The organism is Chryseobacterium sp. MYb7, from assembly GCF_002979455.1.
In the GTDB taxonomy this organism is placed as follows: Bacteria; Bacteroidota; Bacteroidia; order Flavobacteriales; family Weeksellaceae; genus Chryseobacterium.
On record NZ_PCOU01000001.1, the window covers coordinates 113,804 to 171,474 of the forward strand.

53 protein-coding genes (2 of these 53 running past the window's edge) are annotated in these 57,671 nt (G+C 36.0%); 25 read left to right on the forward strand and 28 right to left on the reverse strand.

The features are described from left to right. The 3 genes from CQ046_RS00585 to CQ046_RS00595 form a co-directional block, all read left to right on the forward strand. On the forward strand, positions 1 to 134 hold the 3' end of the coding sequence (locus tag CQ046_RS00585) for a YifB family Mg chelatase-like AAA ATPase (RefSeq protein WP_105700400.1). It extends 1,402 nt beyond the left edge of the window; the window shows 134 of its 1,536 coding nt (coding positions 1,403-1,536); its start codon lies off the left edge, out of view; its stop codon occupies positions 132 to 134. 456 nt (positions 135 to 590) lie between these two features. Then, positions 591 to 3,698, forward strand: a complete 3,108-nt coding sequence (locus tag CQ046_RS00590) for a non-ribosomal peptide synthetase (RefSeq protein WP_105700401.1) — start codon at positions 591 to 593, stop codon at positions 3,696 to 3,698. Between the two features lie 159 nt (positions 3,699 to 3,857). Beyond that, positions 3,858 to 4,148, forward strand: a complete 291-nt coding sequence (locus tag CQ046_RS00595; protein WP_105700402.1) for a hypothetical protein — start codon at positions 3,858 to 3,860, stop codon at positions 4,146 to 4,148. Positions 4,149 to 4,232: 84 nt separating this feature from the next. Here CQ046_RS00595 and CQ046_RS00600 read toward each other — a convergent pair whose 3' ends face one another. The 3 genes from CQ046_RS00600 to CQ046_RS00610 form a co-directional block, all read right to left on the reverse strand. Next, entirely contained in the window at positions 4,233 to 5,459 is a 1,227-nt protein-coding gene (locus CQ046_RS00600; protein WP_105700403.1) for a spondin domain-containing protein, read from the reverse strand. Between the two features lie 132 nt (positions 5,460 to 5,591). Then, positions 5,592 to 6,068: a YdeI/OmpD-associated family protein gene (locus tag CQ046_RS00605; protein WP_105700404.1), complete on the reverse strand. Its 477-nt coding sequence runs from the start codon at positions 6,066 to 6,068 to the stop codon at positions 5,592 to 5,594. Between the two features lie 78 nt (positions 6,069 to 6,146). Further along, complete coding sequence (locus CQ046_RS00610) at positions 6,147 to 8,354, reverse strand: S46 family peptidase (protein ID WP_105700405.1); 2,208 nt, start codon at positions 8,352 to 8,354, stop codon at positions 6,147 to 6,149. 86 nt (positions 8,355 to 8,440) lie between these two features. Between CQ046_RS00610 and CQ046_RS00615 the strand changes: the two genes are divergently transcribed. Continuing rightward, positions 8,441 to 8,875, forward strand: a complete 435-nt coding sequence (locus CQ046_RS00615) for an META domain-containing protein (protein WP_228406825.1) — start codon at positions 8,441 to 8,443, stop codon at positions 8,873 to 8,875. Positions 8,876 to 9,503: 628 nt separating this feature from the next. Here CQ046_RS00615 and CQ046_RS00620 read toward each other — a convergent pair. Further along, on the reverse strand, positions 9,504 to 10,211 hold the full coding sequence (locus CQ046_RS00620) for a LytR/AlgR family response regulator transcription factor (protein WP_228406826.1): 708 nt from the start codon (positions 10,209 to 10,211) through the stop codon (positions 9,504 to 9,506). A gap of 195 nt (positions 10,212 to 10,406) precedes the next feature. On the opposite strand from CQ046_RS00620, the gene hflX reads away from it, so the two are divergent. The 9 genes from hflX to CQ046_RS00665 all read left to right on the forward strand — a co-directional run bounded on the left by hflX (position 10,407) and on the right by CQ046_RS00665 (position 19,871). Continuing rightward, complete coding sequence (gene hflX, locus CQ046_RS00625) at positions 10,407 to 11,630, forward strand: GTPase HflX (RefSeq protein ID WP_105700406.1); 1,224 nt, start codon at positions 10,407 to 10,409, stop codon at positions 11,628 to 11,630. Next, positions 11,630 to 12,265, forward strand: coding sequence for a DUF4919 domain-containing protein (locus CQ046_RS00630; protein WP_105700407.1), 636 nt, complete (start codon positions 11,630 to 11,632; stop codon positions 12,263 to 12,265). The genes hflX and CQ046_RS00630 overlap by 1 nt, the downstream gene beginning before the upstream one ends. A 21-nt stretch (positions 12,266 to 12,286) precedes the next feature. Beyond that, positions 12,287 to 13,573 (forward strand): cation:proton antiporter, encoded by a 1,287-nt coding sequence (locus CQ046_RS00635; RefSeq protein WP_105700408.1) that lies wholly within the window; start codon positions 12,287 to 12,289, stop codon positions 13,571 to 13,573. Positions 13,574 to 13,581: 8 nt separating this feature from the next. Then, on the forward strand, positions 13,582 to 14,298 hold the full coding sequence (locus tag CQ046_RS00640) for a DNA alkylation repair protein (protein ID WP_105700409.1): 717 nt from the start codon (positions 13,582 to 13,584) through the stop codon (positions 14,296 to 14,298). Between the two features lie 132 nt (positions 14,299 to 14,430). Beyond that, entirely contained in the window at positions 14,431 to 15,099 is a 669-nt protein-coding gene (locus CQ046_RS00645) for a hypothetical protein (protein WP_105700410.1), read from the forward strand. Positions 15,100 to 15,116: 17 nt separating this feature from the next. Next, positions 15,117 to 17,132 (forward strand): hypothetical protein, encoded by a 2,016-nt coding sequence (locus tag CQ046_RS00650; RefSeq protein ID WP_105700411.1) that lies wholly within the window; start codon positions 15,117 to 15,119, stop codon positions 17,130 to 17,132. Next, on the forward strand, positions 17,133 to 18,368 hold the full coding sequence (locus CQ046_RS00655; RefSeq protein ID WP_105700412.1) for a hypothetical protein: 1,236 nt from the start codon (positions 17,133 to 17,135) through the stop codon (positions 18,366 to 18,368). A gap of 28 nt (positions 18,369 to 18,396) precedes the next feature. Next, entirely contained in the window at positions 18,397 to 18,735 is a 339-nt protein-coding gene (locus CQ046_RS00660; RefSeq protein WP_047376129.1) for a DUF6122 family protein, read from the forward strand. Between the two features lie 65 nt (positions 18,736 to 18,800). Next, entirely contained in the window at positions 18,801 to 19,871 is a 1,071-nt protein-coding gene (locus CQ046_RS00665; RefSeq protein ID WP_105700413.1) for a calcium:proton antiporter, read from the forward strand. Between the two features lie 65 nt (positions 19,872 to 19,936). On the opposite strand, the gene CQ046_RS00670 is transcribed toward CQ046_RS00665, so the two are convergent. Then, positions 19,937 to 20,317: a group III truncated hemoglobin gene (locus CQ046_RS00670; RefSeq protein ID WP_105700414.1), complete on the reverse strand. Its 381-nt coding sequence runs from the start codon at positions 20,315 to 20,317 to the stop codon at positions 19,937 to 19,939. A gap of 200 nt (positions 20,318 to 20,517) precedes the next feature. Here CQ046_RS00670 and CQ046_RS00675 point away from each other — a divergent pair, with 200 nt between their 5' ends. From CQ046_RS00675 to CQ046_RS00690, 5 genes are all read left to right on the forward strand, one after another. After that, the gene (locus tag CQ046_RS00675) at positions 20,518 to 21,507 is read left to right on the forward strand and encodes a hypothetical protein (protein WP_105700415.1); all 990 of its coding nucleotides are present in this window, start codon (positions 20,518 to 20,520) and stop codon (positions 21,505 to 21,507) included. 261 nt (positions 21,508 to 21,768) lie between these two features. Next, the gene (locus CQ046_RS23995; protein WP_317046974.1) at positions 21,769 to 22,395 is read left to right on the forward strand and encodes a potassium channel family protein; all 627 of its coding nucleotides are present in this window, start codon (positions 21,769 to 21,771) and stop codon (positions 22,393 to 22,395) included. A 28-nt stretch (positions 22,396 to 22,423) separates the two neighbouring features. Then, positions 22,424 to 22,744, forward strand: a complete 321-nt coding sequence (locus tag CQ046_RS24000) for a hypothetical protein (protein WP_317046975.1) — start codon at positions 22,424 to 22,426, stop codon at positions 22,742 to 22,744. Beyond that, the gene (locus CQ046_RS00685) at positions 22,744 to 23,232 is read left to right on the forward strand and encodes a YkgJ family cysteine cluster protein (protein WP_105700416.1); all 489 of its coding nucleotides are present in this window, start codon (positions 22,744 to 22,746) and stop codon (positions 23,230 to 23,232) included. The genes CQ046_RS24000 and CQ046_RS00685 overlap by 1 nt, the downstream gene beginning before the upstream one ends. Before the next feature lie 279 nt (positions 23,233 to 23,511). Then, positions 23,512 to 23,808 (forward strand): hypothetical protein, encoded by a 297-nt coding sequence (locus CQ046_RS00690; RefSeq protein WP_105700417.1) that lies wholly within the window; start codon positions 23,512 to 23,514, stop codon positions 23,806 to 23,808. A gap of 42 nt (positions 23,809 to 23,850) precedes the next feature. Here the strand turns inward: CQ046_RS00690 and CQ046_RS00695 are convergent, their stop codons facing one another. The 4 genes from CQ046_RS00695 to CQ046_RS00710 form a co-directional block, all read right to left on the reverse strand. Beyond that, positions 23,851 to 24,219 carry an iron chaperone gene (locus tag CQ046_RS00695; RefSeq protein WP_105700418.1) on the reverse strand — a complete coding sequence of 123 codons (369 nt, stop codon included), beginning with the start codon at positions 24,217 to 24,219 and terminating at the stop codon, positions 23,851 to 23,853. A 130-nt stretch (positions 24,220 to 24,349) separates the two neighbouring features. Beyond that, positions 24,350 to 25,708 (reverse strand): NADP-specific glutamate dehydrogenase, encoded by a 1,359-nt coding sequence (gene gdhA / locus CQ046_RS00700; protein ID WP_105700419.1) that lies wholly within the window; start codon positions 25,706 to 25,708, stop codon positions 24,350 to 24,352. Between the two features lie 190 nt (positions 25,709 to 25,898). After that, positions 25,899 to 27,008: a DNA-processing protein DprA gene (gene dprA, locus CQ046_RS00705; protein WP_105700420.1), complete on the reverse strand. Its 1,110-nt coding sequence runs from the start codon at positions 27,006 to 27,008 to the stop codon at positions 25,899 to 25,901. Positions 27,009 to 27,040: 32 nt separating this feature from the next. Beyond that, positions 27,041 to 27,808 (reverse strand): rhomboid family intramembrane serine protease, encoded by a 768-nt coding sequence (locus tag CQ046_RS00710; protein WP_105700421.1) that lies wholly within the window; start codon positions 27,806 to 27,808, stop codon positions 27,041 to 27,043. Positions 27,809 to 28,056: 248 nt separating this feature from the next. On the opposite strand from CQ046_RS00710, the gene CQ046_RS00715 reads away from it, so the two are divergent. Then, positions 28,057 to 28,983: a DUF3078 domain-containing protein gene (locus CQ046_RS00715; protein ID WP_105700422.1), complete on the forward strand. Its 927-nt coding sequence runs from the start codon at positions 28,057 to 28,059 to the stop codon at positions 28,981 to 28,983. A gap of 228 nt (positions 28,984 to 29,211) precedes the next feature. Continuing rightward, the gene (locus tag CQ046_RS00720) at positions 29,212 to 30,135 is read left to right on the forward strand and encodes a DUF3078 domain-containing protein (RefSeq protein ID WP_105700423.1); all 924 of its coding nucleotides are present in this window, start codon (positions 29,212 to 29,214) and stop codon (positions 30,133 to 30,135) included. 75 nt (positions 30,136 to 30,210) lie between these two features. Here CQ046_RS00720 and sufD read toward each other — a convergent pair whose 3' ends face one another. From sufD to CQ046_RS00740, 4 genes are all read right to left on the reverse strand, one after another. Next, positions 30,211 to 31,545, reverse strand: a complete 1,335-nt coding sequence (gene sufD / locus CQ046_RS00725; protein WP_374200527.1) for a Fe-S cluster assembly protein SufD — start codon at positions 31,543 to 31,545, stop codon at positions 30,211 to 30,213. A gap of 141 nt (positions 31,546 to 31,686) precedes the next feature. Further along, positions 31,687 to 32,430 carry a Fe-S cluster assembly ATPase SufC gene (sufC, locus tag CQ046_RS00730; protein ID WP_105683083.1) on the reverse strand — a complete coding sequence of 248 codons (744 nt, stop codon included), beginning with the start codon at positions 32,428 to 32,430 and terminating at the stop codon, positions 31,687 to 31,689. A gap of 232 nt (positions 32,431 to 32,662) precedes the next feature. Then, positions 32,663 to 34,111 carry a Fe-S cluster assembly protein SufB gene (gene sufB, locus CQ046_RS00735; protein WP_105700424.1) on the reverse strand — a complete coding sequence of 483 codons (1,449 nt, stop codon included), beginning with the start codon at positions 34,109 to 34,111 and terminating at the stop codon, positions 32,663 to 32,665. 83 nt (positions 34,112 to 34,194) lie between these two features. Then, on the reverse strand, positions 34,195 to 34,524 hold the full coding sequence (locus CQ046_RS00740; protein ID WP_027372006.1) for a HesB/IscA family protein: 330 nt from the start codon (positions 34,522 to 34,524) through the stop codon (positions 34,195 to 34,197). A gap of 213 nt (positions 34,525 to 34,737) precedes the next feature. Here CQ046_RS00740 and CQ046_RS00745 point away from each other — a divergent pair, with 213 nt between their 5' ends. Further along, positions 34,738 to 35,664 (forward strand): GLPGLI family protein, encoded by a 927-nt coding sequence (locus CQ046_RS00745; protein ID WP_105700425.1) that lies wholly within the window; start codon positions 34,738 to 34,740, stop codon positions 35,662 to 35,664. Positions 35,665 to 35,676: 12 nt separating this feature from the next. Further along, positions 35,677 to 36,543: a GLPGLI family protein gene (locus CQ046_RS00750; protein ID WP_105700426.1), complete on the forward strand. Its 867-nt coding sequence runs from the start codon at positions 35,677 to 35,679 to the stop codon at positions 36,541 to 36,543. 67 nt (positions 36,544 to 36,610) lie between these two features. Here CQ046_RS00750 and CQ046_RS00755 read toward each other — a convergent pair whose 3' ends face one another. From CQ046_RS00755 to CQ046_RS00785, 7 genes are all read right to left on the reverse strand, one after another. Further along, entirely contained in the window at positions 36,611 to 37,474 is an 864-nt protein-coding gene (locus CQ046_RS00755; RefSeq protein ID WP_105700427.1) for a neutral zinc metallopeptidase, read from the reverse strand. Positions 37,475 to 37,540: 66 nt separating this feature from the next. Continuing rightward, positions 37,541 to 39,619 carry an LTA synthase family protein gene (locus tag CQ046_RS00760; RefSeq protein WP_105700428.1) on the reverse strand — a complete coding sequence of 693 codons (2,079 nt, stop codon included), beginning with the start codon at positions 39,617 to 39,619 and terminating at the stop codon, positions 37,541 to 37,543. A 169-nt stretch (positions 39,620 to 39,788) separates the two neighbouring features. After that, on the reverse strand, positions 39,789 to 40,307 hold the full coding sequence (gene ribH, locus CQ046_RS00765; RefSeq protein WP_105700429.1) for a 6,7-dimethyl-8-ribityllumazine synthase: 519 nt from the start codon (positions 40,305 to 40,307) through the stop codon (positions 39,789 to 39,791). A gap of 3 nt (positions 40,308 to 40,310) precedes the next feature. Continuing rightward, complete coding sequence (locus tag CQ046_RS00770; RefSeq protein ID WP_105700430.1) at positions 40,311 to 41,018, reverse strand: hypothetical protein; 708 nt, start codon at positions 41,016 to 41,018, stop codon at positions 40,311 to 40,313. A 243-nt stretch (positions 41,019 to 41,261) separates the two neighbouring features. Further along, on the reverse strand, positions 41,262 to 41,798 hold the full coding sequence (locus CQ046_RS00775) for an adenine phosphoribosyltransferase (protein ID WP_105700431.1): 537 nt from the start codon (positions 41,796 to 41,798) through the stop codon (positions 41,262 to 41,264). Positions 41,799 to 41,801: 3 nt separating this feature from the next. After that, entirely contained in the window at positions 41,802 to 43,001 is a 1,200-nt protein-coding gene (locus tag CQ046_RS00780; protein WP_105700432.1) for a hypothetical protein, read from the reverse strand. A gap of 116 nt (positions 43,002 to 43,117) precedes the next feature. After that, positions 43,118 to 44,134: a hypothetical protein gene (locus tag CQ046_RS00785; RefSeq protein WP_105700433.1), complete on the reverse strand. Its 1,017-nt coding sequence runs from the start codon at positions 44,132 to 44,134 to the stop codon at positions 43,118 to 43,120. Between the two features lie 295 nt (positions 44,135 to 44,429). Between CQ046_RS00785 and CQ046_RS00790 the strand changes: the two genes are divergently transcribed. Together CQ046_RS00790 and CQ046_RS00795 are read left to right on the forward strand one after the other, a co-directional pair. Continuing rightward, on the forward strand, positions 44,430 to 45,314 hold the full coding sequence (locus CQ046_RS00790) for a GT-D fold domain-containing glycosyltransferase (RefSeq protein WP_165790437.1): 885 nt from the start codon (positions 44,430 to 44,432) through the stop codon (positions 45,312 to 45,314). 103 nt (positions 45,315 to 45,417) lie between these two features. After that, positions 45,418 to 46,494 (forward strand): glycosyltransferase, encoded by a 1,077-nt coding sequence (locus CQ046_RS00795; RefSeq protein WP_105700435.1) that lies wholly within the window; start codon positions 45,418 to 45,420, stop codon positions 46,492 to 46,494. Between the two features lie 190 nt (positions 46,495 to 46,684). Here the strand turns inward: CQ046_RS00795 and CQ046_RS00800 are convergent, their stop codons facing one another. The 6 genes from CQ046_RS00800 to CQ046_RS00825 are packed head-to-tail and all read right to left on the reverse strand — an operon-like array spanning position 46,685 to position 55,091. Beyond that, complete coding sequence (locus CQ046_RS00800) at positions 46,685 to 48,016, reverse strand: quinol:cytochrome C oxidoreductase (RefSeq protein WP_103247875.1); 1,332 nt, start codon at positions 48,014 to 48,016, stop codon at positions 46,685 to 46,687. Between the two features lie 8 nt (positions 48,017 to 48,024). Further along, positions 48,025 to 48,711, reverse strand: a complete 687-nt coding sequence (locus CQ046_RS00805) for a c-type cytochrome (protein WP_105700436.1) — start codon at positions 48,709 to 48,711, stop codon at positions 48,025 to 48,027. A 1-nt stretch (position 48,712) separates the two neighbouring features. Next, positions 48,713 to 49,234 (reverse strand): DUF3341 domain-containing protein, encoded by a 522-nt coding sequence (locus tag CQ046_RS00810; RefSeq protein ID WP_047376185.1) that lies wholly within the window; start codon positions 49,232 to 49,234, stop codon positions 48,713 to 48,715. Further along, positions 49,221 to 50,618 (reverse strand): NrfD/PsrC family molybdoenzyme membrane anchor subunit, encoded by a 1,398-nt coding sequence (gene nrfD / locus CQ046_RS00815; protein WP_047380200.1) that lies wholly within the window; start codon positions 50,616 to 50,618, stop codon positions 49,221 to 49,223. The genes CQ046_RS00810 and nrfD overlap by 14 nt, the downstream gene beginning before the upstream one ends. Positions 50,619 to 50,643: 25 nt before the next feature. Then, a complete protein-coding gene (locus CQ046_RS00820) occupies positions 50,644 to 53,709 on the reverse strand; it encodes a TAT-variant-translocated molybdopterin oxidoreductase (protein ID WP_105700437.1) in 3,066 nt (1,021 codons plus the stop codon). A gap of 23 nt (positions 53,710 to 53,732) precedes the next feature. Continuing rightward, on the reverse strand, positions 53,733 to 55,091 hold the full coding sequence (locus CQ046_RS00825; protein WP_105700438.1) for a c-type cytochrome: 1,359 nt from the start codon (positions 55,089 to 55,091) through the stop codon (positions 53,733 to 53,735). A gap of 184 nt (positions 55,092 to 55,275) precedes the next feature. On the opposite strand from CQ046_RS00825, the gene CQ046_RS00830 reads away from it, so the two are divergent. Then, on the forward strand, positions 55,276 to 55,833 hold the full coding sequence (locus CQ046_RS00830) for an SPOR domain-containing protein (RefSeq protein ID WP_105700439.1): 558 nt from the start codon (positions 55,276 to 55,278) through the stop codon (positions 55,831 to 55,833). A 57-nt stretch (positions 55,834 to 55,890) separates the two neighbouring features. On the opposite strand, the gene CQ046_RS00835 is transcribed toward CQ046_RS00830, so the two are convergent. Both CQ046_RS00835 and CQ046_RS00840 read right to left on the reverse strand, forming a co-directional pair. Then, positions 55,891 to 57,168: a DUF6080 domain-containing protein gene (locus CQ046_RS00835; protein ID WP_228406827.1), complete on the reverse strand. Its 1,278-nt coding sequence runs from the start codon at positions 57,166 to 57,168 to the stop codon at positions 55,891 to 55,893. A gap of 76 nt (positions 57,169 to 57,244) precedes the next feature. Beyond that, positions 57,245 to 57,671 carry the end of a T9SS-dependent choice-of-anchor J family protein gene (locus CQ046_RS00840; protein ID WP_105700440.1) on the reverse strand. It continues 530 nt past the right edge of the window, so only the last 427 of its 957 coding nucleotides appear in the window; the start codon falls outside the window, past its right edge; it ends in the stop codon at positions 57,245 to 57,247.

The window sequence follows — 57,671 nt, forward strand, 5'->3', positions numbered from 1 at the left end:
CAAGAGCTTATGACAGAATATTGAAAGTAGCCAGAACAATAGCTGACCTTGAAGAATCAGAAAACATTTTGTCCCATCATATTTCTGAAGCAATACAGTATAGAAGCTTGGATCGGGAGTTTTGGAACGCGTAATTTTATTGCTATTGAGTTGATTTAAAAATAAATACAGATTTTGTTTTCATAAGTTTAATTCTCTAAAAAGAGATTAATGTAGTAATTATGTAACACGTGATTAAATTTATTATGTTAAGTTTGATTATTGATTTGTCAAAAATATTACATTATGAAAATAAAATTTTCAAACACTGGGTAGCTGTTGTCTTTCAACTTTTAAGAATATGCTACACTTATTCTTTTCCCCTTTTCGATCATAATAAATAACATTTTCAGTTATTTACAGGTCTGCTTGTTAAAGCGGATTCATTAAAACTTATTGTTAATCAAGTTTTTAAATTTGTTGTTGAAGCACGGTTAAAAAATAATCTGTGTCTATACCCTATACGCGGTTGTTTCATATTATTTAAAATTTGATTGACGAAGAAATAAAATTTCTAATTACAAAATTTTTAATCAAATCTCATTATTAAAATGCCAAACACAATTTCCTCATTAGAAACCTTATCAATAGGTTCAGCTGTATTGCTGTCATCTGAAGACAGAGAAAAATTACTCAACGGATTCAATAAAACCGGTTGGGATTATCATCATGAAGAAACATTGGAATCTCTTTTCCGAAAACAGGTAATTCTTCATCCTGATAAGACCGCAGCTGTTTGTCAGGATCAGGAGATCACCTACAGGGAGCTAGATCAGAGAAGCAATCAGGTCGCCAATCTATTATTGAGCCGTGGTATTAAAGAAGGTAAATATGTTCCCATCTGGCTGGATCGATCTTTAGAATGGATTGTTGCCGTTCTTGGTGTTATCAAAACGGGAGCGGCTTATGTTCCTATAGATCCTGCGTATCCGGCCAAAAGAGTAGAATATATCCTTTCAGATACTTCTGCAGATGTTATCATTACCAATAAAATTCTTGAAGATCTTTTATTGGATAACGAAAAGACAAAAGTATTTGATCTGAGCAATATGGAGAATCTTAATCATTTGTCTTCAGAATACCCTGAGGTTAACATTCATCAGAACAGCTTAGCCTATACCATTTATACTTCAGGCTCAACCGGAAAGCCAAAAGGAGTAATGGTAAGCCATCAGGCAATACAGCATCTGGTAACCTGGCACAATCATCATTTTCATGTGGATCATAGCTCAAAATTGACTCTCGTTGCAGGGTTAGCATTTGATATCTCTGTTTGGGAAACCTGGTCCGCTCTCACTTCTGGAGCCACAATATTTATAGCTAATAATGAAGACAGAACAGATGCAATTGCTTTGGTAGATTTTTATAGAAGAAATCAGATTACACATGGTTTCGTACCCACTGTTCTGGCTCCGTCTGTCGTTAATGATTCCCGTAATTATCATGATCTGAAACTGAAATATCTTTTTACAGGAGGAGAAAAATTAAAACCAGTGCTTACTTCCGAATTAAATTATGAATTGGTGGATTATTATGGCCCCACAGAATGTACAGTATATGCTACTTTTAAAAAGGTGAAAGATACCGGCGGATCATACATTTCCTCAATAGGGAAGCCTATTGCCAATGCGAAAGCTTATATTTTAGGAGAGAATATGGAGTTATTGCCGGTGGGAGCTGTAGGAGAATTATGTATTGGGGGAAGTATTTTAGCAAAAGGATATCTTAACAATGAAGAACTTACCAATGCTAAATTTATTATCAATCCATTCAATGAAACAGAAAAGCTCTACCGTACCGGAGATCTTGCCAAATGGAAGCCGGATGGTGATATTGAATTTTTGGGAAGAATAGATAATCAGATAAAAATTCGTGGATTCCGTGTTGAATTGGGTGAAATTGAACGTACATTGATTCAGCAGAAGGATATCAAAGAAGCTCTTGTTATTGGAAAAGAAACAGAAGGAAGTACCCAGTATCTGATTGCTTTTATTGTATTAGAACCTGGAGTAACAAAGGATATTTCGTCGGTCAGAAATGCATTGAAAGATGAACTTCCAGGTTACATGATTCCGGCACAAATTATTTTTATAGATAAAATACCGCTAACAGCAAATGGCAAAACGGATACCCAGGTTTTAAAAGACCTGGCTGATAAAGAGGCCAAAGAATTGATCTCACTGGAACCACCTACCAACGAAACAGAACGAATTACCGTAGATGTCTGGTCCTCAGCACTGGAAAGACCAGTCATTAATATCACAGATAATTTCTTTGATATCGGTGGGAATTCCCTGTTGGTGGCAATAGTAGCTGTAGCTTTACAAAGAAAGTTGGATGTAAAAGTATATTTGCGGGATATTTATCAGTATCCGGTACTGCAGCAGCTATCGGAAGTTCTTATTGCCAGATCCAGAGAGGTAAGAGAAGCAATTCCCACGGAAGATGTAGAACCTTATGTTGAGTTGCAGAAAGATGTTTATCTTGCTCCAGGAACTGTTTTTGCTGGTGGATTTGATTCTAAGCAGGTTGAAAACCCAACTGCTATATTTTTAACGGGTGTTACCGGATTTATAGGAATTCATCTTTTGCAGGAACTTCTGGATACCACAAGTGCTGATATTTACTGCCTTGTAAGAGCGCAGGATGAGTTTTATGCAATGGAAAAAATAGACGGATGTTTTAAACAATACCATATTCCTCAAAGTATAGAACAGAAACCGAGAATTATTCCTGTAATCGGAGATCTGGCTTTACCGTCTTTAGGATTATCAGAAGAAACATTCACAAAGCTGGCGAAGCAAACCGATTTAATTTACCATTCCGGAAGCTCAGTTAATTTCATTGAACCTTATTCCTATATGAAAACCCCTAATGTAGAAGGATTGAGAGAAATCATAAAACTGGCAGGAGCTGAAAAAACCAAATGTCTTGCCTTACTGTCAACCATTTCCGTATACAGTTGGGGACATTTGTTTACCGGAAAAACAGTGATGCTTGAATCTGATGATATTGAACAGAATCTGATGTCTGTAAGCAAAGACATTGGCTATGTAAGAAGCAAATGGGTCATGGAAGCTGTTGCCGATTTAGCAGCAAAAGAAGGACTGCCACTGATTACTTATCGTCTTGGATATGCCATGTGTCACAGCGAAACAGGAGCAAGTGCTTCTTACCAATGGTGGTCCGGATTGGTGAAAAATTGTATAGAATTCAAATCATATCCTGCACTTACTGAGCTTAGAGAAGGTCTTATCACCGTAGATTATATGACCAAAGCTATGGCTCATATCACAAAAAATAAAGAGGCAATAGGTAAAAAATTCAACCTGATTGCCCGTCCGGAAACTAATCTTACTTTAGAAGATTTCTTTGGACTCATGAAAAAATATTATCCTTTTACCCTCAAAGATCTTCCTTATAAAGAATGGAGAAAACAATGGGAAGATGACAGTAAAAACCGGTTGTATCCATTGACAAGTCTTTTCAGAGATAATATGCATGAAGGATTATCCACTGTAGAACTTTACCAGAATACTTACATCTGGGATTGTTCCAATGTGATTCAGTATCTGGAAGGTTCCGGTATTGAGGAGCCTGTATTTGATAAAAAAATATTGGATTCCTATTTAAAATACCTGGGGATTCCGGTTGAATAGCATTTAATAATCAAAAAGCCCAAACAGGATCTGCTTGGGCTTTTAATTTTTATTGAATAAATACGTCAAGTTTTGTCGTAGTAGAGAATGACATTTGTATCAGGGTAATGAGAAAGTATTGCTCAGTTTTTAATTAACTGAAAAACCAAAGAAAAATAAATGAATAACACAATTGTATTGTCTAAAGATTTTGCCGCTCATGAAAGTGCTGTGGTAGACCTGAAATCCTGTGGATTGGTAAATCCGCTGAGAGCTCTTACATTTCAAAATAAAACAGGACAGTCTGCAAAGTTTCTTTGGCAGGGAGATATAATCTATAACAAAGATAAGGTGGGATATTTTAAGGAAATAAATAATGATCTGGGAATAAAAGTAAACCATTATGAAGGTTTTATAACGGTTACCAATGGAGGAGGAGAGCAATATTTGGAAGGCGAGCTGAAACCATAATCTGGCACATATTTTTATTTTCCCGGATAGTATATACTATAAAGAAAGGTCAGACATTATTGTCTGACCTTTCTTAGTTGAAGATTAATTGACGGTTACCTTAATCACATTCTGGACAGCAGGAACAGGATAAAAGCTTCCTACTTTGGAAATAACCTTATTTTCACTTTGTGGAGTTCCACCAAATAAAGCCTGATGATTTCCGGCACCCGGATATTGGTCAATCCCTGTTCCGGAATCAAACAATGAAGTTTTTGAGCTGATGTCTCCCTTAGTATTAGCATCAATACTTTGTTCATTAGCAAAGAACCAGTCATTGGAAAAGCCAAACATTGTTGCATAAGCAATTTTATCACCCGGTTCAGCATTAAAACTTGTTGTTACTTTACTTCCCGGCGCTACCGGAGCATTTCCTGCAACATATACGCCTTTTACGCCGGATAGAGATTTAAGACTGTTTTGAAGCTTGGTCACATTTCCAAACTGTGCAATGTCTTTCAGTCCCATCCCACTGTCTGATTTACCCAGTTCGTAAATTGGATTTTTATCACCACGATAAACAACTACCAATGCTGGAGAAAGTCCTGTCATAATTCCGGTATTAGCATTTAACTTCGTCATCATTTTACTGATATTCCCCATTTGAGCAATATCTGTGATTTCAGGATTGGATAAAGCATTAGGGGTGAAAAATGGTGCACTGTTCAGCAGCTGAGAACCATTGTAATTGGAAACCGCCCATACTCCAGGAGAAAAAGGAGTTTCGTTAGCGGTTCCGCCGGATGTATTGGTAATGGTGAGTGTGAATTCCGAACTTACATCATTGTAAGCCAGATTGAGTTTCATAAGCTGTGAAGCATTTACATTAGGAACCTGCATGATCGGCTTGCTTTCAACCTGTCCTGTGGTATCATCTTTACTTCCGTTATCCCATAACCTTACGCTTGAAGAAACATCTCCGGTAATGGCATTTCCATTGGCATCAAACAATTTGATACCTGGCTGTTGGGAAGCAAAAAACCAGTCTTTTGAAGCTCCATACATGGTAGCAAACATTAAAGCTTGTGTTTTTCCTGCACTGAATGTAACAGAAACAGATTGTCCGGGTAAAATAATAGGAGGAGTTCCTGTTCCCTGAAAACTTCCGCTTTCTACAAAATCTTTAGGGGTTACTACATTTTCAAAAGTGATGCTTCTTTGAAAACCCATATCCATCATCATGTCGTCATTAGAATCACTACATGAAGAAAGAGTAAATGCTGCTAAAGTAGCTGCCGCTAAAATTGATGTTCTGAAAATAAACTTGTTCATAAAAGTAAATTTTTTATAGTTATAAATGATATCTGTAACTATAGTCGGCTACTTTTTGAGATCCTGACAAAAAATATTTTCTTAATTCAATTTTTTTTAAAATGTAGATTCTGAGCGTGAAGAGAGGGTACTCTATATCCCCTTTTTTCCATCCAGAATCATCTGGATCATTTTTATTTTTCTGTTTTCTCTTGTTTCAGGTTTCTTGGCTTCTTCAATCCAACGGATGTATTCCTTTCGGTGAGTGTAACTCATTTTGTCAAATAGATCTTTTGCTTGTGGATTTTCATTAAAGACGAATGCTATATCATCTGCAATTTCAACTACTCTCTCTTCTTTGTCTTCAGCAAGAGAAACAGAGACCTCATCACCGAAGGTTTTATTCAGCAGCTTTCTGACTTCCTGAGTAAGACCTAAAATGTGACAATCAGATTTCATTTTAGCCAGACTTCCGCGATATTCAACTTTACCATCAAACAGGGCTTTTATCTTTACCTGACCTTTCTTATTAAACAACTCTTCCGTGGAAAAAGGAAATTCTACAAATGCAGCATTCATCTCTCCGTTTTGCTGAATAATGGCTTTGAATTCAATAGGTTGAGGTTTCATAATGAATAATTTTAATAGTCAAAAATAAAAAAACCGTGAAAGTAAATTTCACGGTTTTGAAAAATATATCAGATAAGATTATTTTTTCTTGATTTTCTTAGGCATTGTTGTAGTACCTGAGTTTTTAGTTTTTGTATCAGCAGGAGTGTTTTCACTTCTTACAAGCTTCAACTCGTCAACTAATCTTCTTGCACCCGCATACTTATCGATTGTCCAAAGAACAAAACGAACGTCTACGTTGATTGTTTTCTGCCATTCCTGTTCGAATACGATGTCACCGCTTAATGCTTCGCTGTTACCATCGAAAGCAATACCGATAAGGTTTCCGTCTCCATCAATTACCGGAGAACCAGAGTTACCTCCTGTAATATCATTGTTAGAAAGGAAGTTTACAGGCATGTATCCTGCAGCATCAGCGTACTGTCCGAAATCTTTAAGGTTATAAAGATCAATCACTCTTTGAGGAAGATCGAATTCTTCATCACCTTTCTTGTATTTTCCAACAAGACCAGTCATATCTGTATAATAGTTATCAGTAATACCGAAGTAGTTTCTATCACTTCTGATAGGTAATTTATCTACAGTACCGTAAGTTAATCTCATAGTAGAGTTAGCATCCGGGTAGAATTTCTTCTCAGGCATAGCCTTCATTAGACCTGCTAAGAAAAGACGGTTATTTTTTGCAAAATTGTCATCTATTTTAACGAATCTTTCAGTGCTTATCTTTTGATCGGCAACAATTCCGTTAGCTGCTTTCCAAAGTGGATCAGCATCAAGTTTCAATGCATCTGGATTTAATAAGAAATTCGTTGCAGAAGTTTTATTAGCGAAGATTGAAGAATATGCTACGTTGGAAACTGTTTTAGCATCTAATCCTAAAATAGTTGCAGAAGCAACTTCAGCATTTTTAACTCTAGCTTGGTAAAGACTTGTCATAGCTGCAAGCATTTCTCCTTCTAAAGATGGGTTGAAGTTTTCATAAGCAGACTTAATGGCAGCTTCTGTTTTAGCTTTCATAGCCAATCTTCCCTGCATATCTTGAGCAGCGTAAGCTTTAAGAGCAGATCCTACTTGTAATGCAAGTGTAATGTATTTTGCATTTCTTGAAAACTGAGAAGCATAGTTTCTTTCAACGTTTCTATCAGAAACTTGTTTATAGTAAATACCAATATCTTCTAAAACGCCATTGTATTGATCATTTCCTGGCATTGCAGCCCACTTATTGTAAGTTTCTTCAATTTTTTGTTTGTCAGAAATAGTTCCGTTTTTCTCTACTGCATCAATAGTTCCCTGTCTGTTTTTCCAGTAGTTAGCTACTGAAGCGTACTGAGAAGCATAGTTAAGCTGAGTTGCTTTATCCTTGTCCATGTACTTTTTCATTACATCCATAGCCAATTTAGAAGCTTCTACCCAAGCCGGGTAATCTTTAGTTACCATTTGCTGAATTCCATAAGAAGTCAGATAACGGTTTGTTCTTCCAGGGTAACCCAAGATCATGGAGAAATCACCAGGCTTAATTCCTTTAAGAGAAACCGGAAGGAAGTGCTTCGGCTTCAATGGGGTGTTGCTTGGAGAATATTCAGCAGGATTTCCTGCAGCATCAGCATATACTCTGAAAACAGTGAAGTCTGCTGTGTGTCTTGGCCATTCCCAGTTGTCTGTATCTCCTCCGAATTTTCCTAATGATGAAGGTGGAGCACCTACTAATCTGATGTCTTTATAATCCTGGTATACAAAATAGTAGAATTCATTTCCGTTGAAGAAATCTCTTACTACTACAGTATATTTTCCGTTTTCAGAGTTTTCTGTCTGAATCGCTTTAGTTTCAGCATCAATAACAGCTTTTCTCTCTGCTCCGGTCATATTGTTGTTTAGTTTCGAAGTGATTCTCTGCGTAGCATCATCCATTCTCACTAAAAATCTTACATAAAGATCCTTTGCATTGAATTCGTCTTTCTGTTTCATTGCCCAGAAACCGTTCTTCAAATAATCTTTTTCCGGTGTAGAAGCAGCAGCAACGGCACCATAACCACAGTGGTGGTTTGTAAATATAAGTCCTTTATCAGAAACAATCTCTCCTGTACAGAAACCACCGAAACTTACGATAGCATCCTTTAAGCTTGAATTGTTCACAGAATAAATTTCTTCAGGCGTAAGATGTAGACCCTCTTTTTGCATATCAACACCGTTAAGTCTTTTGATGAGCATTAGCAGCCACATCCCCTCATCCGCCCTCATTTGAGCAAAGCCCAATAAGAAAGTGAATAGTAGAAATAGTCTTTTCATTTTATAAAATAATTTTTGTGTCGCTAATTTACTAATTTTTACGAGATTCTGTCCCGGAATGGTACGAAAATGGGATGATAATCCGCATGAAAAAGATACTATTGTCACTTTTTGCAGTTTTACTTTTAGGAGTAGTTTTAAATTGTTCTTCAATGCCAGCTAAAAATCCTTCTCTTCAAAGACAATGGATGATTGTTTCATTGGATGGTTTTTCAAAGGATCAACTGATTGCGAATAAGGCCGAAATGAACCTGGCAGCCAATATGGTAGATGGGAAAATTCAGGCAAGTGCTTATATGGGATGTAACCAAATGTCTTTTGTAACTGAATTTAAAAAAGGAGGAAAAGTAAAAATTTCAAAAGGCGGAAGTACAATGAAAGCCTGTCAGGATATGAATCTCGAGACCTCTTTCCAGAAGAAAATTGAGACGATGACGAAATATTCTGTGGAAGGGCATTTTCTTACTTTAACCGATGATAATGGCAGTTCAATGAAATTTGTAGCGGCCGATTGGGATTAATTGTTCCTGATTACCATATGAAAAAAGTCCGCCAAAAGCGGACTTTCTTTTGTTTGAAAAATCTAGTTTGGTTATCAGCTTTTTGTAGGTTACTAGTTTGGGAGATTATTAGCTTTTAAAAAAGTTATGAGTTGTAAGTATAGTTTTTTAGATATCTGCCCATATTGGGTTATTTAATAAATTTTGTATTTGTGTTCCTAGAATTACTATAATTTGCCTGTATTATATGAGTACATTCGGAATAACCAAAACTCGGGATTTTAGCATAAGTTGTTTCCAAAGTTTAAATAAAATATTGGTTTTTAAATATTTGCTTTTACATCAAATTTCTCATCAGAAGCCAAAGCACTGTGTGAAGATTGTATTTTCATTCTTTCATTTGTGAAAATGAAACATGTTGCTAAAACTTAAGAATCAACAAGGGAAATCGGAAAAAATTAGGGAATAGATAGAGTTTTTTTTCATAGATAATCACTTTTAGAGTATTCGTATTCTTTCTTATAACACGGGTGATTTGGGAGAACTAAATTACCATCTATATCAATCAAATGGCAGAAAAATAGATAAACGGCAGAAATAATCGACCAATAGCATTTTGTGAAGTATTATTGGATATTAGTTGAGATTTTTAAGGATTGAAAAAAGAAAGATTATCCTTATAGGTTCGGCCAATAGGAAGTTTGATATGATGAGCCAGTTCTATTTCATGGCAGTTTTTTCCGCGGATTAGGTGACGTGGCACAGCATAGCTTCTGTGTATTCTGACAAAGGAATCAAAACAGTTTTTTTGCAGAATATTTCCCAGAGAATTTAAGATACAATATTTCTTTTCAAGAGTGATGATTCTTGTATAGTCTTTCAGGGCTTCCAGATACAGGATATCTTTCATTTTGAGTTGGAAAATATTTCCACCTTCTTTTATTTTGATGCAGTTTTCTCCTATCATGGCGTCATAACATTCACATTTCTCTTTTACTTCAAAAAAATCGAAAAGTCTTTCCATAGAATGATGAAAACGTTCTGCGGTAAGAGGTTTGGTAATAAAATCTAAAGTATTGATTTCAAAAACCCCAGCAGCCAGTTCGGGATGTGAGCTTACGAAAATACATGCAGGTATTTTATGAGCTAGTTTCCTGAATTCAAGACCGTTCATGCCTTTTAAATTGGTCTCAGTAATCAGAAGATCCACAGGAAGGTCAAGATAAGGAATCGCCTTTTCTGCAGAGTTAAAAGAAGCAACAATTTCAATGTTTTGATATTGTTTGATATAATGCTGAAGAACCAGCCTGTCCAGTTCATCATCATCAATAATCATACATCTTATATGGGTAATCATGATATTTAGGATATAAGTTTTTCAGTTTAAATATTTAATAATCAGAAATTTAATATATAAAGTTATTGATTATTTTGCAAGTTTTTTATAATTGAACTTAAATTTATATTAAAATATGTTATTAAATAAAAATTGATTTTGTTTTTTTTCTGAAAAATATTAACTTGTAAAAATCATAAACATAGACAGAACTTAATGTTAGAAAAGAAAGAACATAACTATGAGAAAGCAGTCTTAGTGGGTGTTATTACCCAGAATCAGGACGAAGAAAAACTGACGGAGTATTTAGATGAACTTGAGTTTTTAGCTTTCACAGCCGGAGCTACCGTACAAAAGCGTTTTACCCAAAAACTGACTCAGCCGGATTCCAAAACCTTTATCGGAAGCGGAAAAGCAATTGAGATAAAAGAATATGTAAAAGAAAATGAGATCGGAACTGTAATTTTCGATGATGAACTCTCTCCTTCACAGCTTAAAAACCTGGAAAGAGATATGGAAGTTAAGATTTTGGACCGTACCAATCTTATTCTGGATATTTTTGCCCAAAGAGCACAGACTTCTTATGCAAGAACTCAGGTAGAACTGGCACAATATCAGTATCTTTTACCACGGCTGACAAGGATGTGGACCCACCTTGAGCGTCAGAAAGGGGGAATTGGGATGAGAGGTCCCGGTGAAACGGAAATTGAGACCGACCGTCGTATTATCCGTGACAGAATTACGTTACTGAAAGAGAAACTGAAGACAATTGACAAGCAGATGGCTACTCAGCGTAACAACCGTGGAAAAGTAGTTCGTGCTGCTTTGGTAGGATATACCAACGTAGGAAAATCTACTTTGATGAATTCTATTTCAAAATCTGAAGTTTTTGCTGAAAATAAATTATTTGCAACACTGGATACTACCGTAAGAAAAGTAGTAATTGGAAATTTACCTTTCCTGCTTACAGATACCGTAGGATTTATCAGAAAATTACCGACTCAGCTGGTGGAGTCATTCAAATCTACTTTGGATGAAGTACGTGAAGCTGATCTTCTGATTCATGTTGTGGATATTTCTCACGAAAGCTTTGAAGATCATATAGAATCTGTAAATCAAATTCTTATGGATATTGATGCACATCAGAAGCCAATGATTATGATTTTCAATAAAATTGATGATTTCAGCTATGAGAAAAAGGATGAGGATGATCTTACGCCTTCCACCCGTAAAAATATCTCTTTGGAGGAATGGAAAAAAACCTGGATGGCAAAATCAAAATATCCGACAGTTTTCATTTCTGCATTAACGAAGGAAAACTTCCCGGAAATGAAGAAAATGATCTATGACGAAGTCATGAAAATTCATATATCCAGATTTCCATACAACGACTTCCTTTTCGAATATTTCGATAACGACGAAGAAGAAAGCAACAATTAATGAAGTATCACTTTTTCCTTTTATTCATACTATTTTCGGTTTTTGGGTTTGGCCAGAAATCAAAAGTTGATTTAAAAGCTATTGAGAAAAGTCTCAAAAGTTCTGATTCTCCGTACAATTATGAGAAGCTTATTTTTAAGTACAAAGGCTATCCAAAGTCTTTGGATAGTATAGAATCACAATATCTTTACTATGGAAGAAACTATAGAAGCGATAAAATAAGCACATCAGAAGACCGTTTTAAAAGTCTTGTAGATGCCTTTAAGCAGAATAATTTTGCTGACTGCATCAAACAGGGAAAGGAATTGTATGATAAAGATCCTACGAACCTTGATATTCTACTGATCCTGCTCAGAGCATATGATTCTGTAAAGGACGGAAATAACTTTATGCATCACCTGAACCAGTTTAGAGCACTTACGGATGGGATAAAAAGTTCAGGAGACGGGGAGTCTGAAAAAACAGCCTATATTGTCAATTCTGTAGGGGATGAATACATTCTGCTGAATATCCTGAATATAGGACAAGATTATACAAGAAGCTCAAAAGCAATGAAAGATAGTATGTATGATATCTGGGAAAAGGAGGGGAAGAAGATTTATATCAAAATACTTTATCTGGAACTAACCAATTAATCTTAAAATAAAAAACACTTAGTGGAATTATATTATTCATTTTCAGCATTAATCGTATTAGCATCAATATTTGCCTATCTTAATTACAGGTTTTTAAAACTTCCGAGTACCATCGGAATTATGGTGATCGCCATTGTGGTTTCTATTTTTTTGGTCATGTTCGGAGAAACAGTACTTCCGAGAACTTTCGGACATCTTCACAAACTGATGAACGGTATCGATTTTACGGAGGTTTTGATGGGAGCTATGCTTAATTTCCTTCTCTTTGCAGGAGGAATTCATATTAATATTAATGACCTGAAAGAACAGTTTAGACCTGTAGTAATATTTTCCACAGTAGGAGTTGTGATTTCTACTTTTGTAGTAGGATTTGGAATGTTCTATCTACTTCCTTATGTGGGCGTTAAGCTTCCATTTATCTATTGTCTTGTTTTTGGGGCCTTGATTTCTCCTACCGATCCGGTAGCGGTTCTGAGTGTACTGAAACAGGCTAATGTATCAAAATCACTGGAAACAAAAGTAGCCGGGGAATCACTCTTCAATGACGGTATGGCGGTTGTAGTTTTTACCGTGATTTTACAGCTGGCAGTCGGGAAAGAAGTAGATCTTAGTGTTGAAACGATCGGATTGCTTTTGCTTAAAGAAGCAGGAGGTGGTCTTTTACTCGGAGTTCTCCTTGGTTGGGTTACCTCAAGGCTGATGCGTGAAGTAGATGATTATATTATTTCCGTATTGGTAACGCTTTCTGTGGTGATGGGAGGATATCTTATTGCCCGTCAGATGCATATTTCAGGGCCGTTGACAATGGTAGCGGCAGGATTGTTTATGGGGAACTTCAACAGAAGTTTCAAAATGAAATCTGTCACTCAGGATTATCTGATTAAATTCTGGGAATTGATTGATGAAATTCTGAATGCTGTGTTATTCCTTTTCATAGGATTTGAACTTTTAATGATTAAAGATCTCAGACATTTCATGATTCCTGGCTTAGCTGCCATTGTAGTCGTTCTGTTTGCAAGATTTATTTCCATCTGGGGACCTACAAAATTTACCTCACTGAGAAAAAGTTTCAGTCCGCAGACCGTAAAAGTTCTGGTTTGGGGAGGAATTCGTGGAGGAGTTTCCATTGCTCTGGCGATGTCTATCCCCAAAAGTGAATACAGTGAAATTATTTTAAGTATTACCTATTGTGTTGTTGTATTCTCAATCATTGTTCAGGGGCTTACCATTGCCAAAGTGGCCAATCCTAATAAGATTGCCAAAGAAGAGGAAGAACAGGAAAATATTGCTGTAGAAGAAAACGCTTAAATTGTCATATGGGTATTGTTAAAGAAATACAGGAATCACTTGCTGTTCTATCCATTCCTGAAAAGGCAGAATTCTTTCCTAGATTTTTCAAAACAGGAAAAGGAGAGTATGGCGAAGGCGATTTGTTTCTGGGCGTAACAGTTCCGGATCAGCGCTCTGTTGCGAAAGAGTATTATTCGAAAATCAACTTAGAAGATCTCAGTGTATTGCTTTCTTCAAAATATCATGAACACAGGCTGACAGCTCTTTTTATGCTGATTTCAAAGTTTGAAAAAACAAAAGATAAAGCCGTAAAAGAAGAAGTGGTCACTTTTTACTTGAATCACCTTCCTTATGTCAACAACTGGGATCTGGTAGACTCCACTTGTTATAAGATTTTAGGGCGGTATGTTTTTGAAAACCAGAAAGAAAGCCTTCTTAGAGAACTTTCGGAATCTGAAGAAATGTGGCATAAGAGAATAGCCGTAGTAGGAACCATGCACTACATAAAGAAAGGATCGTTTGATCTTACCAAAGAGTTTGTAACCAGAAATCTGAAACATCCTCATGATCTGATGCATAAAGCAAATGGCTGGTTGTTAAGAGAAGTGGGAAATAAAAATGAAGGTGAACTCATCAGCTATTTGAATCAGTATTACAAAGAAATGCCCAGAACTTGTCTTCGGTATGCTATCGAAAAGCTGGACGAAGATCTTCGTCAGGATTATCTGAAAGGACGTATTTAAAAAATAGAATACGGAATCGTACCGTATTTTCCCTTAAAAAAGTACCGGGAAACAGCTATTTATGCCCAAAAAATCGAAGATAATAAGGATTTAAGGCCAAAATTGAGTAATTTTGTGGCTTTAAAACAAATCATGAAAAATTTTCTCAGATTATTTCTTCTATGGATTCCTTTGCTGTTCCTTACAAGCTGTTTTGATATCCTTGATAAAGTGAATGTAAAGGCTGATGGAACAGGAGAATATACCATTATTCTTAATGCCAGCAAGAGCAAAACAAGACTGGCTTCCATCTCCAAAATGGAAACTATTAACGGGAAAAAAGTTCCGAAAAAGGCTGAAATTGAAAATAAAATCAATGAAGCTGCAAAAATTTTCAAAGGAACTCCCGGAATCAGCAATGTGAAAACATCCATGGATTTTGATAATTACATCATTAAACTGAGCTGTAATTTCAAGAAAATTGAAAATATCAATGCTGGTCTGGACAAACTGAAGGCTCAGAATATATTGGGTAAAATGGTTCCTACTCAGGTTTACAGCCAGAATCTTGAAAAAAAGATATTGACAAGGAATAAAGTCAACTCCTTCAAAGCAGATTACGACAAGATGAGCAAGGCAGACAAGGAAGTTTTTAACGATGCAAAATATACTTCCATTATGCAGTTCGAAAGCACCGTGAAATCACAAACGAATAATACCTACGTGCTTTCTCCCAATAAAAAAGCACTTAAACTGGAGGCTGATATCCTGGATCTTATCCTTCTGAAAAAACAAATACAAAACACGATTCTTTTTCAATAAATTTCTAAACTATAGTCATGAAATCTATCTTATTAAAAACACAAAAAATTATTTTTGTACTCTTTGGTTTTACACTGGTTTTTGCCCAAAATAGTATGAAAATACCGTCTGATGCCGTATTTTATATGGAAGTCAACGGAAAACAGCTTAATAATAAAATCAACTGGAATAAACTGAATCCTTTGCTTCATGAACTAAGCAAAAAAAGCAAAGAAGCCTCGTCATGGACAGATTATTCCAAAACCGGGATCAAATACGACGCTGTTCAGTACCATTACGCAAGCTTTAATGATTCTATTAAGACGTACAACACGCATTTTATCATTGATAATACGGAAAAGTTTCAGGAGTTTATTAATTCTGTGAAGAAAAAAGGACAGGAAGTTTCCAGCAGAAAAAACTACTCTTACGTAGATATTAATGATGATGTTTTTGTGGCGTGGAATGGAAGCCGTGCAGTTCTTAGCATGATAAGCTATACCAAGCCTTATAAAGATCTTTGGACAACAGAAGCTGTTGCAGATAGTACCGCCGTTGCTGTCGATTCCGTTTACGCAGAAGCAGGAGACAGTGCAGATGAGCCGGAAAAACCTTTTAACTATAAAGACGAAATCAAAAGCCTTAAAGATGATATTAAATATCTGAAAGAGAGCATTAAAGATAACAATAACGAGATTGCAAGAATTCAAAAAGATATCAAATACCTTCAGAAACATCATAAATATCCTGAAGAGAAGGAAAGTGCTGAGAATTCTGAAAACGGAGAAGAAATGCCTAATGATGGTTACGCCTATGACGAGGAAGAAGATAAAGCTTACAAAAAAGAACAGGATTCTATCCGCAGAGAAAACTTCAAAGTTGTGAAAAAGAACGCTGAAGACCGTTTCGACTTGTATTTTAGTTCAAATTTAGAAATTGAAGTTCCTAAAGAAATGCTGAAATTCAGAGATGCCAGTTCCGATGTTTTTGTCTACACAGATTATGGAAGAATCGTAAATGATGGAATCTATGGCAAAATGACGAAGTTCTACAGCTATGGACAGTTTTTTAAAAACATGTACGATTCCAACTATTCGTACAATCTTTATTTTGATAAAGATAAAGTAAGATTGGTGAATAATTATCAGCACAAAAATGAAGACATTCAAAAGAATATTTCAGCTATTTACAAAGGGAAGAAGAACAAAAAGCTGCTGGAGCTGATCAATGAAAAAAGCGTTGGTTACTATGCTATGAACGTGAACGGAGCCAAATGTTTCGACATGATGTACAGCCTTCTTCAGAATTCTGGAGAAAATGAGTACAAAAAAGAAATGGAACTCATCATGGAAACTATGAAAATTGTCCTTGACGAGGAAGCGATTACCAAAATTGCACCCGGAAACGGAATTTTTGTTTTGAATGAATTGAAATCCAAAACAGTAGAATACACCGATTATGAATACGATGCTGATTTTAACGAAAAAGAAGTAAAAAAGACCAAAGAAATCGCTGTTCCCAACTTCACTTTCGCTTTTGCAACAGAAAATGAAGGCTATTGGAACCGTATTTTTGATTTGTTGACTACCAATAAAAAACTGTCTAAAAGATTCTCTAAAAAAGGAAACTTTTACACTTTTAAAGAAGAGAAAAATGGAGGGTATATTGATCAGCTGTTCTTTACCGTAAAAGATGGAGTGGTATATCTGATGAGCTCTGCCGACAATATTTTATCGGTAAACCAATCTGATATTTCAAGAAAATGGGCAAAAGATTCAGCGAAATATCCTTTATCCGGAAGATTGGATATTCAGAAGCTTTTAACAGGTCTGGATAAAGAGTTTAAAACTCCAAAAGAAAGAAAAACACTGGATGCCATCAGAAAAAATGTAGGAGAAATGTATTATAAAACAGAAGTGAAAGGAGAAAGCATCCAGACTGAAATGAATTATAATATTAAAGACTCTTCGGAAAACAGCTTAATGTATTTCTTTGATATATTCGATCAGGTTTTTAAAACAAAAGAAACAGAAGAGAAACCACAAATTTTATAAATGAACAAAAAGAAGATTATTGTCCCGTTAGTTTTACTGTTTGCTGTGGCGGTGTATTTCGTGATTTTTTATAAAAACAAAAATCTCAGATATATCCCTGAAAATGCAGATGCAGTAGTTTTAATTGATGTAAAGAAACTAACAGGACAATACCTCTTCAATTTGGCAACCCATCCTTCACAATGGTCTGGAAGCAAGTCCAAAAGTAAAAGTTCCGGCTCTTTGAAAGATGCTGGGATCAGAATTCCGGATTTTTTACAGATTTTCCATCTTAAAGACACAAAAATTTCTGAATGGTATAGTGTTTTAGAACTTAAAGATTCAGGAAGATTCATCAGTTTTTTAAAGAAACAAAACTTTGTTGATAAAGGAAATAACCGCTTTCAGAAGGAACAGTTTTTTGTTATGATCAATGGAAATCATTGTATCGCAGGAACTTCAGACTTGGCTTTTGAAACCCTTCACAAACAAATTCTTCAGACTTCGAATTCTGTTCTAAATGCAGATCAGTTTATAAACAATTCTGTGGGAAGTATTTCTTTCATTTCCGGGAAAAAGATTCAAAAGTTTTCTATTGACTTAAATGACGAAGAAATTGAAATAAAAAACAATTCAAACGCCGAAATTTTTAATTCCATCGCCTCCAAAATTCAGACAGGAAACCACTTTCTGGATCTCGAATTAGACAAAGAAAATATCCGAAATTTCAGCCGTTTTTTCAGTAAAAGTATAGCCGATTCTTCACAAATAAATTATTTTAAGGCAACAGCAGATCTTGAACAGGTTAGCGATACTATCATCAGCTATGAATATGATGATAATTTCAATGAAGTTGAAAAAAAGACCTTCCAAAAAATTACCCAATCTAATTATTTCATTGATTTTAAAAGTAATGATCCCGGAAAAACATGGGAATATTTCCAGTCTAAAAAGTGGATCAACAACGAAAATCAATTTACGGCAATTCCTTTTCAACCGAATCAAATCAGCCAAAATAATAACGGGATTGTCATAAAATCAACCCGAAAATCAGCAGCATTATCTCCTCAATTAAAAGAAAATTATATTCTGATCAGAAACAATGCTCTGCTGTATTCTTCTTTAAAAATGCTGAGTAGCAATGAGAAAAGAATTATTTCCGATATAGAGTATGTGCTCTACGGGAATAAATCAAAGGATTATTGGATGAAAATAAAAGCAAGAAATGGAGAATTACCCTTAATTTTACGGTGGTAAATGTCAAAACCGAATAAAATTATCATCAATGGCTCCATCAGACATCGCATTGCTCAAAACTTTTACTCATTATTTTTTGCATCTCGTTTTTCCGGTCTTTATTGCGTTGATTTTTTATCGTAAAAATTGGAAAAAAGCGTATTTCATTCTTCTGGCTACGATGTTGGTAGACTTAGACCATCTTTTTGCCAATCCGATTTTTGATCCTTCAAGAGGAAGCATAGGTTTTCATTTTTTACATTCTTATTATGCCATTGCGGTGTATTTTTTGCTGCTGTTCTTTAAAGGAAATATAAGGATTATAGGAATTGGGCTCTTGTTTCATATGTTCACGGATTATCAGGACTTTAACTTCTGGCCTCATTAAAATATCATTAATATTTTCTTTTGATATTTAAAATTTCATAGATTTTTTGTATTTTGTAGTCACTTATGAAACCTAAAGAATTCTTACATTATACTTATATTTTTCCTCTCCTTGCGGTAGGGTACTACTTTTCCGGACTGATGGGATCGGGAGTTCTTTATGATATTCTTGCCGGGATTTTACTGATCGGGAGTGTTTTATCAGCAGTGCACCATGCAGAAGTAGTCGCTCATAAAGTAGGAGAGCCTTTCGGAACTATTATCCTGGCTCTTTGTATCACTATTATTGAAGTTGCGCTGATCATCTCACTGATGGTTGCCGGCGGAGATCAGGCGATCACGCTGGCCAGAGATACAGTTTTTGCCGCTGTCATGCTTATTCTTAACGGAATTCTGGGAATATGTATTTTGGTAGGCGGTGTTAAATATCATGAGCAGTTCTTCGCAAGAACCTCAGCAACTACTTATCTGGTAAGTATTGTTTCCATTCTCGTACTTACCCTTGTTCTTCCTAATTTTACTTCAAGTGTCAACGGACCTTTCTATAACGAAGCACAGCTTATTTTTATATCCATTGCATGTCTTGTCATTTACGGAATTTTCCTGATGGTACAGACTGTGCGCCACAGAAGCTATTTTATTGTTCCTGATGAACATCCGGAAGAACATTACATTCCTTCACTCACAAAAACGCTTATCAGTTTTGCTTTTTTGGTGGTGTGCCTTGTTATTGTTGTGCTTATGGCAAAAGGATTATCTGATACTATAGAAGGGATGGTACAAAGTGTTGGAGCTCCTAAGTCCCTTGTTGGGGTTATTATTGCTGCAGTGGTTCTTCTCCCTGAAGGAGTGGCTGCCATCCGTGCAGCGAGAGCCAATCAGATACAATCCAGCTTAAATCTGGCATTGGGTTCGGCACTGGCAAGTATAGGGCTGACGATTCCGGCAGTTTCAGCGGTATGTATCATGTACGATATTCCATTAGTGCTGGGTCTGGATAAAAAGGACATTATCCTGCTTTCTTTATCCGTCTTTATCGTTATGCTTTCCTTAAGCCGTGGAAAAACAAATATCCTGTATGGAACTGTTCTATTGGTGAATCTGGCAGCGTATATCTTTACGGTAATTGTTCCATAAAAGAGCAAATTACTAATTGATAAATCTCGGATTTCGTATCACGTATCCCGACTCCGCGTATTACATTATAACCTTCTCGCCAAATCCATCTTGAAAGCCATTAGCTTTGCGATGTTTTCGGATTTGTAGATCGCCATATCCGCGTTTTCTCCTACGAAGTTTTCTTCAATAGTCGTACGCCAAAGCTCAAGCCATTTGTCAAAATGTTTCTGCTCCATAGTCTGTATCTCATTGATCGGGAAGTGCACACCCATTGGGTTTCCTTTATAGGTCATCTGTCCGAAAAGGATAGACTCCCAAAAAGAATACATCTTGGGAAGATGTTTGTCCCAATCTACTTTAGCGACATCATTAAAGAAAAACCCTATGGTTTCATCTTTAACAACCTTTGCATAAAATGAATTGACAAGGTGTTCAATATCTTCTCGGGATTCAAGCTTTTTCATAGTTCAAAGTTAGTGTAAATCATATAAAAAATTCCAGTCTGAAAATTGATAAATTTCATATAAACAGCATTTTAGAATAAAACACAGGGTAATCGGATGAAAAATTGGGAAAAATTAAAATTTGATTAATTCGCAAAAAACAGCCTTAAAAGAACTTGTTTTTTGTAAATTTAATTATTAAACACTAAAAAATTATTAAAATGATTAAAAAAATCAATTCTTTTTGGTTTCTCTTATTGATGTTTTCGGTGTCATGTTCAAGAGATGAAGTGAGTGCAATTAATGATGATTCAACAAAGGTAAATTCAGCTGATGTAAAGAAATCACAGCTGACAGAAGCAGAGATGCTTCAGAAAGGCTGGAAAATTGTAGATGAGTTTAAATTGTCAGATAATAATAATCTGAGTGTAAAAAGTTCTATCAATGAAGAACGTGAAATTCCTTTCAAGCCCAACCATTTGAAAGATATCGGCTATGATATCAGTTATTCAGGAGAAAGAACAAGGTTGAAAAATGTTTTTGCGTATGGCGGCCAGGTTCCGGATGGAATTATATTTAATCCTGATCTTTCTGTAGATGGAGATGCCCGGAATACAGCTCCCAACCCTAATGTTTCTATTGTTCTGGGAACTCCTCAGGTAACGATAAAAACTGACGGAATAGATTTGCCGGATAATGCATATACTACGGAAGCAATTAATAATGGAGATAGAGAAAGCGAAATTACAGTATCCTATTCTTACAAAAAGGGATATTCTACCTCGTGGAAGCGTACTGTTTCAGGATCATTTCAAGTAGCAGCATCAGTATCCGTTGATATTCCGTTAGTGGCAAAAGCTTCAGCAAGCACTAAGGTTGTTGTTGGAGGAGATACAACGGAGGGTACAGAAAATTCCGAGGAAATTACAGAAACCAGTACTTATAAGACTATTGTTCCGGCACACTCTAAAAAGACCATTTCTATCCTGACGAAATTAAAAGGATCTTCTGTGGAATACTTTGTGCCTATGAAATTGAACGGTAGATTGCAGGCCAACTTTCCTTCCCCGGTCAATGGCCATTATTATTGGGCTTTTCCTATTGAAGACTTCCCTAACTTTCTTTCAGATATACATGGAGAGTCAGGGACTGTGAAATCTGTCAGCAATGTAAGTGTTACTGTGATGGAATCACCTGCGCAAAGTATATAAATTACTTTGATAAATAAGATATAAACAGCAGAAAATTTTGAATTTCTGCTGTTTTTTGTATGTATTGTTTTAAATAAAATCTTAATAAAGATCTACGATGAAACAATCTTTTATCGGAATGACGAATGTGTAAGAAATGATGACTAAAAAACATAACTTTGCTTTTTTAAATATTTATAAAACAGAAGGAAAGAGCTGATGATCAATCGGCTTATTGGCAGAGAGGAAATCATTATATAACACAATCAAAATGATTAAAAAATGACAGGAGGATTCAGAAAAAAGATCCGTCAGAAAAATGCGGAGAACAGTGGTTTTGGAACCAATGCATCCGGAAGATTTATCAATAAAGACGGCCTCCCGAATGTTCAGAGGAGGGGAGTAAACGTTTTCAACAGATTAAGCTGGTATCACACCATGCTGAACCTCTCTTCATTCCGTTTCATTTCTTATCTCGTTATTGCTTACATTTTGATCAATTTGCTTTTCGCGATGATCTATTACCTGATCGGAGTGGAGCATCTTACAGGAATTGATAAAAGCGACCCGTTAAACGAATTTATCGATGTTTTTTTCTTCAGCTCTCAGACGTTTACAACAGTGGGATATGGAAGAATTGCTCCGGTAGGTTTTTTGGCGAGTCTTGTGGCTACTTTTGAAGCTTTTCTGGGATTGCTTACCTTTGCCATTGCAACCGGACTTTTCTATGGAAGATTTTCAAGACCGCGAGCCTATCTCAGATTTTCTGATATAGCTGTTATTGCACCTTTTCAGGGTTCTTCGGCATTGATGTTCAGACTTGCTCCCTATAAAAATAATGCATTAACGGATGCAGACGTGATTCTTTCAGCAGCTATTGAAGTAAGTTATAGAAAATGGCGTTGCTAAAAGTAATTTTTATAGACTGGATACACAGATGAGTAAGATCAATACGCTGGCACTCAACTGGACGGTAGTACATAAAATTGATGAAAATTCTCCGTTTTATGGCTTCTCTGAAGAAGATTTTAAAAATACAGATATTGAGCTTATTGTACAGGTGCGTGCATTTGATGAAGTATTTTCAAACACTGTAGTACAGAGATCTTCGTATACTACGGGAGAAATTGTTTATGGGGCTAAATTTGTTCCGATGTATTATCCAAGTAAAGAAAATATTACAACAGTTCTGGATCTGGATAAAATCAATGAATACAAGAATGAAGAGCTTCCGGAGTTTGTGAGAAATAATGAATAATGAATTTAGATTTTTATAAAAAACAGGCTATACAAAAGCAGAAAGAGCATAAGAAGTTTCTGGACGGATTAAAGAAAAAACCGCCCAAGAATCTTGATTATATCGTACAGGAAACCCATGAGAAAGTTTTTGATGAAATAGACTGTTTACAATGTGCCAATTGTTGCAAAACAACAGGACCTTTATATACTGAAAAAGATATTGAACGCATTTCAAAGCATCTTCGGATGAAGTCTGCTGATTTTGAAGCTAAGTTTTTAAGAGTAGATGAAGATAATGATAAGGTATTGCAGAACCTTCCATGCTTTTTTCTGAATGATGATAATACTTGTTCTATTTATGAAGTAAGACCTAAAGCCTGCCGTGAATATCCACATACAGACCGTAAGAAGATCTACCAGATTAATAACTTAATGCTGAAAAATACAGTAATCTGCCCGGCTGCTTTTGAATTCGTAGAGAAAATGATGAAGAATATTGCGAAGTAGATGTAATGCAGGGAGCTGGATGATGGAGGAGGGAAGCTCTCTTCGTTGATAATATAATTATTACTTCTTTGATTCTAAACTTAGCTAAAATAGACGATTGAGCTGTTGTTTCCACCTTAAAAAATTTCCAGCCTCCAGCATCATTCTTCCAGCTGAGCTAATTGAAATCTTTTTCCAAAATCCTCTTAAATAATTATAAAGTACGTTAAATAAGCTCTTTACATATAATTTTATAAATGATGTATCGTTTAAGTTAAACAATCATTTAAATATTACATTATGAAAAAGTTATTTTTAACGGCAGCGTTTACCTTAGTCGGAGTAATCGCAGTATCGGCGCAATCAACAACACAAAAGCCAGCTGATACCTCCACTCATAAAACAACGACAACTCAAACTCAACCGAATACACAGACTACAAGTCCTTCGGATCCCAAAACACAGGATAAAACACCTGCAACAACAATGGAGAATTCACCGGCAACTGATCCAACAGTAAGTACAACACCTACTGATACCACTAAGCCTGCAGATACTCCTAAAGAAGAAAAGAAAGACAAAAAGAAGAAAAAGTAAGCACTTTAGCAAACACTAGTCGGAATCCTGGAATCTTGTATTTCAGGATTTTTTTTGCTCAATCTCTTCCATTTTAAACCTTACCATTTTATGAATTAAATCCCATGGAAGACCTTCGGTGATAGGGAATTGTACAGCTCCTTTAGAAAATTTATACTTCCTTTCCTTAAAATCCTCCTCAAAATTTCGGATACCCTCAGCACCAGGATAAAAACCAATATGTTTTTTGTACCCTGCAAAATAGATCAAAGGTTTTCCTTTATATCTGAAAGCCGGCATTTGGTACCCGATATATTCTTCCAGATCTGAAACCTGAGAATGAATTGCTTTTCTCAGTTCAAGTAGCTTTTCCTGTACTTCTTCCGGGAACAGAAGAATGTATTCATTAATATTCTTAAAGGTGTTTTTCATGATTTAAAAATAAAAAAAGCGCTGCATATAGCAGCGCTTTCTCCTTTCACTTTTTACTTTTTTCCCATTATCCCGGGAACAGGCTATATCAAAAAAGGTCGGGAATTTCTCCCAACCTTTGTTTTTTATGTTACACAACTCCTTGAGCTAACATTGCTTCTGCTACTTTTACGAAGCCGGCAATATTTGCACCTTTTACGTAGTTTACATAACCGTCTTCGTCTTTTCCATAGTCTCTACAAGCTTTGTGTATACCGATCATGATTTCCTTTAGTCTTGCGTCTACTTCTTCAGAAGTCCAGTTAAGACGGATAGAGTTCTGAGTCATCTCTAATCCTGATGTAGCAACACCTCCAGCGTTGGAAGCCTTACCAGGAGAGAATAATACTTTATTGTCTAAGAAATAGTTGATAGCATCTAATGTAGAAGGCATGTTAGCCGCTTCAGTTACACAGATACATCCGTTTTCAACTAATTTTCTTGCATCATCTAAATCTAATTCGTTTTGAGTTGCAGAAGGGAAAGCTACATCACACTTCACATCCCAAGGACGTTTTCCAGCGTGGAATTCAGCAGATGGATATTTTTTAGCATAATCCTCAGCTCTGTTATTTCCTGAAGATCTCAGCTCTAATAAATAATCAATCTTTTCTCCGCTGATACCATCTTTATCGTAGATGTATCCGTCTGGACCAGAAACTGTTACTACTTTAGCACCTAGTTCAGTTGCTTTTTTGATAACTCCCCAAGCTACGTTTCCGAAACCTGATACCGTTACAATTTTACCTTCGAAATTCTGTCCGATTGTTTTAAGCATCTGCTCAGCGAAGTATACTACACCGTATCCTGTAGCTTCAGGACGAATTAATGAACCTCCATAAGCAAGACCTTTTCCTGTAAGAACTCCGGTAAATTCGTTTCTGATTTTCTTGTACTGCCCGAATAAATATCCGATTTCTCTTGCTCCAACACCGATATCTCCTGCAGGTACGTCTGTTTCAGGACCAATGTGTTTGCATAATTCTGTCATGAAAGCCTGGCAGAAACGCATTACTTCCATATCAGATTTTCCTTGTGGATCGAAATCTGAACCTCCTTTACCACCTCCCATTGGAAGAGTTGTTAAAGAGTTTTTGAATACTTGTTCAAAAGCTAAGAACTTAAGAACTGATAAGTTTACCGTAGGATGGAAACGGATTCCTCCTTTGTATGGACCAATAGCAGAGTTCATTTGAATTCTGAAACCTCTGTTAACCTGAATTTCTCCTTTGTCATCAACCCATGGAACTCTGAAAATAATAATTCTTTCAGCTTCAGCCATTCTTTCAAGCAGCTTCATTCCTGTGTATTCTTTTTTAGTAGCAATGAATGGAATTACAGTTACGGCAACTTCTTTTACAGCCTGTAAGAATTCCGGTTCGTTAGGATTTTTTGCTTCAATTTTTGCAATAAACTCTTGGATTTTCTGGTCAATATTATATTGTTCCATATATTAAGGTTGAATATTATTGTCAACAAATTTAATTTTTTTTTCAAGATTCACAACACTCTATTTCAACATTGCTAAAAATTAAATAATAATGTTTCGTAATATTATTAAATTGATAATTTATGATCAAAAATTATTAAAAATGAAATGTTATGTGTGAAATAATGCAATATTAAGAAATCGTTAAATATCAAATTGCGATAAATTGCCTCCCGGAAAATGATTTTACTTTCCCTAAAAGTTCCAATTCTAAAATTATTGGTAAAATTTTGTAAGTAGAAACCTCAATTTTCTGCGACAGATCGTCCAGAGAAATCTGCGGCTGATCTTTGATAGATTGATATATTAAATTCTGAATATCAGATAATTGTATGCTTTTCTCACTAGAAGGAAATAACTCTTCTATTTTTTCTTTCGAGTCATTAAATCCAAGCATACCGATAAGATCTTTTATCGTCGAAATGGCTGTTGCTTTATGGTGGAAAATCAACTGATTACATCCCTGGCTGCTGGTTTCTGTAATTTTTCCGGGGAGAGCAAAAACCTCACGGTTATAATCATTGGCAAATGCTGCTGTGCTTATGGAACCTCCTCCAAAACCGGTTTCTACTACGATGGTCGCTGGGGATATTCCCGCAACAATTCTGTTTCTTTGTATGAAATTTTCACGGTCTGGCTTTCTCGTAGAGCTGAATTCCGTGATTAATGCTCCTCCTTCCTGAAGAATTTTTTCTGAAAGACGTCTGTTTTTTGCAGGATATAAAAATTGAAAACCATGAGCCAAAACTCCTACAGTAGGTTTTCGGGTACGAATAGACTGTTCATGAACCTCTTTGTCAACTCCCAAGGCAAGACCGCTTACCGATATATAGTTGGAAGATTGTGAGGCTTCAAAGAACTCTTCAATAAATTGCTGACCGTAGGAAGTCATATTTCGGGTTCCTACCATACTTACTTTGGCAAGCGAATCATTAATCTGTCCTTTTTGATAAAGTATAGCGGGAGCATCATTACATTCGTGAAGAAGGGAAGGGGTTTCATTAAGGTGCCTCAGCCTGATTTGAATATTATTTTTTTCGCAAAAATTTAATTCTTCTTCTGCGAATTTCAAATGAGTCTCATTCCCAATATCCGAAACTGTTTTTTGTCCTATTCCTTCCAGTTTTTTATACTCTTTCTTTGCTCTTTTCCATGCTTCCTTAGCACTTCCAAAAGTACGGACAAGTTTATGAAAGTGAATGTCGCCAATCTGGCTGCACTCGCGTAGAGCAATGGCATATAAATATTCTTCTGAGAGCATGTGTGTTTTTTTCAAATGTAGTGAAATAAGTTTTATCTCTTCCTCAATTCATCCAAATGATCCCAGATATCGTCTCTTTTTTTGTAAGGAAGCTCCATAAAGTCTTCCGGATGATTTTCTTTGTATTCCTGCCACAGTTTATCATCCTTTTCACTATAATAATTTGGAAATTCCCAAATGAATTTTTTCTTCTTTTCCCCCACATTTTTAAAGGAAAATGCTATAATACTTCCCACTACGGCTCCCGAAAGATGGGCCTGCCATGAGATCTTACTCGGTTCCTGCATATTATAAAACAATTCTTCCGGAAGCATTCCCCATACTAAACTTCCATAATAGAGTACTACAAGCATGGAAATTGTCAGAAGTTTTGTATTCCATTTGAATACCCCGCTGAAGAATAGGAAGAAAGCAAGAACATAGACTACACCACTGGCTCCGATGGTACATGTATACATATAGTCGCCGGTGAGAATATCAATAGGAGGCAGAAGCCATACCAAAAGACCAGTTGCCAGCCATCCGATAATAAAAACTTTGTTGGCAACCAAAGGGTAAAACTGATATAATAAAAACATCAGCGCAGCTATAGGAATAGAATTCCCTATAATATGATCAATATTTCCGTGTAAAAGAGGAGAAGTGACCACTCCAAGCAATCCTTCAGGTAAAAGTGGAATGATGGCTCCAAAACAGCTTTGAAAAAAGCCCTGCATTTGTAAAAAATACCCGAACCACATTGCAGAAAGCATCAGCAATGGGTATATAACCGCTCTTTTGGAAATTATATTTTTAAACATGAAGATTTTATGTCAAATCAAAAGCCAAGGATAAATTTCGGAAAATTTGGCGATGAATTCATTTCTACCTCCCTGATTTTAAGACAAAAGGTATCAAATTTTATTTTCAAACTTATTATTTTGGCATTGATTTTATATAAATATTTTGTTGTGATGATTAAAATTTGATAAAATTAGGTGCTTTAAAGCCGAATTTATCTTAAAAAAAAAATATATTAATATTTTTGCAATGAAAATTATTTAGAGTAATGAAGAAGTTTTTACTAATTCTTTCCTTTTTTGTAGGAATATATGCAAGTGCACAAGAAGAATTGAAAAAAGATTCTGTAGTGGTAGACACAGTGAAATACTGGTCAGTTTTAGGAAAAAATACATTAATGATTAATCAGGCTGCCTTTTCAAATTGGGTAGGAGGTGGAGCCAATAACGTGGGGTGGCTTGCCGGAGCCAATTACAACATCACCTATGAAAAAGACAAAGATCTTTGGGAGAATATCATTATCCTGGGTTATGGACAAAATGATACGAAGGGGCTTGGAATAAGAAAGACCCAGGATGTTATCAACGTTTCTACGAATTACGGGAGAAAATTTTCAAAAAGCTGGTATTTCTCTTTAGGTGCTGGATTGCAATCACAGTTTGCCGCAGGGTATGAAGACGGGAACAATCCTGAAGCAAAAAAAATCTCAAACTTTATGGCACCAGGTTACCTGAACGTCGGGATGGGTATCACGTACAGACCGAATGATGATCTTACGGTAACTTTACGTCCTACCAACGCCAGATGGACTTTTGTGCGGGATAAAGATCTTCAGACGGCAGGAAGTTATGGTTTGAAAAGCGATGGAGACTCTTCTTTATTACAGTTTGGTTTCCTGGGAACGGCAATATATAAGCTGAAAATAATGGAAGATATTTACTTAACGAATACAGCTTCAGTCTTCTCAAATTATCTTGATCATCCTGAAAGGCTTGCTCTTGCATATGGAGCACTATTGAACCTGAAAGTAAATAAGTATATTTCATCCAATGTCACGGTAGACTTACTATATGATCATAACCAGATAGAAAAAACACAGCTGAAACAAACTTTAGGAATCGGCTTCGCATATACCTTGAATAACGGGGTAAAACGGTCTGATCGTAAAGACAGCCAGTGGTGGATAAAGAAATAAGATAAAATACCTATATTTTAATATAAAAACACTTCAGAAATGAGGTGTTTTTTGTTTTTAAAATTCTGTAATTTTAAGTTGACTTAAGTTTGGTTGACTTGAAGGTGTTGGTTAAATGATTTGTTTTCATAGGATTATAAGCATTAATTTAGTTGTGTTAAATTCCTTTTAAGGTGAATTTTATTCCAACAAAGATTATTATTTATACATTTGTAATAAATCGACATTATGAAAAAACTTTTATTGATCAGTTCGATCTCTTTTGGGGCTGCAGCAATGGCTCAGGAGGTTAAAACGGAGGCTCCGGCAACTGATACTGTTAAAGCCTGGTCTATTCAGGGTCAAAATACACTAATGCTTAATCAGGCTGCCTTTTCAAACTGGGTAGGAGGTGGAGCCAACAATGTTGGATGGCTTGCCGGTGTCAATTACAATCTTACCTATGAAAAAGGGAAAGATCTTTGGGAAAACATTATTATCCTTGGGTATGGGCAAAATAATACACAGGGGACTGGCGTAAGAAAAACTCAGGACGTTATCAATCTTTCTACGAACTATGGTAGAGAATTTGCCAAGCATTGGTATTTCTCAGTAGGTGCAGGTCTTCAGACTCAGTTTGCTCCGGGATATGAAGACGGGAACAATCCTGATGCTAAAAAGATTTCCAATTTTATGGCGCCAGGATACCTGAATGTAGGTGCAGGTGTTACATATCGTCCCAATGATAATCTTTCAGTCACTTTGCGTCCCGCGAATGCAAGATGGACTTTTGTTTTAGATAAAGACCTTCAGAAAGCTGGAACTTACGGGCTGAAAAATGATGGAGATTCTTCTCTTTTCCAATTCGGTTTCCTTGGTACAGCAATGTATAAACTGAAAATTATGGAGAACATCACTTTGCTGAATACTGCTTCTGTATTCTCCAACTATCTTGATCATCCTGAAAGACTGGTTCTTGGGTATAGCGGAGTTTTAAGCATGAAAATCAACAAATATATCTCTACCAATGTAACCCTTGATCTGTTGTACGACCATAATCAGATATGGAAAACTCAGTTGAAACAGACATTAGGAGTAGGTTTAGCCTATAATTTTGATAATGGGAAGAAGCGTTCAGATAATAAGGACAACCAAGCTTGGTTAAAGAAATAAAACAGAAACATTATCTGCATAAAAACAACAAAGCACTTCAAAAAGAAGTGCTTTGTTTATCAATATATATAAGTCTTAGAATTCTATATCAACTCCTAATTTCTCAGCCAATAGCTTTGAAATTTTTTCTTTTAGAGGCTCTATATCAATGTTTTGCATTGCATCATTAGCGAAAGCATATAAAAGTAATGCCTGTGCTTCTTTTTTAGAAATTCCTCTCGCTCTCAGGTAGAATAAAGCATCTTCATTCAATTGACCTACGGTACAACCGTGAGAACATTTTACATCATCAGCAAAGATTTCTAACTGAGGTTTAGTATCAATACTAGCCCCTTCACTTAGCAATACGTTGTTGTTTTGCTGATAAGCATTTGTTTTCTGAGCAATTTTGTCAACGAAAACTTTTCCATTGAAAACTCCGTGTGCATTGCCATCAAAGATTCCTTTGTAGTTCTGATAACTTTCACAGTTCGGGAAATTGTGGTGAACTGCCGTGTGGTGGTCTACCAACTGATCTTTCCCAATGATTGTGATTCCGTTCATGAATGAATTGATATTAGATCCATTATGAATAAAATCAAGGTTGTTTCTTACCAGTTTACCTCCGAAAGAGAATGTGTTTACAGTCGTTAAACTGTCTTTCTCCTGTCTTGCGAAAGTACTGTCGATAAGATAGGTTGTGTTGTTATCATTCTGAAGTTTGTGCCAGTCTGCTTTTGCATTCGGATAAGTAAAGATCTCCGTTACAGAGTTTGTCAATACATACGTGCTGTCAAAATTATGGTGGCTTTCAATCACTTCTACTTTGGCTCCTTCTTCTACAATCAAAAGGTTTCTTGTATTGTAGAATGTGTTTTCCTCTTGATTCTGAGAAATATAGAAAACATGGATTGGTTTTTCAATCACTACATTTTTAGGAACCTTAAGAAAGAACCCATATTTGCAATAAGCAAGGTTCAGGTTAGTAAAAGCCTGTTCTTTAGAAGCAATCGTATTGAAATATTTTTCAAAAACCTCTTTATGCTTCTCATCGTTTAATGCATAGTTGAATGAAAGAAATTCTACATTTTCAATAGAAACTTTAGAAAGCTCTTTGTGAAGTTTACCATTTACAAAAACAATCCAATCAAAATTTTCTTCCCCAAGGTGCAATTCATCAAACTGCTCTTTAGTGATATTGTGGTTCTCTTTCGGGAAGAAGTTGTAGCTTTTTTCCGTGATTTCCTTTAGATTGGTATATTTATATTCTTCGTCTTTTTTAGTAGGAAAACCAAGGTCTGCAAATCTCTGAAGAGCTGCTTTTCTTTCATCATCTAGAAATCTGTGACGAAGACTCTCCAAAAATTCATTATGGTTCTCTGTAAGTTGTTCTTTTAATGCCATTACTGGTATATCTGTGGTTTGCACCATTTTTTCTTTTTTTTTGAACTAAAATATTGTTATTCCGAGGAATAGGGAATCCAATTTTTAATAGTAGAGATTCTTTATTTTGACAGACTTCACGAATGAATGATTGCTAAAAATTTTAATCTCTGAAATAATATATTCTTCTTAGTTAAGAAGCCAGTCGTAACCTTTTTCTTCAAGCTCTAATGCTAAAGATTTATCACCAGTTTTGATGATTTTTCCATCTGCTAAAACGTGAACGAAATCAGGCTGAATATAGTTAAGCAATCTCTGATAGTGCGTAATCAGAAGAACTGCATTTCCTTCATTTTTAAAGTGGTTTACACCATCTGCAACGATTCTTAAAGCGTCAATGTCCAATCCTGAATCAGTTTCATCAAGAATAGCCAATTTAGGATTAAGCATCATCATCTGGAAGATCTCATTTCTTTTCTTTTCACCTCCTGAGAATCCCTCGTTCAATGATCTTGAAAGGAAATCTTTTTTGATTCCCAGTTTTTCAGATTTTTCACGGATTAATGCAAGCATTTCTTTTGCCGGCATTTCTTCCAATCCATTTGCTTTTCTCGTTTCGTTTAAAGCAGCTTTGATAAAGTTCGTTACAGAAACTCCCGGAATTTCCACTGGATACTGGAAAGAAAGGAAAATTCCTTTGTGAGCTCTATCTTCAGGAGCATCTTCACTGATGTCTTCTCCCTGGAAAAGAATCTCTCCACCAGTCACTTCATAATCCTCTTTACCAGCGATTACAGAAGAAAGGGTAGATTTCCCTGCTCCGTTCGGCCCCATAATAGCGTGAACTTCGCCCGGCTTTATTTCAAGATTAATACCTTTTAATATTTCTGCGCCATCTTCAATTTTGGCGTGAAGGTCTTTAATTTGTAACATTCTTGCTAACTTTTGCTTTTTATAATTGTGTGAGCCTCATCTCTGTATATACACATTGTCTTTATCAGGAACATTTCCTCAAGAGACGGATAGAAGCTTTTTATATTTTATGTTTGTCATCATCTTCTGGGAAGACGAGAACTTGTATTTCCGTATAAAACGGTTTTTGATCTGATAAAAACACTGAAAACCTTGCCATTAAATCAGTTTATTTTTATCTGAAGTATTTATTTTATCCTACCGAACCTTCTAATGAAATCTCAAGTAATTTCTGAGCTTCAATAGCAAATTCCATAGGTAATTTATTTAAAACTTCTTTACTGAAACCATTCACAATCAAAGCGATTGCTCTTTCAGTATCAATACCTCTCTGGTTACAGTAGAAAATCTGATCTTCCCCGATTTTTGAAGTCGTTGCCTCGTGCTCTAACTGTGCCGTAGGATCTTTGATTTCAATATATGGGAAAGTATGAGCCCCACATTCATTACCCATCAATAAAGAGTCACATTGTGAGAAGTTTCTTGCTCCTTTTGCAGAAGGCATTACTTTTACCTGTCCTCTGTATGAGTTTTGAGATTTTCCGGCAGAAATACCTTTTGAAATAATTGTTGATTTGGTATTCTTCCCGATGTGGATCATTTTTGTTCCTGTATCTGCATACTGGTGGTTATTGGTTACCGCGATAGAGTAGAACTCTCCGATAGAATTGTCTCCTTTAAGGATACAAGACGGATATTTCCATGTTACTGCAGAACCTGTTTCAACCTGTGTCCATGAGATTTTTGCATTTCTTTCACAAAGTCCTCTTTTCGTTACAAAGTTGAATACCCCTCCTTTACCTTCTTCATTACCAGGATACCAGTTTTGAACGGTTGAATATTTGATCTCAGCATTGTCTAAAGCGATCAGTTCCACTACCGCAGCGTGAAGCTGGTTTTCATCTCTTGACGGTGCTGTACAGCCTTCAAGATAAGAAACATAACTTCCTTCATCAGCAATAAGCAGCGTTCTTTCAAACTGTCCTGTTCCTGCCTGGTTGATACGGAAATAAGTAGAAAGTTCCATAGGACATTTTACACCTTTAGGAATATAACAGAAACTTCCGTCAGAAAATACTGCGGAGTTCAATGCTGCATAGAAATTATCTCCTCTCGGAACTACTTTTCCAAGATATTTTCTTACTAAATCAGGATGGTTTTTAATAGCCTCAGAAATTGAACAGAAAATAATTCCTTTTTCTGCCAATGTATCCTGGAAAGTAGTTTTCACAGAAACTGAGTCCATTACGATATCTACAGCAACTCCGGAAAGTCTTTTTTGCTCTTCGATATTAATCCCTAGCTTAGCGAATGTTTTCAATAATTCAGGATCTACCTCGTCAAGACTAGCCAGTTCAGGCTTTACTTTAGGAGCAGCATAGTAACGGATTGCTTGAAAATCTGGTTTTTCATACTTGATATTCGCCCAGTTAGGCTCTACCATTTTCAGCCAGATTTTGAAAGACTCCAAACGCCATTCAGTCATCCATTCCGGTTCTTCTTTTTTAGCAGAGATCGCACGGATGATGTCCTCATTTAAACCGATCGGGAAATCTTCATAATCAATCTTCGTTTCCCAACCGAATTCATATTTTTTATTTTCTAGATCGACTCTTAAATCGTCTTCTGTATATTTACTCATTATTTTTTTTTAGATTTCAGATTTTCAATTTCAGAATTCAGAAAAGCTCTGAGGTCTGGAATCTAGGATCTAAGGTCTTTTCTCTAAAGACTAAATGATTCTCCACATCCACATGTTCTGGATGCATTCGGGTTGTTAAAAACAAACCCTTTTCCGTTCAATCCTCCTGAATACTCAAGAGTTGTGCCTGCTAAATAAAGGATGGATTTTTTATCTATAATAATTTTGATATTATTATCTTCAAAAATCTGATCTGTGTCTGTTTTTTGGTTATCAAACTTTAAAACATACTCTAAACCAGAGCATCCGCCACTTTTCACCCCTACTCTTATATAATCTTCAGCAGGGTTAAAACCATCTTCCGTCATCAACTGGATGGCTTTCTCCTTTGCATAGTCTGATACTTTTATCATTGTATTTATTTAGAATGATTTAATGATGCAAAAATACGAACTAATTTCCGCAATCTCAAATCGAAGATATCTATTTTAATGATTCTGATATTAATAGCGCGATTGAAAGGGGTTATTTATGTTAAAATTAGATAAATTTGTTATGCTTATGTGAAGATTTCATTTCTCATTTTAACCTTGAAACGTATTTAATATCTATAAATAAAATTGGTAATGAAACAAAAAATAACTGCTTTTTTTGTGTTGCTTTTCACTGTAGTGTCTTATGGACAGACTACAAGATTTGTTTACGAAACGCTGGTAAACCCAGATTCCATCAATCTGGTGAGTATGAAAAGTGAAAGAACTTTTTTGGATATTAAAGGAGATCGTTCCTTATTCATCAGCGAAAATAAATTGAAAAGAGACTCTCTTTTTACTTCTCTAAGATCGGAAGCGAAAGAAAATGATAAAAAAGAAGAAAAAGATTTTTCAAAGCTGGAAGGAAAGAAACATTTTGAACCTACTTTCTTTGAATATTTTATTTCTAAAAGCATTCCGGATCAGAAAGTATATTATTATGAAAGAGCGGCTGGAAAACAAATTTATTATCAGGAAGACAGACCTGTAAAATGGGATGTGACAAATATTGTTGAGAAACAAAATGGATATTCTGCCCAAAAAGCAGTTGCAGAGTTTGGAGGAAGAATCTGGACAGCATGGTTTACCAAAGAAATTCCTTTGTCTGACGGTCCTTACAAATTCTCCGGATTACCGGGATTGATTGTAAAGCTGGAAGATGATAAAGGAGATTATAAATTTGATCTTGTTAAGAAAATGTCCATTAAAAATGCTTTTGAGGAACAGATAAGCACTGATGCAAAACAAAGTACAAGAGTTAATTTCCATGGAGATAAGGCTGCTCTGGAACTGGAGTTTGGTAAAAACAGAAAGGCAATGGCCGGAAATAATGGTGGTGGAAATATGAATATGGGAGGAGGAAGACATAATGGCGGCATGGGCGGCGGCGGAATAAATGGAGGAGGAATGAACGGTGGTGGAATGGGCGGTGACAATCAGGGGATGCCTATGTCACAAGGCTCATCTATTGATACTTCTTCTTTTACGAATACAGTACAAAATCCAATTGAATTAAAATAAATAAAAATATAAATGAAAAAATTAGGTATTATCGCATTGGCACTCTTTATACAGAATGTTTCTGCACAGACAAACAGGTTTGTGTATCAGGTGACTATGAAACCTGATACCGAAAATAAAACAGATATTAAGACTGAAAACGCTTACCTGGATATTTCTCCTGAGAAATCTGTATTTTATTCTGAAAACCGAATCAAAAGAGATTCTATCATGCAGAAAGCTTTTCAAGGCGGCGGTGGAAGAGGAAGTATCAACAGAGATCAGATGGAAGGTTTGAGAACCAATATTAATTATTCCGTAGAAAAAGATAAAACAAACCAAAAGACCTATTTCAAAGACAGAATTGGCCGTGATATCTATTCTTATGAAGAAGACAGACCTCTGAACTGGAAAATTGGATCAGAAACAAGAAAAATAGGCGAATACAAAGTTCAGAAAGCTGAAACTGATTTTGGAGGAAGAAAGTGGACAGCATGGTTTACAACAGATCTTCCTTATCAGGATGGGCCATATAAGTTCGGAGGACTTCCGGGACTGATCGTAAAAGTGGAAGATGATAAAGGAGAGTATTCTTTTGATTTGATGAAGAACTATAAGATTGCTGAGTTCCCGACTTTGAATCAGTTTGGAAATACTTTAAAAGTGAAAAGAACTGATTATTTAAAGCAGCAACAAAAGTTTAAAACGGATCCAATGTCATTCATGAACCAAAGTGGTGGCGGGCAAGGTGGATTTTCAACGACTGTGAGAGCGGGCGGAGGAGGAAGAGGCCCTGGAGGCGGTGGCGGAAACCAAAATCCTGCCGATATGAGAAAGAGAATGGAAGAAAGGGTAAAAGAAGAAGCTAAGAAAAATTCTAACCCAATCGAATTGCAATAAATAATAAATGCGGTCTCAAATTGAGACCGCATTTTTATTTTGTATGTTGTTTAAAATACTTAGAAAATTATTTTAAAAGCTGATCGAAAGTATTACCCTGTCTGATATCTCCGGTATTGTAGCCTTTCATAAACCATTCTTTACGTTGTGCAGAAGATCCGTGGGTAAAGCTTTCCTGATTCACATATCCCTGTGCTCTTTTCTGAATGTTATCATCCCCAACTGCTTCAGCAGCATCTATTGCTGATTCAATATCTCCGGGCTCCAGAATGTGCTTGCTGTCATTGGTTCTTTTAGCCCAGACTCCGGCATAGAAATCTGCCTGTAATTCGGTAGCAACGGATACTCTGTTCAATTGTTCCTCAGAATATTGTCCGCTTCTTCTCAGTGCATCTACTTTCTGAGTAGTTCCTAAAAGAGTCTGCACATGATGTCCTACTTCGTGGGCAAGAACATACGCTACTGTAAATTCAGTTACTTTAGCTCCGAATTTTTGCTGTAGTTCATTGAAGAAACTCATATCCATATAAACCTTCTGATCAGCCGGACAATAGAATGGTCCCATGGCAGACTGAGCTGTACCACATGCTGAAGAAGTTGTATTTTCAAAAAGAACCACCTCAGGAGCGCTGTAAGTCATTCCGTTTTCTTTAAAAATCTGATCCCAGGTAAGGATATTCCATTTGGCCATCATGTCGACCATTTGTCCCACCTGTTTTTCACCAGCTGTAAGCTCTCTTTGTTCTCCTGAATTTCCTGAAGACTGTAGGCTGCCGGAATTCAGAATACCGGATGGATCACCTCCCAAAAAGAATACGATGGCTGCTATAATTAAAGTTCCGAGTCCGCCTCCTACGATCATACCTCCACTGCCTCCTCCGGAACCACGGCGGTCATCAACGTTTCCGCCTCTGTCGTCTGTCCATTTCATGATAATAAATTTAGGTGTTAATTTAAATATTTTATGCCAAAGTATAAGCGAAAAATATCTAGATGTTTATCTGTTAAGCTGTTTTGTTTTTAACCAATAAGAAGTAGACTGATAGGCTGATACGGCATCATCTACCAATTTCTGATTTGTATTTTTCAATAATTTCTCGTCATAATATAGCTTAAATGCCGGTGCAAGATCGCTTTTTTCCAATTCTAAAGAATACTGTTTTGCCTTCTTTACCGGAGAAATAATCGTTAGACGGCCATCTTTTACAAATCCTAAATCCTGATATGTTGCAATATAAGCCTTAGGCTGGAATTCTTTTTTGAAAACATCCTGCCCCAAAAATTTAGATTGATAACTGAAATTAAGTAGTCCCATAACGGTAGGCATCACATCGATCTGAGACATTAGGCCATCAAATTTTTGAGGCTGAACGAATCCTTCTGAAAAGACCAGCGCAGGAATTCTGTATTTATCCATAGGAAGTTCTGTTTTTCCGGCACTTGATGCACAGTGATCTGCAATGATAACAAAAACCGTGTTTTTATACCAGTCCTGTTTTTTAGCCATTTCAAAGAACAGTTTAAGAGAATAATCTGTATATTTCACACCTCCTTCACGTGATTTTGCTGTTCCCGGAATATCTATTCTTCCATCAGGATAAGTAAATGGTCTGTGGTTGGAAACGGTCATCCAGTGATTGAAAAACGGTTTCCCTGATTTTGCTTCCGCATTCATTACTTTAATGGCTTTTCTGGCCATATCTTCATCAGCAACACCCCAAACATTGGCAAAAGTAATTTCTTCAGGCTTAAAGTTGTTTCTGTCTACAATCCCATAGCCATTTCCAGCGAAGAAGTCCTGCATATTATCAAAATAGCTGTATCCTCCGTATAGAAATTTGACATCATATCCTTTGGATTTGAAAACACTTCCGGTTGTAAATTTATTTTTATTGTCATCTCTCTTGATAATACTTTCTCCAGCTGTAGGAGGAATGCAAAGCGTTAAAGCTTCAAGACCACGCACTGTTCTGTTTCCGGTTGCATACAGATTGGTAAACATCAACGACTTATCTGCAAGGCTGTCTAGGAAAGGAGTAATTTTTTGGGTATTGCCATAATGCTCCATGAAATCTGCTGAAAGGCTTTCTATAGAGATCAATACAACGTTTTTCTTTACCTCAGGCTGTTCTGCAACTACGGCTCTTGAAAGCGCTTGTTGAGGATACTGGCTTAGGAAATTCTTTTCGGCCTGCTGCTGGTTAATCTGTGAATAAAACTGGAAATAGTCCAGTTCATTATGGGTAAATGCCCAGTAGAACTTAGGAAGTCCGTTGGCTTCAATTTCGTCCGCAAAAACATTGTCTGACCTGATTTGCATCAAAGAAGGTATTGCCAGAGCACTAAGCGCACAAAGCACCATAAAGCTACCCAGAAGAACCATTTTTTGTTTAAAATCAGGAAGTTCCAGCAATTCATCTTTTGTCTTTTTATAAATGAACCATGTGATGGTAAGCGTAACGATCATTATTCCGGAAAATAGGGGAACAACAGGATAGCTTTCCATGATATTCCCGATCACTTCATTGGTATAGATAAGATAATCTACGGCAATAAAATTATAACGAACTCCAAATTCATTGTAAAAGAAGTATTCACTTACTCCATTGAAAATAATCAGAAGAACATATAATAATAATGTGATGAAATATAATATGTTACGTATTTTTGTTCTTTGAGTAGGAAGGAAAAGCATCAATCCGAAGAAAAGAGTTTTTATCCCAACAAAAACAAGAGCAACCTCCATGATAGAACCTCCATATTGCTTGAAAATGTTGTTTGGAACAAGCCATATATAAAGGAAGAACAGAACCAAAGCACTCAAAATAACATATCCGTAAGGTTTTTTATATTTTGAATTGGAGAGGAAGAGGAAGTAAAGCGCAAGAATAGAACTGGCCAGTATGAAAACAAAAATGTCATTCACCAGACCTATCAGCAACACTTTAATAACTTCGAAAAATCCAAAACTAGCTGTCGTAATAGGATGAAAAAAGAATACTGTTCTTATTATCAACGAAATAATAAGATAGAAAACTCCTAAATATAGGAACGGTTTTATTTTGCTTAAAAACATGTATGTACTGTTTTTATTAGTTTTCACAAAGATAGTTTTTGTATATAACTTTTGACAGAAATAAAACAAAAACATCCCGTTTATTAATAAGATTTATGATTTAGAAATAAGCTAATAAAAAGGGACTATTGAAAAATAGTCCCGATATATTATGAAGGTTGATCTGTGGTTAAGAGTGTCCGAAACCGATATTTCCTTTTTTATCAGATAATTTCTTTTTGAAATCAATCATTCTTAAAGCGGTAACAGCTGCTTCTACACCTTTGTTTCCAAGATCACCACCACTTCTTGCGATAGATTGCTCTTTGGTATCATCTGTTAATACACAGAAAATAGTAGGAGTATCTGTCATGATGTTACAGTCTTTGATTCCCTGTGCTACTGCAGAACATACATAATCAAAATGAGGTGTTTCTCCACGGATTACACACCCTATAGAAATTATTGCATCATATTTTCTCTCTTTGCAAAGCTGCATGCTTGCATAGTTGAGTTCGAAAGCACCGGGAACAGGGAAAAGTTTGATGTTTTCAGGTTTTACGCCTTCTTTTTCAAGTATTTCCAAAGCTGCATCACGAAGATTGTACGTTACAAAATCATTCCACTCAGAAAAAACAATGCCGATAGAAAAATCTTCGGCATTCGTTATATGAAGTGGCTTGTAATCGGAAAGATTAACTGTTGCCATTTTTTAGTAATATTTAGTCATTTCAATATAAGAATCAGACATTCCGTTGTCGTAGTCCTGATATTTCTCGTCAATTGCAGAGAAGTATTTTTTAGCTTCTGCATTTTTCTTTAATCCTAAAGCTACAATACCTGCTTTTCTTGTGAAATAGTAGGTTGTATAAGGATCATCAGAAGCAGTTGCTGCTTTGTCTAATAAAGCTAAAGCCTCATCGTTTTTGTTAAGACCTGATTTTGCATCTGCCATAGCTCCGAATTTCATTGCTACTAAAGTTTTGTTATCAGATGAAAACTGATCTAAAAGATCGTAAGCTTCTTGGAATTTTCCTTCTTTGAATTTCAATAAACCTGCATTGTAAGATGAAAGTTTACCGATTTTAGTAGAAGAATATTCGTTATATGTACCTACAAAACCTGGGTTAGCTGCAGATTTTCCACCTAAAGCGTCCTTATCTTTACCTTCAGTAAGACTTTTTTGAGCAGAAAGGAAACTTTTCATAGCTTCAACGTTCTTTGGAGCAACTACAAATTGCTTGTAAGCAAAGAATCCTAAAACTCCTAAAATTAATGCTCCAAATACAAATCCTAGCGGCTTTGAATATTTTTCAACAAATCTTTCAGTGTTTAAAGCTTCTCTGTCAAGGTCTTTAAAGAACTCAACCGTTTCTTTACCTTCTTGCTCGTTTTGAGCACTCTTTCCCAATTTTGCCATAAGTTTTTAAAAATTGAAATGCAAATTTAATTGTTTCTGAATGATTTACAAAATACTTTGTGAGTATTATTGATGAAATTTGGTGAATTGTTAATTGTGAATGATGAATTTATTAAAAAAAGATGCTTCGACAGGCTCAGCATGACACTTCTAATACTACTTGTTCTAATCTTACAGTAAATTATTAGCGTTGTCATGCTGAGCGGAGTCGAAGCATATATCTTAATCTTGTTAGGATCAATCTTAATATCCTAAAATATGATAGACTTCTGCACCAAATTTCTTCAGTTTTTCATCACCATTCAAATCTTTTAAGCCGATAAGGAAACTGAATTGGGAAACTGTTGCTCCCTGTTTTTCAACCAACTTTGCGGCGGCTTCTGTAGTTCCTCCTGTTGCTAAAAGATCATCATGAATCAAAACTCTTTGTCCTGGTTTTATCTGTCCTTCGCGGGTTTCAATAACAGCACTTCCATACTCCAGGTCATATTTTTCTGAAATGACAGGTGGAGGAAGCTTTCCGGCTTTTCTGATTAAAATGAATGGAACTTCCAGTGCTACTGCAATAGCGATTCCAAATAAATAACCACGGCTTTCTATTCCGCAGACTGCATCTACTTTTCCTTTACTGAAGGCTGCAAGATCCGCAATAACGTCTTCATAAAGTTTTGGATTTAAAAAGATGGGTGAAATATCTTTAAACTGTATTCCCGGAATCGGAAAATCAGGGATATTTTCAATTGTTTCTTCTAGTTTTCTGATCAGTTCTGCTGAAGCCATGTATTAATTGATTTTATAGCTGGAAATTTTCCACTCTCCATTTACATTTTTAAGTCCGAAAGTAACTTTTAATGAGGTCGTTTTACCACTTTTATCCGTTACATCATACGTAGCATTTACACTTGCTCCGTTGGCAGTGGCTCCGTTTGTGGTAATATTTTTTACGCTTACATTTTTTACAGCTCCAAAACCTGAATTAGGGTTGGAGAAAGACTCATAGCTTCCCCAGCTTGGATTGTTTGATGTATCGTAAGCTGCTTTTAAATTCTGAGAGCTTACACTGTTTAAAAACTTGCTTACTGTATTTTTAGGATCCGCTGTCGGCTGCTTTGGAGTTGCCGGTGCAGTTGGAGTAGTGGTTGCAGGATCTGTAGTTGCTCCTGTAGTTGCTGCTGGATTGTTTGGATCTACTACTGCGCTTGGCTGTTCCGGTACAGCAAGTGTATCGGTTTTAGGAATGGCAGGAACTTTCAGAGCTGCTGCGTTAACATCAAGCCCGATTTTTGACATTTTGAAAGTTTTGGCTGTTGTTTTTACAGAAACTGTAATATCGATTTTATTATCCACCACTTTTGCCGCGGGAATAGAGGAAAATTTCAGGTTGAATCCTTTGAAGTTATTATCCTGCATCAGATTTTTAGCAGTAGCCAATTTTACTCCATTGCTGAATACTTCAAGAGTAGCTTCAAGACCAGCTCCTGTAAATGACACAGGGTTTCCTGCTGCATCTACAAGTCTTGGAACGATCTGAATAGCAGTAGGTGCTCCGGATCCGTCGTCTCCGGTAGGTCTCGTAACAATGCTTAATGATCCGGCTTTCACATCATTAGGATCACTTTCTTTAGCTTTATCATCCCCGAAGATATTCATTTCTCCAAGTGATGGTGGGGCAGTACTTGCCCATTCTATTCCGTTTTTCTGTGCAACCTCGTCTGCAAGAGACATGATTTCAGGTACTTTTTTTCCATTAATCAGTTTTCCAAGAGCTTTTAATTCATTGATATCACCATCTGCTTCTACGCCAAATGTTTTTAGGATATAAAGAGCCTCATTAAACTTAATCTGCTTAATGGTTGGTAAACTGGAAGTCATATCATTGATACTTGACTGCAGTGTTTTAGTATTCGTAGCATCTACATGATCTTTCTTACATGCTGTAAAAAGCAAGAGACTGAAAACAAGTAGAAAAGAAAACTTTTTCATTTTTATTTGGTTTGTTGCAAATTTAATAAAACCTTTATTAATACTGGATTTTATTTTTACTTTATGTTTTCAGACCCATCTTATTTCTTTTCCTCAGTATCCATAATCCTATATTTTTACTTTTTATTAGGCAGCTCTTTTAGATCTCCTTTGAAAAAGTTACTGAAAATAGTCTGCATATTTGGGAATGAAGAATCTTGCCAGTAAGAGGTTTTGTATTTACTTTTGTCTTCATCAAACTTGACCTTTTCAATATCATTGTCATTATTGAAGCTCAATTCTGTGGGATAGAAATTAGTGTAAACCGCTATCTGATTATAATTGGGTTCGCTTTTATGCTTAAGTTTTACAAAAACAAGTTCATTGTATTCCAGGAAATCTTTCAGTGTCTTTTCTGACCCTTTTTCAAAGGACATATTCAAAATGGTTCTTATATCATAAAATCGATATCCAAAGAATGAAAACTCTTTTTCCTGGAGTATACCCTCCGTCACTTCAATCTGATCTTTTCGATCTCCTTTTAATTCTTTAATGAGATTTCTTTTCGTTTTATATTCTTCCGGATTTCCTACATTCTTAAGCTTTGGAATCTGTAGGGATTTGCCATAATCCCATGATGACGTTTCTTTTTTTTCGTTTTTAGCTTCCGTCAGTCTGAAAACTCTGTATTGTTCAACATTGGTGCTTTTCAGTTTTTTGGTTTTATTATCAAAAATGTAAGTGACAATTCCATCAGCATAACTATTCAATTTATTGTTTACAGTGACATAAGCGTTAAAATTTCCTTTAATAAAAATGTATCTGGCAGGTTTGCTATTTTTGATGACAACTGTTTCTATTTCCTTCACCTGATCATTGAGTTTGATAACAGGCTGATCAAAATCAGAATATGATAATGTGGCTACAGGAAAATTATTATATACCAGCTGAAACTTTTCTTGTGCCGGAGATATTGTTTGTTTATCAATTTTTCCATCAATATCAGAATAGGCCAGGATATTACCATCTTTTCCAAATACCGAAACTCTTGGAAGAGGCTGATTGGTTTTTTCAGAGACAAATGTGATGGTTTGAGCCTGAATACAGCCGAATAAAAATATAAATAATGAGTAAAGGACAAATTTTGTTTTCATAATAAGAATTTGTTTTAGTGAATCATCTCATTATAGAGACGCATAAAGCCCGGAATGGTTGCCTGTAGACTCATATGCATTATAAAAGACTGATTGTTAAAACAATCAGTCTTTTATAATTTTATTTTGTTACAAATCCCTATAGATGAATTTGTATTCTGAAGAATGATACAAACCATAGATATTTTACGATCTCATCTTTTGTCTTGGAAAATTATTGTAATTTTATTTGTTTTAATTGTTGAGATTAAGCTACAGTTTTTTTGTTATGCAGTCTCGCTTAATTTCATATTTAATGAATAGTTTCAAAAAAAGATATCATTATTATCGTTTTTTTTTCAGCACCAGAAAACTGAGAAAGAATTTTCCATTTTATAAAGTGGAATCTCTGGCAGAAACAATGGATGAAATCCGTGTTCATAAAAAGAATATCAGCAGATTTGGAGACGGAGAGTTTCGTTTAGTACTCAATACAGCGGGTATTGGTTTCCAAAATGGAAGTGAAGAGATAACGCACAGGCTTCGGGAAGTTCTGACCTCAGATTTACCGAATCATCTGGTAGCTATTCCTGAAACTTTCTCTCTGAGAAATAATCTCAATTGGAGGGTGAAATTTTGGTGGCTGAATTACATCAATACAGTTGGAGTTCAGATTTCCCAGCATCTGAACCCTAAGAAAAAATATGCTAATGCTTTTATTACCCGTTTTTATCTAGATTATGAAACCAAAAAACATATTCCTGAAATTCTTGAGAAAATAAAAAAACTTTGGAAAGATCAGGATGTTTTGATTGTAGAAGGTGAATATTCACGATTAGGAGTTGGAAATGATCTTTTTGATGATGTAAAATCTTTGCAAAGGATTCTTTGTCCTGCAAAAGATGCTTTTTCTTCCTATCAGGAAATTCTTTCTGAAATTAAAGTTCTGGGAAGAGATAAGCTGGTACTTTTAGCACTTGGGCCTACAGCAACGGTAATGGCGTATGATTTGGCAAAAGAAAACATCTGGACAATAGATATAGGACATGTAGATTTAGAATACATGTGGTATTTACAGAATGCTCAGGAAAAAGTACCTGTTGCAGGAAGGTTGGTGAATGAAGCTATTAGAGAGCAAATCGTAGAAATACCTGAAGAGGAGAAGGCGAAATATGAAAATTCTATCATAAAGAAAATGTAGAAGGGTTTAATTTTTTCCATCCCTGGATTTTCTCATCTTACTTAAATACCGTATTTTCTGAGTTTTGAGAAATCTGAAAATAAAAAATATAATATATAAACACATGATTAAGAAAAGATTTGGTCAGGTAAATCGGCTTGTAAAAGATATTTTAGCTTTTGAGGAGATTAAAAAAAACAAACCTGAAAACACACAAAAGGCAGTAGTGGTTAGCATTAAAAATCATACTACCTATCATCGTTTTTTCTATTTGCTTCTTAAATTTTATAGGCTTGCAGGATATAACGTCTATTATCAGATGGATTTTGCCACATTCAGGAATATACGCAATAAAGAGAAATACCTCAGTATGATTGTAAGGGAAGATAATTTCTTAATTGTGAATAAGAAATATAAGCCTGAAAATTATATCGAGATAAAAGATGAGATGTTCAGCCCAGATTATTTTTCCACTTATTTTGAAAAGAATAATAATACGGATAATGTGTTTCATGTTCCCATGAGCTTTCATCCTTTAATGTATCATTACGGATTGTGGAATCGTAAGGTTGATGTCAATAAAAAGAGAGTAAATTCAATTTTCTGTTACGGGAATTTTGACTCGCAGGCATATCTTGATATTAAAAGAACAGAGTTTTCTGTGGTTCCCAGAACAGAACTTCTGAGCTTTATGAAAGGAAAATCTGAATTTATGGCGCTTTCCGGTAAGGAGGAACTTTTAAAAGGGATAAAAGAAAGAAGCCTGGAAAATAAATATGCTTTTGCCATTAAAGAAGATTTCGAACTTCCTATGGAAGATGTGAGAGAAACATTATCTCATTTCAACTTTTATTTTTGCTGCCCGGGAGTTGTAATGCCTTTATGTCATAATGTAATTGAAGCCATGTCTGTAGGGACTATCCCGATTATTCAAAAAGAGTATACAGAAGTAATGTATCCCAATCTGACAGATGGTGTAAATGCTATAATTTTTGATGATTTGAAACATCTGGATTCTATTTTGCAGAACATCTTTAATACACCCGAAACTGAGGTCAACAGGATGAGAGAAAATGTATTAAACTACTTTCAGGACTATCTTACTCCGGAAAGTATGATAGAGCATTTAAATGAAAGTATAAGGAATAAAGAAATGGTTTATTTGCAGGCTGAGTACCGTAGCGTAAAGCTTGTTCGCTAAAGCATTTAAAAACAGGATTTCTATAGTAAAAGAGCAATCCGGGGAATAGTTCTCCGGATTTTTTTATGCTCAATAGAATAGCTTCCGTTATTGTTGGTTTCAAATGTATTAATACTCCATGTTTATTCTTAATAAAAAAGACCGATCATCATAATGACGATCGGTCTTTTATTTATTTTGTTACAAGTCCTTAGAAAGGATACTCATAAATTTCAGATTCGTGTAAGAATGGGTTTCCTGTAGGAATCAACTTCAGTTTAGATAAAGCTGAAAGTACAGTAAACATAAATAATCCAATTACGAATAATAAAGCTCCCAAAATTAGGATGAATACTTCCGGAGTGTTCCAGTAAGGTCCTACCGTTCCCGGCATTACCATATTGAAATAATCCAAAATGTGTCCTAAGATAACTACTACTGCCATTGTTGTAACAACTTTGTAGTTTCTCTTGATGCTGCTGCTTACTAATACCAATAGTGGTAATAGGAAGTTTACGATCAGCATTGGTAAGAACGTAGTACCATAGTGCTGGAATCTACCAAAGAAGTAGTTAACCTCTTCCGGAACGTTCGCATACCAATAAAGCATGAACTGAGCGAACCATGTATACGTCCAAAGCATACTTGTAGCGAAAAGGAAAACCCCTAAATCGTGTAAGTGGTTATCATTGAACTGAGGAAGGAATCCGTTTTTCTTAAGGTATACACTTAGTAAAATGATTACAGCAATACCACTTGAAAGGCAGCTAACCATTGAATACCAGATATACATTGTAGAGTACCAGTGAGGGTCAATAGACATCAACCAGTCCCAAGCCCAAGCTGCAGAAGCAAATCCGAAGAATGCAATATATCCTACTGCCCATCTGTAAAGGAATTGATATTCTACTTTAGATTTTGTCTCGTCTACTTTTTTAGACTGAGCTTTCAGTTTCCAGGCGAAGAAAGAAGCACCTAATACATAGATGAACGTTCTGATTGCATAGAAAGGAATATTCAGGAATCTTTTCTTTTCGAATAAGATCACATCGAAATGAGCAGAGTTAGGATCTGTCAAATCCGGATCCATCCAGTGGAAAAGGTGTCCTTGGTGGAAGATATTTAAAAGCATTAAGATGATCAAAATAGCTCCTCCGTATGGAATATAAGAAGCAATAGCTTCCATTACTCTTGTAATAATAATTGGCCAACCTGCATGTGCAGCGTGTTGAATACAATAGAAGAATAATACGGCACAACTTACTCCGAAGAAAAATACAGCTACAAAATGTATTGCTGCTAAAGGCTGATTGTGGATCTGTAGAGTAGCATGCTCCAGGTGAGCAGCATGATCTTGAGGTCCTATCATTTCACTAGAGTGAGTAGGTGCATTATGACCAGAAGCATGAACAGCTTCCATCATTTGTTCAATCTTCTCAGTAGAAATTCCTTTGTTCATAAAGAAACCAATACCAAATAGTACTAAACCTGCAACAAGAAGTATTAAAGAAGTTGATTTTAATTTTGGTGAAAAACTATACATTTCTTTTCTTATTTTTTAGTTTCAGTAGTAGTTTCAGGTTTTGCTTCAGTTGTAGCCGCTGCCGCTGGTGCCGCTGCTCCTTTTTTGAAAGCACTCATCACATACATTGCAACTCTCCATCTGTCTCCAGCGTTTAGTTGTCCTGCATAAGATCCCATCGCGTTTCTACCGTTTGTTAATACATAATGAACAGATCCTACAGTAATTTCTCTGTCAGCATAGTTCGGCACTCCAGAGAATGCTCCACTTTGTACGATAGGTCCTTGTCCATCACCTCCTGTTCCGTGACATGCAGCACAAGTGTGATCAAACAATACTTTACCTCTTTCAAGATCCTTAGCTGCATTAGATGGGTTCAGAGGAGATACTGTAAGTTTTTTAGAAGCATCATACCCTGCGTTGTACTCGTCAACATTCTTAGGTAATAAGCTTTCTTCAAAAACACCGTCTTTATTTTGAGGAACTGATCCTTCTACTGGAGAAAGACCTGTTGCACCATTATTTTTAACAAAAGCAGGAATTTCATTTTCATGATCTGAATAAGCGTCTTGAGCTTTCATCAATGGATCATAAGCTACCGGAAAATACATATCCGGGAAATATACCAACGGAGTATTCTCCTTTGGTCCGCAAGAGTTAAGTAAAACCGTTGTTAAACCTAAAACTGCTGTAATTTTTAATACATTCTTTTTCATTTTAAGCGTCTTTAACAGTTATTTCTTCAACTCCAGTTTCAATAAGCAACTGTTTTACAGATTCTACATCTTCAGTTACAAATTCCATCATGAATTTATCATCAGTAGTTCTTGGATCTGGGTTCTGAGCTGGAGCTCCTGGGTACATTTTGTTTCTAACCAAGAAAGTTAAAGACATCATGTGAGCAGCACAGAATACCATTAATTCGAACATTGGAACTACGAATGCCGGCATATTGTGTGCCCAGTCAAAAGCTGGCTTACCACCAATATTCTGTGGCCAGTCATGATTCATTACATACCAAGTTACAGTAGCACCAATAGTAACACCATAAAGAGCATATAAGAATGCAGCATCAGAAATTCTAGTTTTCTTTAACCCTAAAGCTTTGTCTAGCCCGTGAACCGGAAACGGAGTATAAACCTCGTTTATTGCGATTCCTTTATCGTTGAATGCTTTAACGCCGTTCATTAAATCGTCGTCGTCAGCATAAAGTCCGTATACAATTTTAGTGGTGCTCATCTCCTTCTTTTGCTTTATAAGTTTCACCTGAGATTTTCAAAATCGATTTTAATTCAGCCTGTGCAATTACAGGGAATGTTCTTGCGTATAATAAGAATAATACAGAGAAGAATCCGATTGTTCCTAAATATACACCCACATCAATGATCGTTGGCTTAAACATTGTCCATGATCCTGGTAAGTAGTCTCTTGAAAGGTTGATAACGATGATATCGAAACGCTCAAACCACATACCGATGTTGATGATTAATGCAACAATGAATGTCCAGATAATGTTCGTTCTAAGTCTTTTGAACCAGAATGAAGCAGGAACTACAAGGTTACAGATAATCAATGACCAGAATGCCCACCAGTAAGGTCCTACAGCAGCACCTGGAGAAAGATATGTGAAATCTTCAAATCTAGATCCTGAGTACCATCCGATGAAATATTCTGTTGCATAAGCTACCGTTACCATACCACCTGTAAGAACGATTACGATGTTCATAATTTCGATATGATACATTGTGATGTATTCTTCTAAGTGACAAACTTTTCTAGCGATCAACAATAGTGTTTGTACCATTGCAAATCCTGAGAAGATTGCTCCGGCAACGAAGTAAGGAGGATAGATCGTAGAGTGCCATCCTTTAATTACTGAAGTTGCGAAGTCAAAAGATACGGTAGTGTGTACTGAGAATACAAGTGGAGTTGCCAAACCTGCAAGAACCAAAGAAAGTTCTTCGAATCTTTGCCAGTGTTTTGCTTTACCACCCCAACCGAATGCTAGGAATGTATAAATTTTCTTAGTCCAAGGAGTTTTAGCTCTATCTCTGATCATTGCAAAGTCAGGGATTAGTCCCATGAACCAGAATACAGTTGATACCGAGAAATACGTAGAGATCGCAAATACGTCCCAAAGTAGAGGAGAGTTGAAGTTCCCCCAAAGAGAACCGAATTGGTTTGGTAAAGGGAATACCCAGTATCCAACCCAAACTCTACCCATGTGAATTACAGGGAAGATTGCTGCCTGTACAACCGCAAAGATCGTCATCGCCTCTGCAGATCTGTTTACAGACATTCTCCATCTCTGTCTAAATAATAATAATACTGCTGAGATTAGGGTCCCGGCGTGACCGATACCTACCCACCATACGAAGTTGGTAATATCCCAACCCCAGTTAATAGTTCTGTTAAGCCCCCATGCTCCAATACCTGTCCCGATAGTGTAAGCGATACAGCCGAATCCATAGAGGAATAGAACTAGTGCAGCATATAATGAGATCCACCATAATTTACCTGCTCTTTCTTCGATAGGTCGTGCAATATCTTCTGTGATATCGTGATAAGTTTTGTGACCAATAATTAGAGGTTCCCTTATCGGAGCTTCGTAATGTCCTGACATTTTTTACCTATTTATTATTTAAACTTTATTTTTCTACTCTGTTTCTTACTTTAGTATGATAGAACACATTTGGTTTTGTTCCGATCTCCTCGAGTAAATAATATCTTCTGTTGCTAGAATACAATTCTCTAACTTCAGACTCTTTATCATTCATGTCTCCGAAAGTCATTGCTCCAGTAGAACAAGCAGCAGCACAAGCACAAGAGTTCTTGAACTCATTATCTGTTACTTTTCTGTTCTCTCTCTTAGCTGCTAAAATAGTAGCCTGAGTTTCCTGAATACACATTGAACATTTCTCCATTACCCCTCTAGTTCTTACAACTACGTCTGGGTTAAGTACCATTCTTCCTAAATCGTTGTTCATGTTGAAATCGAACTTGTCATTTAGGTTATACGTAAACCAGTTGAAACGTCTTACTTTGTACGGACAGTTGTTTGCACAATATCTTGTACCGATACATCTGTTGTAAGCCATATGGTTTTGACCTTGCTTACCGTGTGAAGTAGCCGCTACCGGACATACAGTTTCACAAGGAGCGTGGTTACAGTGCTGACACATTACTGGTTGGAAGATTACATCCGGATTGTCTGCAGGGTGGTTTAATGCACCTCCGTCTCCGAAAGCAGTACCATACAATTCAGGTACAGCCATTCCTTCTTTCAATCCTTCGTATACTTCTACTTTCTGTCTTGAAGAATAGTAACGGTCAATTCTTAACCAATACATATCTCTGGACATTCTTACTTCTTCTTTACCTACTACAGGAACGTTGTTTTCTGCCTGACAAGCAATTACGCAAGCTCCACAACCTGTACATGAGTTCAAGTCGATAGATAAGTTGAAGTGAGGTCCATCTGTATCATCGAAAGCATCCCAAAGGTCAATTTTTCTTGCTGGAAGAGCTCCACTGATGGTGTGGTATTCCAAAGGCTTGTTCCATCCTTTGTGCTCATCATCGAAAGGAACATTGATGAACTCAGCTAAAGGAACTTCTTTAGCGATTTCATAACGACCCATCAATGTATTTTGAAGCTGGATACCTGCGAATTCGTGATCTTCTCCTGTTTTTTCAATTTTAACCCCTGAAACAGCCAGGTTAGAACCGTCAAATAAAGGATAAGCGTTTACTCCGGTATCAGCAGTTGCTCCTGAGTTTTTCTTACCATAACCAAGCGCAAGACCTACAGATCCTTCTGCCTGACCAGGTTGAATAAATACAGGAACATCTTTTATTGTTACTCCGTTTACAGTAAGGTTTACAATAGAACCATCTAACTGCATTCTCGCGTTAAGATCGTTGTCAATGGCAAACTTCTCTGCATCTTTAGGAGAAATTGTCAAATAGTTATCCCAAGACATTCTTGTCAATGGATCTGGTAATTCCTGCAACCAAGGGTTGTTTGCCTGAGTACCATCTCCCATAGAAGTCTTAGTATATAATACCAATTCTAATTCAGAAGGTTTAAAGTTTCCTAGTTCAGCAACAGCCTGAGCAGCGTTTCCACCTGCATAAGCCAATGTTGTAGAGTTAGTAGAAGCAGTAATACCGTTGTACAATGCTTTGTTGAAAGAAGTACCACCTAAGATAGAAGCTGAGCTAGCTTTTAAATAATCGTAGTAGTTGTTTGCTGCATTGTTTTTACCATTCTTCCAAACCAATAGAGATTCTTCAATCTGTCTTGATTTGTAGATCTTCTGAATTGTAGGCTGCATTAATGAATATACTCCTGTCTGTGGTTCGATATCTCCCCAAGACTCTAACCAGTTTGCTACTGGAATTACAGCTTTCGCTGCTTTGTACATTTCATTTTTCTTATCAGCTACGGCAATTACATAAGAAACTTTAGATAAAGATTTTTTGAAATCTTCTCCTTTTGGATGAGAGTAGATAGGGTCTACATTGTTGGTAATTAATACTCCAACCTGACCTGCGTTTACCCATCCTAAGAATTCCTGGTATCTTGCTTTATCAAATTCTTTAAGGAAGTTCGCTTTACCTGTGAAAGCTACTGATCCTAATTTTTGGTTGATTAAGTGTGCTAAAACCTGTGCTCCTTTAGAACCGTCAGCAAAAACAACAGCTTTGCTTCCTTTTGCTTTCAATTCGTTAGCAATTTCAGTAGCAGTCTTATCAGTAGTACCTCCACCTATAATTGCATTGTAAACTTCAACTAAAGTTTTGTTTACAGCACTTGGCTTTAATCTGTATCTTGAGTCAGCATTAGCACCAGTTAATGACATGTTAGATTCTACTTGAACGTGTCTCAACATGGTTTGACCTGGCTTTCTTGCTGCTGCATAAGAAGTTTCTAAGCTAGAAGCGTTATAATCCCCTAAGAAATCAGCTTGGAAAGAAACTACCAATTCTGAACCTTTAAGGTCATAAACAGGTAATGCTCTCTGTCCGAATACTTCCTGAGCTGCATCTAATGCTGCAGAGTAAGGGAAAGCATCATAAGTTACTAATTCTGCTGTAGGATATTTAGCTTTGAATTCACCGAATAACTTTTTGAAAGTTGGTGAAGCAAAAGAGTGTGACAAAAGCACAATCTTTTTACCTGACGCTTTAGCTTCTTCCAAACCTTTAAGAACGAAACTGTCTACTTTATCGAAAGTTTCGTCTTTACCGTCTAGTTTAGGCTGTTTTACTTTATCATTATCATAAAGAGAAAGTACACTTGCCTGAGCTCTTGCGTTAGTTTTACCTAAATCACCAGCTGCTGGGTTTGGATCAATTTTGATAGGTCTACCTTCACGGGTTTTTACTAAAACACTAGCGAAATCGAAACCATCAAAATATGTTGAAGCGTAATAATTAGGAACCCCTGGAATAATATCGTGTGGTTTTACTACGTAAGGAATCGTTTTAATTACCGGAGCTTCACAAGCAGCAAGAGTTACTGCTGCTGTAGAGAATCCTAGTAATTTTAAGAAATCTCTTCTTGAAGTACTGGAACCATTTTGTTCAGCATCTCCAAGGAAATCTTCTACCGGAATTTCTTCCTGGAACTCTTTAAGAGCCAGCTTACCATTTAAAGCTGGGTCTTTAAGTTCATGAATACTTCTGAATTGTATTTTGTTTGAAGCCATTTATACTTCTAATTTTTTAGTTATTAATAATGACATTTACCACACTCAAGACCTCCAATTGCATCTACAGTGATCTTACCTCCATCTTGTGGATACTGTTTTTTCAACTTGTCATGTAGATTTTTGAAGTACTCTTTATTATAACCGTTGTTCATATCAACTTCAGTCGTTCTGTGACACTCAATACACCATCCCATAGTAAAGTCGTTTGCCATCTGAACAACATTCATTGTATCAATTTTACCGTGACAAGCCTTACAAACAACATCAATTTTGTTGTTAGGGTTCTTTTTGTTGAAAGAATTGATAATCGCCTGCTCACCTGCTACAACGTGCTGAGAGTGGTTGAAGTAAACGAAGTCTGGCATGTTGTGGATTCTTGTCCATTCAACCGGCTGTGTTTTTCCTGTGTACTGTTGTTTTGCAGGATCCCAACCTGTTGCTGCGTAGATCTTCTGGATTTCTCCGTCATAGAATGCCTTATCTTTTCCTGGCTCCATGTAGTGATCTTTGTTGTATTCAGAAATTGTTCTGTGACAGTTCATACAAACGTTCATAGAAGGAATTTCAGATACTTTTCCGTATTTAGCACTAGAGTGACATAATTGACAGTCAATTTTTTGCTCTCCAGCGTGGATTTTGTGAGAGAAGTAGATAGGCTGCTCAGGTTTGTACCCTTTGTAAACCCCGATCCACATTAACCAATTCCATACTCCGTAAGCAGCTAAAATAGCCAGAATAGCTAATAGACCTTTCCCGATGTAGTGGAATTTCTCATACATTTCACTGAACGAACGAACTCTTGTTTCATTCAATCCTGCTAATTCTTCAGACTGACCTAACGTTACAAGTTGTCTTAGTTTAACCAAGATCCAAACCAGTAAACCAGCGATCGCTAAAAGTGAAATGATGACAACGTTTGTAGTCGTTTTGTCTGCTGGTGCTGCCGCAGAAGCGTCAGTTGCAGGAGTTGCTTCCGGTTTTTTCTCTTCCGGAGCAGGAGGATTAGTCGTGAAAGCTAAAATGTCGTCAATATCCTTATCTGTAAGATTTGGAAAGACCTGCATTTCAGTCTTATTAAACTTTTCAAAAATCTCATTGGCGTATTTATCCCCAGAAGCCCTTAGAGCTTTATTGTCTTTGATCCACTTGTGAAGCCAATCTTTGTCTACACCACCTTCTGTCTTTACTCGTTCTACAACCCCCTTTAATGGTGGTCCAACAACTTGTTTGTCCAGCGCGTGACATGCAGTACAATTCGCTTTGAAAAGTTTCTCTCCGTTTTTAGGATCGCCGTCTTGCCCGTAAAATGAAGCACTGGTTGATAGCAATAAGCCTATTGCGATCAACGTTTTTTTATAATGCTTTCTCCAACTAATCATTTAAATTATCTTATGTTAGTAAATTATTGAACATTCAATCAATTCCGCAAAAATAATATTTTTAACAGGAATTTAACGGTATATCGAAAAGGGAAAATATCATTTACGTTTAATTTGTATTGATTCTAAATAACTAGTTTGGTATAGTTTTTTAATTTGTATAAATTTGCGCAAACAAGTTTAAATGAGAAATTTGATTAAAATATTTTCGATATTATCACTATTTGGTTTTTATAGTATTGGAGCCCAGCAAGTTGTTAAAAAGGACACCCTTTCCGGGACAGAGCTTGTTATGACCATGGATTCCAAAATAAATGCTGCTTTGGAAGGAATTGAAGGAAAATGTGCTAAAACTGCTCCTACCAATTCTCCTAAAGATTTCAGTTCTAATGATAGCGGAATTTCTACAGGGATCAGTACAAAACCTCCCAAAATCTATGTTCCGAACAGAGAACTTACCAATGCTGAAATTTGTAAGAAAAATCCTAGAATTTTAGGGTTTAAAATCCAGATTACAACAGTGAAAAGTAATGAAGAAGCTAATGAAGTAAAGGCTTATTTCAGAAAAAGATTTCCTAACCTGAAAGTGGAAACTGATGCTTCTTTAAGGCCAAATTATAAAATTCTGGCAGGAAGTTACTTTACTAAACAAAGTGCTGCCAGTGACCTTTCGAAGATCAGAGAATACTTTAAATCTGCAATGGCAGTACAGTATAGAATTTTCTGTGCGGAAGCAAAATAGAAAAGTTTCTATTAAAATAAATAAAACAGAAAGCTGAGAAATTTTTCTCAGCTTTTTTTATTGGTAATATGTTTCCATAAACCAGAAAAATTCCGCCATTCGAAATATATTATTGATCAGAAGATAAATGAATAATAGTGCAAGAGTCAATGTTAATAATGACATCATCTTTGGTGAACATCTGTAAGCATAAAATAGCCATCCCAAAAGAAACGGGTAGACGAAAACAAAATGTCCTCCGTAGATATAGGAAGTATGAAGACCAAACCTCATCACACAATGGATCACAATATCAACAAAAAATGAAATGGCAATAACCTGAACCCATTTATTTTTGAAATTTTTAGAATAACTCCAAATAATAAGGATTAATAATGTGGCTATAAAAAAGTAGGGGAAAACTGATGAGTAAAGGTCCATATAGAGTCCTTTAAAATTAAATCCTTTCATATTATGCTTATCCGAGATGATGAATCCCGGAAAAAGGATATTACCTCCGAAAAAGAAAGAAAGAATCATGTCCCATGTAGGCATAGACTCTACATTAGAGAATTTTTCGTACTGCTGATTTGTCTTAGAGAAGATATTCTGATATTTGAAATCAATTCTGTTTAAATAAAAAAGGACAAAACAAATCACAGCAATCATTACTCTTACTACGGCGTTTCCAAATTTTTTCCAATCTTTAAATAAACCCTTTTCAAAAAGAAGAGGAATGAAAACTTTTACAAAATTGGTAATGGTAAGTCCTCCGATAGTAATTCCTGCAAGAGAAAGAGCTGTTGCAGGTGTTTTTTCTTCAGTCCTTAGCTTTATCGCTGCATAATAATTATACAAGGAAAGTAGAAACAGGGTGTAGGTGAAGTTTTCAGGAGTAAATGATAGTATGATATTGGTAGAAAAAGCTCCGAAAAACAAAACGATTAAAATACTTAGCCAAAGAGGAAGGCAAATGATGTTTTTTAAATATTTGAAGACCTGAACAATATTTAAAGTGATAATAATATTGCTGAGCCAAGCCAGGGTAAGTCTGAAGTTGGCGTCCATTTTTCCACCTGAAATAAATAATGCTAACTCTCTTACCCAGTTGAAAAAATAATAAGATAGGGGATGTCTTTCAAAACTACCTCCGGTCATCAGGATAGATTTATTATCAAAACTGAAATAAGCATCCCATGGAATTCTGCTGTCAAAGATAATTCTGTAACGAAGCGCAATATATGAACCTAAAATTCCATAGCAGATTATAAAAAACAGAAAAACTGCCAATTCAGTATAAGTGGAAGGAAAAATCAGTTTGAAAAAATTAATGATTTTTGTTTTGATAAAAGACACGTCTCGGATTTTTTGCAAAAGTAAAATAAAAAAACCACCAAAAGTTGGTGGTTGTGTAAAGATTGTATAAACGTGACTATTGTTTGATCACTTTTTCTGTGTTAGACGTTCCGTCTGCGAAGTCTACTTTTAACAGGTAAGTTCCTTTTGAAAGTGAAGAAATATCTGGAGTTCCGGAATCATTCGTTCTAATGGTTTTTCCTGATAGGTCAATAACGGATGTTGATTTGATCTTTTTATCGGTTTTGATATTGACTTCACCATTTGTAGGGTTAGGGTAAATGAATGTGCTGGTGTTTTCCCGGGAAATTTCATTTGTTGATAACGATTGTGCTGTCGTAATTTTTACATCGTCCAGCATAAACATATATTTATCTGAAGACATGTATTGAAAGCCTACTTTCACTGTTTGTCCAGCATACGCATCAAGATTGATAGTGACTTGCTGCCAGCTTGCATAAGGAGCTGTAGAGGTAGCAGGTGAAGAAACAATAGTAAAATTG

Excerpts from the sequence above, each read along its gene's own strand:
- CQ046_RS00590 (WP_105700401.1), top strand. The coding sequence starts at position 591 with ATGCCAAACACAATTTCCTCATTAGAAACCTTATCAATAGGTTCAGCT.
- CQ046_RS00595 (WP_105700402.1), top strand. The coding sequence starts at position 3,858 with ATGAATAACACAATTGTATTGTCTAAAGATTTTGCCGCTCATGAAAGT.
- CQ046_RS00600 (WP_105700403.1), bottom strand. The coding sequence starts at position 5,459 with ATGAACAAGTTTATTTTCAGAACATCAATTTTAGCGGCAGCTACTTTA.
- CQ046_RS00605 (WP_105700404.1), bottom strand. The coding sequence starts at position 6,068 with ATGAAACCTCAACCTATTGAATTCAAAGCCATTATTCAGCAAAACGGA.
- CQ046_RS00610 (WP_105700405.1), bottom strand. The coding sequence starts at position 8,354 with ATGAAAAGACTATTTCTACTATTCACTTTCTTATTGGGCTTTGCTCAA.
- CQ046_RS00615 (WP_228406825.1), top strand. The coding sequence starts at position 8,441 with ATGAAAAAGATACTATTGTCACTTTTTGCAGTTTTACTTTTAGGAGTA.
- CQ046_RS00620 (WP_228406826.1), bottom strand. The coding sequence starts at position 10,211 with ATGATTACCCATATAAGATGTATGATTATTGATGATGATGAACTGGAC.
- hflX (WP_105700406.1), top strand. The coding sequence starts at position 10,407 with ATGTTAGAAAAGAAAGAACATAACTATGAGAAAGCAGTCTTAGTGGGT.
- CQ046_RS00630 (WP_105700407.1), top strand. The coding sequence starts at position 11,630 with ATGAAGTATCACTTTTTCCTTTTATTCATACTATTTTCGGTTTTTGGG.
- CQ046_RS00640 (WP_105700409.1), top strand. The coding sequence starts at position 13,582 with ATGGGTATTGTTAAAGAAATACAGGAATCACTTGCTGTTCTATCCATT.
- CQ046_RS00645 (WP_105700410.1), top strand. The coding sequence starts at position 14,431 with ATGAAAAATTTTCTCAGATTATTTCTTCTATGGATTCCTTTGCTGTTC.
- CQ046_RS00650 (WP_105700411.1), top strand. The coding sequence starts at position 15,117 with ATGAAATCTATCTTATTAAAAACACAAAAAATTATTTTTGTACTCTTT.
- CQ046_RS00655 (WP_105700412.1), top strand. The coding sequence starts at position 17,133 with ATGAACAAAAAGAAGATTATTGTCCCGTTAGTTTTACTGTTTGCTGTG.
- CQ046_RS00660 (WP_047376129.1), top strand. The coding sequence starts at position 18,397 with ATGGCTCCATCAGACATCGCATTGCTCAAAACTTTTACTCATTATTTT.
- CQ046_RS00665 (WP_105700413.1), top strand. The coding sequence starts at position 18,801 with ATGAAACCTAAAGAATTCTTACATTATACTTATATTTTTCCTCTCCTT.
- CQ046_RS00670 (WP_105700414.1), bottom strand. The coding sequence starts at position 20,317 with ATGAAAAAGCTTGAATCCCGAGAAGATATTGAACACCTTGTCAATTCA.
- CQ046_RS00675 (WP_105700415.1), top strand. The coding sequence starts at position 20,518 with ATGATTAAAAAAATCAATTCTTTTTGGTTTCTCTTATTGATGTTTTCG.
- CQ046_RS23995 (WP_317046974.1), top strand. The coding sequence starts at position 21,769 with ATGACAGGAGGATTCAGAAAAAAGATCCGTCAGAAAAATGCGGAGAAC.
- CQ046_RS24000 (WP_317046975.1), top strand. The coding sequence starts at position 22,424 with ATGAGTAAGATCAATACGCTGGCACTCAACTGGACGGTAGTACATAAA.
- CQ046_RS00685 (WP_105700416.1), top strand. The coding sequence starts at position 22,744 with ATGAATTTAGATTTTTATAAAAAACAGGCTATACAAAAGCAGAAAGAG.
- CQ046_RS00690 (WP_105700417.1), top strand. The coding sequence starts at position 23,512 with ATGAAAAAGTTATTTTTAACGGCAGCGTTTACCTTAGTCGGAGTAATC.
- CQ046_RS00695 (WP_105700418.1), bottom strand. The coding sequence starts at position 24,219 with ATGAAAAACACCTTTAAGAATATTAATGAATACATTCTTCTGTTCCCG.
- gdhA (WP_105700419.1), bottom strand. The coding sequence starts at position 25,708 with ATGGAACAATATAATATTGACCAGAAAATCCAAGAGTTTATTGCAAAA.
- dprA (WP_105700420.1), bottom strand. The coding sequence starts at position 27,008 with ATGCTCTCAGAAGAATATTTATATGCCATTGCTCTACGCGAGTGCAGC.
- CQ046_RS00710 (WP_105700421.1), bottom strand. The coding sequence starts at position 27,808 with ATGTTTAAAAATATAATTTCCAAAAGAGCGGTTATATACCCATTGCTG.
- CQ046_RS00715 (WP_105700422.1), top strand. The coding sequence starts at position 28,057 with ATGAAGAAGTTTTTACTAATTCTTTCCTTTTTTGTAGGAATATATGCA.
- CQ046_RS00720 (WP_105700423.1), top strand. The coding sequence starts at position 29,212 with ATGAAAAAACTTTTATTGATCAGTTCGATCTCTTTTGGGGCTGCAGCA.
- sufD (WP_374200527.1), bottom strand. The coding sequence starts at position 31,545 with ATGGTGCAAACCACAGATATACCAGTAATGGCATTAAAAGAACAACTT.
- sufC (WP_105683083.1), bottom strand. The coding sequence starts at position 32,430 with ATGTTACAAATTAAAGACCTTCACGCCAAAATTGAAGATGGCGCAGAA.
- sufB (WP_105700424.1), bottom strand. The coding sequence starts at position 34,111 with ATGAGTAAATATACAGAAGACGATTTAAGAGTCGATCTAGAAAATAAA.
- CQ046_RS00740 (WP_027372006.1), bottom strand. The coding sequence starts at position 34,524 with ATGATAAAAGTATCAGACTATGCAAAGGAGAAAGCCATCCAGTTGATG.
- CQ046_RS00745 (WP_105700425.1), top strand. The coding sequence starts at position 34,738 with ATGAAACAAAAAATAACTGCTTTTTTTGTGTTGCTTTTCACTGTAGTG.
- CQ046_RS00750 (WP_105700426.1), top strand. The coding sequence starts at position 35,677 with ATGAAAAAATTAGGTATTATCGCATTGGCACTCTTTATACAGAATGTT.
- CQ046_RS00755 (WP_105700427.1), bottom strand. The coding sequence starts at position 37,474 with ATGAAATGGACAGACGACAGAGGCGGAAACGTTGATGACCGCCGTGGT.
- CQ046_RS00760 (WP_105700428.1), bottom strand. The coding sequence starts at position 39,619 with ATGTTTTTAAGCAAAATAAAACCGTTCCTATATTTAGGAGTTTTCTAT.
- ribH (WP_105700429.1), bottom strand. The coding sequence starts at position 40,307 with ATGGCAACAGTTAATCTTTCCGATTACAAGCCACTTCATATAACGAAT.
- CQ046_RS00770 (WP_105700430.1), bottom strand. The coding sequence starts at position 41,018 with ATGGCAAAATTGGGAAAGAGTGCTCAAAACGAGCAAGAAGGTAAAGAA.
- CQ046_RS00775 (WP_105700431.1), bottom strand. The coding sequence starts at position 41,798 with ATGGCTTCAGCAGAACTGATCAGAAAACTAGAAGAAACAATTGAAAAT.
- CQ046_RS00780 (WP_105700432.1), bottom strand. The coding sequence starts at position 43,001 with ATGAAAAAGTTTTCTTTTCTACTTGTTTTCAGTCTCTTGCTTTTTACA.
- CQ046_RS00785 (WP_105700433.1), bottom strand. The coding sequence starts at position 44,134 with ATGAAAACAAAATTTGTCCTTTACTCATTATTTATATTTTTATTCGGC.
- CQ046_RS00790 (WP_165790437.1), top strand. The coding sequence starts at position 44,430 with ATGAATAGTTTCAAAAAAAGATATCATTATTATCGTTTTTTTTTCAGC.
- CQ046_RS00795 (WP_105700435.1), top strand. The coding sequence starts at position 45,418 with ATGATTAAGAAAAGATTTGGTCAGGTAAATCGGCTTGTAAAAGATATT.
- CQ046_RS00800 (WP_103247875.1), bottom strand. The coding sequence starts at position 48,016 with ATGTATAGTTTTTCACCAAAATTAAAATCAACTTCTTTAATACTTCTT.
- CQ046_RS00805 (WP_105700436.1), bottom strand. The coding sequence starts at position 48,711 with ATGAAAAAGAATGTATTAAAAATTACAGCAGTTTTAGGTTTAACAACG.
- CQ046_RS00810 (WP_047376185.1), bottom strand. The coding sequence starts at position 49,234 with ATGAGCACCACTAAAATTGTATACGGACTTTATGCTGACGACGACGAT.
- nrfD (WP_047380200.1), bottom strand. The coding sequence starts at position 50,618 with ATGTCAGGACATTACGAAGCTCCGATAAGGGAACCTCTAATTATTGGT.
- CQ046_RS00820 (WP_105700437.1), bottom strand. The coding sequence starts at position 53,709 with ATGGCTTCAAACAAAATACAATTCAGAAGTATTCATGAACTTAAAGAC.
- CQ046_RS00825 (WP_105700438.1), bottom strand. The coding sequence starts at position 55,091 with ATGATTAGTTGGAGAAAGCATTATAAAAAAACGTTGATCGCAATAGGC.
- CQ046_RS00830 (WP_105700439.1), top strand. The coding sequence starts at position 55,276 with ATGAGAAATTTGATTAAAATATTTTCGATATTATCACTATTTGGTTTT.